Genomic DNA, 41,724 nt, shown 5'->3' on the forward strand with positions numbered 1-41,724 from the left:
TCTGCCTCCATTGCATAGGGACGATACACCAGTTTCGTATTACCCAATAGTTTTTTTTGATTCGCGGCGATAAGGGCATCAATTGCTTGAAACTCACTTTCCCGAGGAAAATAAGCCCGTGAAACTCCTGCATAAAGAACCACTCTTTTTTTATCTTTATCAAATGAGCGATTTAATTCAGGATGATTTGCTCTTATTTTATCCACAGTCCGATACCACATGGAACCCAAGTGAACAATAGAAGAATCTTTGAGATGGTGGTAATTGCGAGCACACTGTTCTTCAAAACGACCTTGAACACACACCGCATCATAATCACACAGTAAATATCCATTAACCCATAATTGATCGGTTGTATAAGGAACCAGAACGGTACGAAACCCTAAATGACGAGCATACCAGGATAACATGCGATCCTGATCGCCCCAGGAAGAAGCTTGTACAAGAGTAATATGCTCATATTGCTGAATAAGCTGTTCAAACGATTGAGAACGAAATAGAGTTTTGCCTATTAACTTATCTAAAGCACGCCAGGCACCTCGCCATAAACCGATAATACTTGCGGCTTCTTTTATCAAACGCCTTAATAATGGATCCCTACTGTCCTGACCATCGTTACCAAACTGTTTTGAAACCATTGACCAATAATATTGTAATCCGCGCCGTCTGTATTTTCGATAGTAGGCAACAGTTCGTGTGAGTTCAGAAAGAGTATACAAGGTTCGTGCGGGTTGTCTTACAGGTTCCAATGGATTGATTTGATGAAAACCGACCCCGGCTGCACTGTATTCACTCTGAAAAGATTTATCTTCGGCAAAAGGAGTCGCAGCAACAATATCGGCATTGCCTTTAAGAGCCTGGAGTACATAATCATTCAGTAATACACGAGCGACACGGATATTGGGAACTGAAAGAATAATTAAGCGTTTATTCATTGTTTGATGATTAACCTCTCATAGCCAATAATGCTTTATCAGCAGGTACTTTTGCTAATAATACATCAGCCGCCTGTATGGGGCCTGCAGTTGGATAGATTTCAAATTGTAACATATCCCTGTAAGTACCTAATTTCGGTACGCTTGCAGCATGCAAGCACTCTTGCGTATTGCAAATACAAACATCACCAAGATTGCCTTCGAAAAAACTCAATGTAGAGGGATTAAGTAGCCGTTGCCGCATTGATTTGGTCAACTTTTCACGGTGGAAGTACCCTAATCGACGAATAATATTTTTGGATGTAGTTTTATCATGAAATCGAAGTGCTCCAGTCTCTCTCGTCACACCATCTGAAAGTAAAACAAAAACACGAAGCCCCATGACAGGACAATTATCATGATGGAAGGTATTGGAAAATTTATCATCTTTTTCAGTATCAATGTTCGGCACATGATGATTACGCCAGACTCTTACACTTTCCACTCGGAAAGCACATTTATAGTAAGAGGTAATAATGGCGCAAATCTCATCTCTTAAAAGCATTTCAAGCGCAGGAACATTTTTTAAAGGGTCAAGCAAAAATTGAGTGGCTCCATTAGGCGAACTAATGGATAGTTCAGGATTCTCCATTTTTTGTGCCACATCCTGTTGGAGCTTCAGAAGAGTCTCTCTATCAAAATAAGCTGGAAGTGTATAATATCCATCATGCTGTAATAACTGAGCAGAAAGTAAGGCGGATTGCTGCGCCGAAATTTGCTCGCCCTGCAATAAAAAATCATTCTGCAAACGCTTTAAATTTCTTTTTTCACCAAAATTATTCCGCAAGCCCGCACTATTGGCATACCAGAGTTTGATTGGCGTCGAAACAATACCCTGCCCATATACTCTCAATCGATTATATACTCCGCGAATAACTCTTAAAGGTGTTAAACGTTTTTTTTTCATTTGAGCCAAAGGTACCATAAGTCAACTCCTGCTAAGACTAATACGAAACGTGCGTTGTATTGTGCCAATAATAAAGTCTTTAACCAATAGAACATCCTTCCATCGAATGATGAGTTCGGAACTCGAAAGCCCCGCTATCTTGATAAACACAATAATCTGTACCATAGAGGTAACCAGCAAAGTAAACAATAATGCAACCGCCCCGCCTATAATTCCCCATTTGGGAACTAAAACTAAAGAGGCAAACACTTGCAAGATAAGAGGTACAATAGCCACTTTAGCTACCAAATCGGCGCGTCCAACCCCCTGAAAAAACATCATCAGCACGGAAGCGCAGGCTGCGACAATCAATCCGGGAAGAATAATATAAAAAGGAATAAGTACAGGTTCATAAGCAATTCCATATAAAATCAATACAGCAGGCCGCATCATTAGAGCAAAACATCCCCCCCCCAACACCAGGATAACCACTGCGATGCGAAAGGCTCGAGCAGCCTGTTCTGCGGCTTGTTGCTTCTCATTTTGTTTGGAAAGACTGGGCAATAAAAAAGTGCTCATGGCGTCAGTCACTTTATTGATGAGTTGCCCCAGTTGTTGTGCAATTGAGAAAAATGCAACCTGAGCGGGATGGCAGAATGCAATCACAATAGCTTGGCTCACGTAGACATTCAAATGAGAAATTAAACTCCCCACATATAATTTGCCGCCATATTGCAGAAGATCTCTCAATAAATTGGCATTAAACAAAGGACCTGTTCGTGGTACATAACCCAAGCGAAAGACACCAATACTCAAGGCACAAAGAAGTCCTATCGTAGAACCCACCACCACACCAAATAATCCAAGGTTAAAAATAACTAATGACGTGATAATAATCGCAGAGCTGACCAGAGCCCGGGTCACGACCATTATATTCAGAGAGCTGACATTTTCTTTATGAATATGAAGGTAAGTGTAATTAAGATATAAAAAATTGATGGGTATCTGCATCAACATGATGTAGATGAGCACACCAATATTCTGCGTATTAGCACCAAAAACAGCTTCTTTAAAAGCATCGAACCAAATTAAAATGGGTAATAAGATGAGAGCACTGGTACCCAATGCAATGGCATTGAGCGTGAAGATCACATCTCCCAATGCATACATACCCTTTCCCAGGTAAAAAACTGCCGCGGCGTCTGCCTTGATGCGGGCCAACAATTCAGCATAAGATGGAATTAAGGCAAGGATTATCCATACTCCAGCCAGATATGGCCCTAACATATGAGCAACAATAAGGCTTGTGACCATATTAGAACCGAACAACAATACTTCTCGAGTAAACACTGCAAGTGATCGTGATGAAAGACTCATCGAAAACCATTCCTTTTCATCTTATTTCTTCGAACGGGAAAGACTCTGACATACTATACTCTTTATCTATTTTTTTTGTAGCACTTTGCAAAAAAGTAAGAATGCCGGCAGTAATGTCAGAAAGGCTGTTTGCCTCATTTTTAGTACTATTAATACTGGGATTACTGAGTAGTCCACGAAGATGAGTATCAATTTCATTCCGCTGAGTAGCGCATAAAATATTATGTCTAACAGCTAAAGGAAGCCAATCTTTTTCCATTTCGCGAGGAAGAATTGATAATACGCTCACGCCAAGAGCATAGGCTTCAGATAATAGCATTGAACTCATTCCTACCACTAAATCAGCAGCATAAATTAGTTCAAGGGGATCTCCTCCTTGACTTACCAGGTTAAACTCATGGGTATAATCAGATAAATCACTTAAAGTTTCTTTAGGGTGACGACGCAAAACAAGATAAGGTTTTTTAACGCCCTGATCAATTAATCGTTCAAGACTATCTAAAAGCTCTTCAACAACGATTTCAGTGCGGCCAACCGCACTGCCCCGGCCTATTAAAGTATATTCATTTGAAAATTGATATTGCTCTGCATTTAACCCCGTTGATAACTCAGAGGCAAAAACGATAATCGTTTGATCTGCCCAAGCATCAGGAAATAATTTTTCCCGAATCACATCGCGACCTTGGCCATCCAGTCTCTTTTTCATTTTTATTAAATCATCGTAATGAGGATGACCTGCAACAAAAATGTTTTGTTTTAAAAATCCAAGAGACTCATATTCTTTAGCGGTATATTCATCTGGGACCATAAGCCAATCAGGAGCAAAAGCAAAGGGGTTATTAGTTCGTCCACGAAATCGATAGGCTGCATTGGCGTAAAAATCAACAACGCCTATAGAAACACATTGCATTGCCTTCGCTGCAGAAATAAGTGCAAACGCGGGTGAATCAAGATTTTCCGATGTACCTACCAGCAGCAATTCAGGAGATCTATCGTGCAGTAACTTCACTGCTTCTTCTCCATTGCTCACCGTCAGAGAAGAAATTCCTTTGTTTTGAAATAACTCTGTAGCCACCCCCGCGGATAATAACAAAACTGAATGACCTTGATGAGTTAGAGCAAAAACAAGTGGTGTAATATAATTAACGGCACCAGGATCTTCGGCAAATAGAACAACATTTAACATAAAGCATCCATATATTCGTTTATACCAATAATTTGTCTTTGTCGGTGAGACTCGAGAACTGCCTCTACAATAGTAGCTGTCCGCAAAGCAGACTCTCCAGGACTACAAAAAGCACTGCCGGTCTCAAGAGCGATAGCCAGATCATCATACATACGAAAGAGTGCATCTCCAACGGTGGAGGTCAGATAGGATGCTTTATCAAAAGGTAACTCGTATTCACCAGACATTCCTCGATTGGCTTCTCGTCCCCGATGAGCTAATGTAAGTCCTTCATTTAAAATGGCCAGATGACCATTCTCTCCCCAGACCTCAAGACCAACTTCTCGATAGTGAGTGAATAGGACAGGTTGTATTGGCACAACCAGGCCATTTGCCAGGTTCAACACAAAACCCAAATTGATATCACCTGCAATTGGGCTTCCATTAAAAGGAATATGTTTTCCCATAGGGGCTACTGACTCAACCTCCCCCAGTAACATTCTAATAAAATCAATTAGATGCACACCATTATTTAATAAGCCATTCCCATAAATACCGTGGGCAATTTGGACCTCTCCTATTAATTCGCGAAGAGTTCCTGCTTTTAGCTGTTGAAACTGAGAATCAGCACGTCGCCAAAAATTTACTTGAACATGGATATTTCGTCTGGAACAGCTCTCTAAAAACTCCATACTCTCTTTCAGGGAACGGCCAAGTGGCTTTTCCACCAAAACAGCCCGAAGATTAGGTAAAGCATCAATAATTCCCATTCTTGATTCAGGTGGCGTTGCCAGCACGGCAACTTCAATTTCAGAGACCCGATCGCCTAAGTCCTTTACCTGCGCAACTGCAGGAATATTCCAACCGTTTTGCGCATCATCCCGAGCCGCCTCTACAGGATCAACAACGGCCAACCATTCAAAATGAGGATTAGCGGCAAGAACTTGTGCGTGCGTTGCATAAGGATAATATTTTGCCATGACAGGATCATTGGCATAAGTACTGGACATTTTTCCAAAACCTATGACAACAGTGCGTAAAGGTTTTACATTCATCGTACAGCCTTCTCTACACAATGAGCATTAATTTCACGAAGTGCAGGGTCCTGTTTGAGCAAATTCAGAATCTCATGAATACCAAAAGAATCACCATATTGAGGTTCAAGTCGAGAGTATACAGCACGAATAAATTTCAGATCCTCTGGATAATCCAACTGTAATCGCAGATTCTCCGCTTTCCACATTTGAGGAGCAATTAAATGAATAATTTTATATTTATCCGGATTCTCGTAAAAATATAACGATACATGCTCGCGCACAGCAGCATCCCAAACCGTGGTAGCGACATCAGATAATGCCTTCAATTGAAACACCTGGACATCCGCCCCCTGAGGATAAGAGGCAACTCGAGCATTGGTGACTACATCACAATCATTAGCAAAATAAGTTTCTATACCCAAATCGATCACCGTTGAATCAAGTAAAGGGCAATCCCCTGTTACTTCAACAACAACATCTGAGCCCATCATCTGATGAGCCCCAACGACACGCGCAAGAACATCTTCTTCACTGCCGCGAAATACAGGAACATTATTGGTTTGTGCCCAAGCCACTAACTCATCATCTTTTGATGAGGTAGTTGTAGCTAGAACCACATCATCAAGAGCCTTACACTGTCGTAAACGGCGAATTAATCGGGTTAACGCAGGAACCCCGCCAATATCGGTCAATACTTTTCCAGGCAGTCTGGAGGAACCCATTCTTGCTTCTATACTGGCGACAACCTTAGGCATGTAAGGCTCCCTCTGAAACAGGAATGCTGTGTCGATAAGTGTGAACCTTACGTACTGCTTCTATAAGTAATTCAATATGTTGGTTATCTACTCGATAAGCGCAGGTTTCAAAACCTAACAACTCTCGCTCATGCATCCGTTCCGCTACAGGACAAAGCCCTTTATGATATTGGCGGTTAGTCAGATTAAAAGGCCACCCCTCTCGACCAAAGGCAATCCTTTTCTGAAATACTGGCAGCATGTATAAGGGAGTCACATAGCCGACAAAATGGGGGAATCCCTCCGCAGTCAGAGCAGCGCTAAAGTCTTTACGTGATACACCTAAACGCGCTTCATCCAATTTCGCAGCCCAGGTATAGTAGACGTGACGACACCCAGGTCTCACTGTGGGGACGGTGATCCCTTCCAGATCAGCCAAACCCTCTGACAAACATTCTGCAAGATGTTGGCGACGACCTACTTCCGCATCAATCTTCGCGAGTTGTGAAATACCTACCGCAGCCGACATTTCAGTCATTCGGTAATTAAAACCGATCATATTCACTGGATTCTGAATTGGTGCTGGTGCAACAATATTTTCCGCATGATTACGAATGGCTTGTAATCGTAATGCAAGTTCAGGATCTCTGGTGGTACACATTCCTCCCTCACCGGTATGAATGTGCTTATGGTAATTCAGACTAAAAACACCAATATCAGCTACTGTACCCGCATAGCGGCCATCTTCCATAGCTAATGGTCCTTGAGCATTATCTTCTATCAAACCTAAACCAAACTCTTTAGCAATAGCCGCCAACTGAGTTAAGGGAGCTGGATGACCGAATAAATTAACAGCAATGATGGCTTTTGTTTTAGGGGTAATAGCCGCTCGAACAGCATCAGGATCAAGACAAAAAGTATGGGGATCAATATCAGCAAAAACAGGAATTGCACCGTAAACAAGGGGTGCCATAGCTGTAGCGGACATAGTATAAGGAGGAACAATAACCTCATCTCCAGGAGAAATGCCTAAGGCCCCTACTGCAGCATATAAACCGGAAGTCGCTGAGTTCACGGAAACAACGTAAGGCACCTCAAAACGCTCAGCCCATAACCGTTCAAATTGTTTGACTTCCACTCCCCCAAGAAACTCTTCTCCCCAGCTTCCATAAAATCCAGAAAGTGAACCTCGTTCGAAAACACGTTTGACGGCTTCAAAATCGTCTTTATTAATGGTGCTATCAGCAGGTAAAGGTTGCTTTATTATTGGTCTTCCGCCGTTAATTGCCAATTGTGTCATGATATAAACCTTAGTTTAAATAGTTGCTCCATTGTAACCGTTCGCCCAATGGCGTCAACTTAAGGATGTAGCCTGGGTGAAGGTGAAGGCGCAGCCGTAACCCGAGATCGAAACCTGATTCAAGCCCGACCTCGGATTACGCTTGGCTCCATCCAGGCTACAATGTTCTCTTAAAGCTTGGCCGAGCAGTTACACTCAATTTAATGATAATTAACTGATAAGATCCCAGTGCATTCGCGTTCCACGCTTCACTGCTTTTGCAACGCGTTTACCTATCAATTGATTAATAAATTTGGGCGGTAAACCGTATCCAGGTCGAATGGCACGCAAATTACTAGGTGTTAATACATCACCGGCTTGCAAATCTTCACAAATATAAAGAGTACGTCTGAAAACCAGGGAACCTAATTCCTCATCAGTTGGACCAATTTGCAGCGTGCCTAATGCTTCCCAGGCCGTTTTTGTTTCAGTTACCATTTGTTTCAATTCTGCAGGTTCAAGAGAGAACGCTGAATCGACTCCGCCCTCAGCACGACTAAGCGTAACATGTTTTTCAATGACGGTAGCACCCAGTGCAACACTGGCAATCGCAGCTCCAATGCCTAAAGTATGATCGGAAAGTCCCACTTCACAATTAAATAAATTGCGCAAATGAGGAATGCTGGCCAGATTTGATGCAGCAGGGCTTGCTGGATAATTGCTGGTACATTTAAGTAAAACTAAATCGGTACAACCGGCTTCTCTTGCTGTACGAACGGCTTCATCAATTTCCGCCAAAGTCGCCATTCCAGTGGAAATAATTAACGGTTTTCCAGTGGCAGCAACTTTGCTGATTAAAGGCAGATCCGTATTCTCAAATGAAGCGATCTTGTAGGCTGGAACATCAAGGGACTCCAGAAAATCAACAGCAGTCGCATCAAATGGGGTGCTAAATGCTAATAATCCACGAGACTTTGCATGCTGAAAGATTGCTGCATGCCATTCCCAGGGAGTATGAGCTTGTTCATACAGCTGATACAAACTATTGCCTTTCCAGAGGCTCTTGGGATCTTCAATAAAAAATTCCCCTTCGGCCAAATTAAGGGTCATTGTTTCAGCAGTATAGGTCTGCAATTTCAGTGCATGCGCGCCACTATCAGCTATAGCATCAACTATTGCTAATGCTCGTTCCAAAGACTGGTTATGATTGCCTGACATCTCAGCAATAATAAAAGGCGCTGCTGCATTACCTACCGGTACGTTACCAATAGTAAAACCCATATGTATCCCCTTATCTGTCATGTCTCAATGATTCACTTTTGTTCTATAGCTAATGGCTCCAATTCAAAAGCCAAAGCCCCTACTCTTCGAGAGCGGGCGGATTTAAATTGTAGTTGGATAAACAATCGTTGGCTACGGCTATTTGAATCTCGTACCTCGGCGATTAATTTTATATTCAGGGCAATAGAATGCCAATATTGCAACGCACTCTTCAAGAGCTTGGTGGAAAGGCCAAGTCCGCGCAATGATTGATCGATGCTGATGCTGATCAATGCCTCTGCTTTCTCGCGGTTAATATCAAATCGAACCAGTCCTAAAGGCAAGCCATGCTCATCTTCGCCAATAAGGATTAACGAATCCGGATCGCTTAGTTTTTTAGCAAACCACCGAGCATGCTCCTCTGCACTAATCAGTTGTTGATTAAAACTTTGCATCCGCGCTTCAGGATCATTAGCCCATCTCAATAATAATAATTCATCAGCCGGAGTAATGCGCCGTATCTTGATGGTTGATATTAATTTCCCAAATAGAATGCATGCTACCCTTTTAGCACCTAATCCATCCACTAAATTACTGGCTTTTTGAGTTAAGCCAAGTACAGTATCAGGCTCTTTGATTAAGTGCAAAATAGCCTGGTGCCATTCGGCTAATGAAGCATTGATTCCCTCACTCAGCGATTTTTGATATCCATCCTCAGTAAGCGAGACAGTCGGCGCATCCTGATTCTCAGCAATACTGATCACAAGAGAAGGTAATCCAATACACATACGCTCCCAGGTGGTTGCCCCCCCGGCACCAATTACCAAATCAGCTCGCGCGGAAAGTCCCGCCAAGGTAGGTAAATTTTGATACAGTGCTGTTCCTTGTCTCTGCGCCACCAGTTTTTTTATCTCACCATGATTGGGGTAATTTGCACCTATCACGACATCAACAGCCAAGTGTGAAAAATCAGAATGACTTAAAACCTTTAGTACCTTTCCAGTCTGTTCAGTCGAGTCGCTGGCACCAAAAAATACAAGCACTCGCCGTACCTGACCATTACGTGGCGGCAAGATGGCACGCAATTGCGGGTATTCAGGTTGAATCAATGCGTGATCAGGGCCCAACAAACATTTGCAAGGTTCAGATAAAAGATGTTGATAACGCGAAAAAGTCTTATCCCCAAAATAGTTTTGATCCAATAAGACATCGCAATCATGGTAACGGTTAGCCAGATCGTCAATGACCAGGATCTTTTCTACTAGCGGTCTTACCGCTTTTTCCCAAGTCACATCCAATCCGTAATGATCAACAATCATCCAGTCATATCGTTGATTATCAAGAGCTCTGAGTGTTTGAGCAGCATCTTGTTCTTGGGTTACCCCTAACCATGCGGCATAATCATTAGGATTGGAAATAGTCGGTGCTTGAGGAGCTGGAAAACGGCAAAGCGAAAAAGAGGCTTTTTCAATTCTCTCAATTAAATGTCCCGGATGTTCTCGGCTTAAAAAAAGCACGTCTGCACCGCGACCACGCAATTCATTAGCCAGCGTTAAACAGCGCATCAAATGGCCGCTGCCTATTAACGAACTACTGTCTACCCGAAAAGCAACTTTCATTAATTTAACCGCTTGAATCCAGCATGACATACTGGACCCTGTAATAGACTCATCACATCACGCCCTGCTTCGCATTCAGCAATTAACGCAAATATGGGTTCAAGTTCGTTAAAGTAGCCATCAACAATTTCAGGTGTATGAGCAATACTTGAGTAAATACAATTGCTTGCCAAATACCCCTTGGCGAGCATTTCCTGAGTTATCAGAGTTTTATAAGCCAAACTGTTTGCACTCGCAATGGTAAAGCCTGCCAGTGAAGGTAATCCCCAAAGATCCAGTTTCAAATGATACTTTTGCGCCAACTCCCGCCACCGTTTTTTAATTTGATTTCCGGTATGAGTAATAATGTCCCAGGATTGCATTTTTTCCATGACTTCGAGGGTTTTTAATCCAGCAGTAGGTCCAATACGTTCAGTCCAGAACGTACTGCTAATAAAGCTCGTTTGTGCCGCTTCCATTATTGCACGACGTCCAATGGTTGCTGTAATGCCATAGCCATTACCCAGAGCTTTACCAAACATAGCCATATCGGGCTCAACCCCATACAATTTATGCAGCCCGCCAAAGCTTTGGCGAAACCCAGAAGTACACTCATCAAAAATAAGCACAATACCTTTATCAGTCGCAAGCTGACGTACATTTTCTAAAAAGCCAGGCTCAGGTCCCTGATTGCGGGAAACTTCCATCTTGATGACGCCAATATCATGCATATTGACCAAGTCTTGTAATTCATCAAAGCGATTATAATTGAATGGATATACGGTGTCTCGTAAATTGGCCGGAACCCCATTGGGCTCAAGACCGGGCAATAAATGACCACCAAGAGATTTCTCATCGCCTAAATTAGCAGCCAGGTACCAATCATGCCAACCATGATAGCCACAGAATGCAACTTTATCCTTACCACTGGCAGCGCGGGCAATACGAATTGCGATCGCATTGGCTTCTCCGCCAGAACGAGCAAATCGCACCATATCAGCCCATGGATGTAATTCTACAAGACGCTCAGCAAGATATACTTCCTCAGGACAGTTCAAGGTACTCATATTACTGGCATCAACAACTGCATGGATGGCCGCATCTACTTCAGGATGACAATAGCCAAGAATATTCGTCCCAATCCCCATAATCGACATATCAATAAATTCATTCCCATCAAGATCCCACACCTTGCATCCTTTGGCTTTGCTGTAATAAGCAGGCCATAGATCAGGCAAAAACATCTCGGCACGTTTTGACAATAGCATGCTACCACCAGGAATCACTTGCTTGGCGCGTTTCCAAAGTTTTTGTCCAGTGCCCATTTTTGCTCCTTCATTTCGTATCAAATGTTGATTTGCCGCAAATAATTCAGGTTCTTTCTCACTCAGACTAAGGATCTCAATCCAGGAAAAATCACGGCGTGGATGAAAATATTCATAGATTTTCTGAACAACAATAAAATCATCAATCTCGTCAACCGTCCAGCGCTGGTTGGAATAATCGGTATCATTTGTGTAGTTCAGTTGAGAAAACTCAGCAGATTCTCGAATAAAAGGCGTTACGTGTTCACGATGCATTGGCTGTTTCGCCTCTAGCTGCGCCCTGCTTAAAGCAGCAAAACTAAATACTTCAATATCCAATCCGTCCGGGAAAGAAGGTGGTGCTACGTTACTGACATAGTCTACTTTATTGTCTAAAAATTTGGCGATGACTGAATCAACCAATCCCGGATCAAGTAAAGGACAATCTCCAGTGATGCGCACTATGACGTCTGCTTTAGCTTGTTTTGCCGCTTGATAATATCTATCAAGTACATCATTCTCACTGCCTTGATAAACCGAGTAGCCAAGTTGTTGGACGTACTCGGTTAAATTTGCATTGCGAGGATCCGTTGATGTGGTCAGAATAATTTCATCCACTTTTGTCGCTTGAGCTAAGCGTTGCATCAATAAACCGATTAAAGGTGTGCCGCAAATAGGACGCATGACTTTATTAGGTAACCTGGTGGATCCCATACGCGCTTGAACCATAGCAACTATTTTCATAACATCATACCCATCAATGTAAGATCTTCTGGCTGTCCATTAATTAAAAAATGTTCCGGACGTTTTCCTTCGATTACAAAACCTGCTTTTATAAATGCCCGCTCACTCGCTTTATTACTTTCATAACAGCCGGCAGTTAATTTACGCAGCTTCAATTCGTCACGGGCAATTTGAGCAAGTAGGCTAATCGCCTGCGTTGCGACTCCCTTCCCGTGTGCTTTTTTTTCTCCAATCATAATCCCTACTTCGCCAAGACCATGCCGTTGGTTTATTTCAAGTTTAATATTTCCAATATGCTTATTCTCCAATAAAGGAAAACGAATGCCTAGCAACAAAGTATTGTCATTAGCCATACAATTTTTTACAAATTGGCGAGTGCTCTCCAGGCTATGAATCTCAAATCGGCTTTCAAGATAACGATTCACTTCTGGATCATTAAGCCAATCGATATAAGAAGGCGCCACATCATTTTCAGTAAGAACAAACAGCTGGATTAATTCATTAGACCAAGTTGATGCGCGCATTAATAATTCATCCTAATCGAAATATCTTCGTTATTTAAATGAGCGCGAAGCTGCATCGGATTTTGATCGCGAAAACTAAAGAACGTCCCCGCCGCAATCGCCTCAGCTCCCCCCAACTTAAAACCCTCAACGAAATGATCGACCAAACCACAGCCACCCGATAAAATTACAGGAACAGACACTGCTTTAGCCACCGCGCTTCCCACTTCGTAATTAAGCCCTGAACCCAGGCCATCTTTATCCATGTCAGTCAAAAGAATTTCACCCGCGCCCGCTTGAACAACCTGTTGTGCCCATTCGACAACGTCCAATTGACTCAGTTTTTTATCTTGCCCATTAAAAACCACCGCACGTCCCGTAGCATCTGTTCGAAAATCAATGGACACCACCACGCATTGTGCGCCAAATCGACTGGCTGCTTCGCTAATAAAACCAGGTTGTGATAAAGCGATGGAGTTAATGCAGACCTTATCTGCGCCATGAGCCAATAAGGAAGAAAAATCAGACAGACTGCGTACCCCACCGCCAACAGCTAAAGGCATAAATGTCTCGCAGGCCAATCGCTCCACAAGAGCAAGCATCGTTGCATCGGAACCTATTTCCGTGCCATTAATATTCAAAACCATCAATTCATCAGCCAATTGAGCTTCGTATATTTTTGCTTGCGATACGGCATCACCTACATCATATATCTCAGTATACTGTCTTGTGTTAACCAGAACAGGACGCGTGACCGGGCCAATTTTTCGATACTTAATCAATAATTTCGGAATTAATCTTTTTTTTAGATAAGTTAAAGTCATCGCGCAAGAAAACCTCTTAGAAATCGCAACCCTGCTTCCTGACTTTTTTCAGGATGAAATTGCGTGGCTATAATATTGCCTTGTTCAATGATCGCACTAAATCGTTCGCCATGAGTACAAAAGCCTAAAACGGCTCCTTTGCTTGGATTTTGATAAGCAAAAGAATGATCGAAGTAAAAATCTGTTTCATCTCCAGCAGCAAACTCACCAAAATCGTTTTCAAACGCCACAATATTCCAACCCACATGAGGAACTCGAATACCTGGACTTGCTAAAATTCTCTTAACCGTGCCACCAAACCAACCCAATCCTTGGGACTCTTCAGATTCTTCACTGCTGTCGCTAAGCAATTGCATGCCAACACAGATGCCTAATAAGGGGCGGCCCTCTTCTAAAGCCCATCGCTCAAGGGCAGGAATGAGCCCACTGGAGCGCAGGTGTTCAGCGCAAAATCCAAACGCCCCCACACCAGGTAAAACAAGGTGGGTGCAGTCTTGTATTTGGTGTTCAGCAACAACCCGAATTACCCGTGCACCAATATGGATAAATGCATTCTCAATAGATTGGATATTACCGGCTTGATAATCGATAATACCAACGACTGCATTGCGGACAGAGTCTATTTTCATGCGATTACATCTCTAACCTTGGAAGCACGCCAACGTGCAATGACCTCTTCGGCATCGACTCGAACCATTGAACCGTCACGACTCCATACATCAAAATCAGGAGTCTTTTCCCCAGGCTTTGTTTTTTGCAGATCATGGACGTAAGGACTGACTTGATGACTCATAGCGATATCAATGAACTCTTTTTCAGTCAACCCAATAAAATCAAGGAACAAATCCAGACTTGGCGGTCTTTTCCCTTCATATGCGTCGATAAGTTTTTGCCCTTCTTCTTTGGTCAAACGACCATTACGAATATCAATAGCAACTAAATGCGAGGGACGTGAGTATCCTCGTTTAATATACTTGATATAATCTCGCACCCCTTGCATGTAACATTCAATTTTTTCATATTGGTATTGTGGAGGCACATTCTCAACGGGAGCCCCTTTCCAACCTAATTCGCGTTGAATTATTTCCGATTGTCTTTTTACGTCCCAGGAAGTATAAGAGCCTAAGCAAACCGAACGATAATTAAGAGCGCGTAATTCTTTCAGCGGTGGATAAGAATAAGGTTTCAAATCGCGTGGATCAACATCACCGCCAAGCCGAATAAACATATCATCAGCACTGATTCCAAGATTAACATAACGATTAAATCGTTTTTCATCAACTTCTTCGACCTGATCATAACTGAAATATGCAGTATATTCTGATGAACGCTCGCCCCAGAATATCAAAGGGACTTTTTTCTCAAGTGCAACCCACATTGGATAAGAAAAAATACCGGTATGGCAATGCCAGCAAAAGTCGCCCTTTTCAAGGAAACTTTGCAGCATGAGTTTCTGGACTACTTTCCAGTTAGGTGTAAAAGTCATTATATCCACACCCAATTCCCGAACGGTACGTTTTACGTTCTCTTCAAGATTAGGTCTCATGAACCCGTGATCAAATCGTACGACCAAAGGTTTGATGCCGTACTCTTTTACGAGATAATACAAAGTCCAAGTACTGTCCTTTCCACCGCTGAAAGGAACAATACAATCATAATCATATTTTCCACGATGTTCTTCTATGAGTACATCAAGCGCTTTCTTGTTGGCCGCCCAATCAATCTGCTCCCGTTTGAATTCCTGTTGGCGACAAATGTTACATACGCCCTCATTATCAAAAGATATGGTTTCATGGGTTTCTGGCAGTCCGCAGTGGGAACATCGTTTCATTTTATTTAACTCCGTAAATCTGAATTTCAGCTAATTAATTTGCTCACCAACGACGTGGATCAATTACCTCTGTATCATCCGTAGATAAAGAAGGAGCAGTGAGTGGAACAGCACTGGTCCAGGCAGTAAGAATCTCTTCAAGATGCGATAATTTATCAACTCCAACAACACAGTAGCGTACGCCGGGCAGTCCTTTTGCAATACTTAAAGAGGCCTGCAAAGGAGTAAGTTGATGTTCATCACACCATTTTCCCCAGGCATTAATGCTGTTTGTTGCTTGTGGCAACTGTTTTGATGCTATCTCAGGGGCCAACAATAATATACCTTGGAGGAAAACGCTTCTCAAATATAACTCAACATTATTTATATTTTTTGTAGCGGTTATTCGCTGATCCAATGCATTTCCTGGTATTTGAGCTACCGCGATAGGAAATTTATTCTGCAGCAAAGCCAATTCAGAGGGCGAATAACAAGAGACTCCAAGTCTGATAGAAGAATCGGAAATTGCCTGGAAAGCAGCCTGCCAAGCAATAGTTCCGTGCTGCTCAAGTAAATCTTCACTTCGATGAAACAAAAGAGTGGTTAAACGCTCACCCAGACGCTCCCTGGATTTTTGAATGGAATGGGTAACAAAATGGGCTATCTCTGCAGAGCTCGACTCTTTAGGCAAAGCAGGAATCTTTGAAACCATTCTGAAAGGATACCCTTCCGTCAATGGACCGAGATTCTCTTCAATGGTGCCGTAAGCAGGAGCGGTATCCAGTACACGAATCCCATACTCCCAAGCTCTGGCAAAAATATTCTGTACCTCTTTTGTTGGAACTGGCTCACCACGACCTACAATTCCATACTTCATACCAAATTGTACAGTCCCCAAAGCTAACTCAACGTTGGGCGCTCTCATTTTTGCAAAACCTTAGTCAGTACCTCAATGATTTCGCCCTGTTGCGATTCTTGCAGCCCAAAAAATAAAGGAAGTGTGATGGCATTTGCATAATAGTTTTCTGCTTCTACGAAGCGCATTTTAGAAGAATTGATTTTTCTATAATACGGGTGAGTATGCACCGGTATATAATGTACATTAACCCCGATACCTGCTTTACGGAGATAATCCAGTAAAGCGTTCCTATCGAGAGGAGAATGCTTTACATCTACCTGAACCACATAAAGATGAAATGCGGAATAAGTATCTGGATGCTGAAACGGACGGACTAAGGGCAGATCAATTAGTGAACGATCATAAACAGATGCAAGATGCTGTCGTTGCGTAACAAATTGTTCCAAACGTTCCAATTGACTGAGTCCCAGAGCTGCTTGTATATCGGTCATCCGATAATTAAAACCAAGATCAATTTGCTCATAATAAAAAGCACCTTGCGATTTATCCTGGATTTGCTGCAGGTCACGTGTAATTCCATGAGCACGCAAGCGCTGCATCCGCTCCGCAAGCATGGAATTATTAGTGAGTGCCATCCCACCTTCGGCGGTAGTAATAATTTTTACTGGATGAAAGCTAAATACGGTGATATCACTATAACGGCAATTTCCAACAGGCTGGCCTTTATATCGACTTCCAATTGCATGTGAGGCATCTTCAATAATTTTAAATCCATACCGTTGTGAAAGGGCATGAATTTCAGCCATATTACAAGACTGACCAGAAAAATGAACAGGAATAACTATTTTAGGGAGAGTACCTGAACGCTCTGCCTGTTCTAATTTAAGAGTAAGTGCTTCAACACTTAAATTATATGTAAGGGGATCAATATCGACAAAATCAACTTTTGCTCCGCAATAAAGACCACAATTTGCAGAGGCAACAAAAGTGTTAGGAGATGTCCAAAGCCAATCGCCTGGACCTAAATCCAAAGCCAGACAAGCAAGGTGCAATGCACTGGTTGCAGAATTAACTGCAACCGCATATTGAGCCCCCACTTTACTGGCTACCGCTTGTTCAAAGCGAGGAACCATTGGACCCTGTGTAAGCCAATCAGATTGCAGCACTTCTACTACTGCAGCAATATCGGCCTCTGTAATATCTTGCCGACCATAAGGAATCATATCATCTCTGCTAATTCGTTAAATTTAATGATTTCTTCCACACTCAAAAAATGCTCATTTTTACCTGAGTTATATTCAAAACCCTGCTCTACTGCACTACTCTGCTCACCAATTTTATTTGGCGAAAATTTATTATTATGATCAGTAAATAAAATAGTAGGCGTTATAACAAAATGATCTCGAAACTCTAATGTCAAATGAGAATCATCTGCAGGACACATAATCTCATGAATTTTCTCACCAGGTCGAATACCAATGATTTTTTGCTTTAGATGAGGAGCCATGGCAGTAGCCAAATCAACAATACGGACAGAAGGAATTTTCGGTACAAAAATTTCACCGCCACTCATTCGTTCAAAATTTTTAAGAACGAAATCAACTCCCTGCTGTAAGGTGATCCAAAAACGGGTCATACGAGAATCAGTGATAGGCAAATGATCCGCTTTTTGCTCAATCAATTTTCGGAAAAAAGGCACTACCGAGCCACGAGAACCGACTACATTACCGTAGCGAACTACAGAAAAACGTGTGCGATGACCTCCAGCAATATTATTTGCCGCAACGAACAATTTGTCCGAGGCAAGCTTGGTGGCGCCATACAAATTAATGGGATTAGCTGCTTTATCAGTAGATAGGGCAATGACCTTTTCAACTTCAGCTGCCAAGGCGGCCTCGATAACATTTTCCGCGCCATGAATATTTGTTTTGATACATTCCATAGGATTATATTCTGCTGCAGGCACTTGTTTAAGCGCCGCTGCATGGATTACATAATCCACACCACGCATGGCCATAGTGAGGCGCTCTCGATCGCGAACATCACCAATAAAATAGCGCATACAATCATATTTCGTATCTGAAAAAATCTGAGCCATTTCATATTGCTTGAGCTCATCTCGAGAATAGACTATTAGTTTTTTCGGCTGATAACGATTCAGAATAGTCCGAACATATTGATTTCCAAAGGAACCACTACCACCAGTTATAAGAATTGATTTATTATTAAACATAACTTTTGCTCGATCTACCTTGTAGTTTGGCTAAATGCCAACTTTATTCCGTTGTATTTTGCAAACGTTGCACGAATTTTATGTCACGATTTCAAAATTTCTCTTATTTAAATACTCTGTATTATTTCATTTCTACAAAGCCGGTCGTCTTACACACTACCACTCTGCGATATCCTTTACTTAGAGCTACATTTTTCTTTTGAACTAGACAAGTTAAACTCGTCAAATAAATTGAAATTCAAGCGCAAATGTAGTCAAAACAGCCAAATATGTCAAGAACTAACTGCCTCAGGCCTGGATCAACTCCTCGTCAATCTTACTAGAAGCAGCAATACTATTTCAGCTTAATAATGTGCTTTTATGCCCAACATGCTGCGGCTTGTTCCGCATTGTTGCGCCAATTAATTCCAGTATATCTACGTCCCGGGGCTTGTCCACGGGACGTGGAAAGATGAGACATCCGCCTTTGACTCATGAAATAGTCCTCACTCATAAGCGGAAGCTCTCAGGAGTCACAGAATCAGTTTCAACAGCTCCGAATGTCAAATGACCCAAGTCCCTGAAGCGTCTACGACAATATATTTTTGGCGCACATTCACGGGAATTTCTTTAAACATCTTATGATTCACCAGCATTAATATAATATCTGTTTCTGCTAATCCTTGCTCCACTGTATTAAGTTCGGCAATCCCCGATAATTCTGGTGGAAGCGTGTCTATATATGGTTCCACTACTTTAACAGGGCCAGGATGGCTCAACGCAATTTCTTTGGTTATTTCTAAAGCCGGACTTTCGCGTAAATCATCAATATCCGCCTTAAAGGCTAAACCAAAACATGAAATAGTCACATCTTTAGCTGTTTTTTCCGGATGCTTCTGAAGGAACTTAGAAACTGCCAGGTGAACCTTTTCAACCACCCATTCTGGTTTACTGTCATTAATTTCACGTGCGGTACGTATCAGGCGAGCCTGTTCAGGCGATTGGCTTACGATAAACCAGGGATCTACGGCGATACAATGCCCCCCAACGCCTGGGCCAGGTTGAAGAATATTGACTCGTGGATGCAGATTGGCAAGTCGAATCAACTCCCACACATTAATATCTAACTTATCACAGATAAAAGATAGCTCGTTGGCAAAAGCAATATTAACATCGCGAAAACTATTTTCAGTTAACTTGCACATTTCCGCAGTACGAGAATGAGTAACAATGCATTCGCCTTCGACAAAAATTTTATATAATTGTACTGCCGCAGCAGAGCACTTTGGAGTCATACCACCAATAACGCGATCATTTTGTACTAATTCACGCAAAACATGTCCAGGTAAAACACGTTCGGGACAGTATGCAATTCGAATATCGGAATCCTCTCCATGAGATTGCGGGAAGGTGAGGTCCGGTCGCGCACTGGCAAGCCACCCAGCCATCTGTTCCGTTGCGCCAACCGGAGATGTGGATTCGAGAATGACTAAATCACCCTTTTTTAAAACTGGTGCAATCGATAGACTGGCTGCTTCAATATAACTTAAGTCTGGCTCATGCCCTTCTTTAAAAGGAGTTGGTACTGCAATAAGGAATGCATCGGCAGATTCAGGATGTTGGGTGGCACGAAGGTACCCCTCAGTGACTGCTGCATGCACTACGATATCAAGCTCAGGTTCTATAATATGTATCTCGCCGCGATTAATCGTATGAATGGTTTCTTCACAGACATCCACACCAATTACAGACAACTTACGGGAAGCAAGCACTGCTGCTGTAGGTAATCCTATGTAGCCAAGACCAATTACTGACACCTTTGAAAAGGGAAAATTATTTAATTTTTGTTCTAACATGGTATGTTTTCTTTCCTATAACAGGAGGTATTTTTTTCAACCGGATAAACAAAAGGATTAGATAAAACAACAGTCCTGTTTCTGGAAGTTAATTGCGAAATAACCTCGGCAATACGCTCTGATGCTTTTCCATCTCCATATGGATTTTGCGCACAACTCATTCTCTGATACAACTCATTATTTGTTAAAAGCAAGGCTACATTTCCTACAATTTTTTCAATGTCCGTTCCTACCAGTTTTACTGTACCTGATTCAACGGCTTCCGGCCTCTCGGTGATATCTCTCATGACCAGAACAGGTTTGCCAAGTGAAGGAGCCTCTTCTTGTATCCCTCCAGAATCGGTAAGAATAATATAAGCAGATTTCATAAGGTACACAAACGGCAAATAATCAACGGGCTCAATGAGGTGCACATTGGAAATATGACCAAGTAATGATTTGACTGGTTGTTGCACATGGGGGTTCAAATGGACAGGATATACAATATCAATATATGGGAAGAGCACTGCAATCTCGGCCAATGCCCGACAAATACGTTCAAATCCCTCACCAAAGTTTTCCCGTCGGTGGCCGGTCACTAATATAAATCTGCGCTCTGGACTTAAAAAAGGGAATTCTGAACTTAACTTGCAAGAAAGCGCAGAATCCTGGTCTATTTTATCGACCATTTCATTCAGGGCATCAATAACCGTATTACCCGTCACATAGATTGATTCAGGCGCCACCCCTTCGCGCAGAAGATTTTCACGCGAACATTGGGTGGGCGCAAAATGAGCAACTGCTAATGCGCCAGCTAATTTACGATTAGCTTCCTCTGGCCATGGAGAAGTCATATCCCCCGTTCGAAGACCCGCTTCAATATGTACAACGGGAATACGATGGTAATATGCAGAAAGAGAGGCTGCCAAGGTGGTTGTCGTATCGCCGTGAACTAAAACAAAATCAGGTTTGTATTGTTTAAATACTTCGGCTAACCCCATGAGTATTTTTGTTGTAAGACTGGATAGATCTTGATTAGCGGTCATTACCCTCAAATTAAAATCTGGTTTTATCTCAAATAAGTTAAGAACCGATTCCAGCATTTGCTGATGTTGCTCTGTAACACAAATTTTATTACAAATTGTATTCCGGGCTTCAAGTTCTTTGATGAGGGGAGCCATCTTAATGGCCTCAGGGCGAGTGCCAAAAACACATAGTGTGTTAACAGTCATAATCATCCAATTTAAAAATTAACACGAAGACTGATGCTTAAACCTAAAAAATATAGTCTGTGGTGAACCGTCAGTATAGGGCAGATTAAAATAAATCAATCTTAGGACATTGAAGTTCACTGCAAGATATAAAACATCATTTTCTGCGAAAGTATTTTCACATAAGTTATCAGTCTTGTCATTAACAATTCCTTTTTTGGAATATCCAAATGACGATTAGAACGGGCTTTTTTGAATCTAGAAATTATAGAAAGGAATTTTGAGTTCGTCCCGAGCATTTTTAAGTACTCGGAACTGGATGAACTGCGAGGAAATCAATTTATACTGTTTCTTCAGAACCATCAGATTCTTTTTCTTGTTGTATACGCAAATAAATTTCTTCACGGTGAACAGAAACATCTTTTGGTGCATTAATACCTAAGCGAACCTGGTTACCCTTCACACCCAATACAGTGATGTTAACATCATCACCAATAATCAATGTTTCACCTATACGCCGAGTCAATATCAACATGACTAAATCTCCCTAACGATGCAGCTACCTACTTCTCCATAGAACGCTTCCATGGTGTTCTTAGCAGCTACTAAATGACTAAAAATTAAACAATATTATTGTTTGCATCTTATTTTACACGCTGATTATTAACAGAGTATTAAGAAAATAGAGATTTATATTTTTAATTTAGCAAAAAATATAATTTTTATGAGGAAAAATTCCTGTCAAAAAACCTAAATGCTGTCTGTTAACTCCCTTTAAAATTATTTTCCATGAAAAATATATCAATAAAATCAATGTAATACAATTTAAAGTTCAAAGAGCAAAATAGAAATGCCTCCGCTGCAATACCTAAAATCAAATAAATAAAAAAATTTAAAAAAAATTAAGAGCTATTTGACATTTGTTTTCAAACCTACGTCCCGCGGGCAAGTCGCGAGACGTCAATAATACTTATAAAATGAATAAAAGCCTAAATTTTTATGCGTTGAAACATAGGAAAAAGCTTTTCAATCGAATAATAAATTAAAAACATAAAGCCTAATTGCAACAGCAACAACATAGCTGCATTAAATAATGTGGCTTGCGATAATAAAACCAGAACTAAAAAAAAGCTATTTATCAACAGTTGACCTAATAGAATAATCCGTGAATCCACCCCAAACTGTTTCAAACGTTGATATGCGTGTTTTCTATGAGGAGTAGACCATTTTTCTTTATTTATAATTCGCCGCAATAGCGTGATGGTTGCATCAAAAAGGAATAAACCATTCAGCATGAGCCAATATAAAATTGGAATTTGATATTTTTGTTGGGCGATTAGAGCAATACAAAAAATAACCAGGCCTAAGGTAGCGCTGCCTATATCCCCCATAAATAATTTTGCTGGTGGGAAATTAAAAATTAAAAATCCAATCAAACTAAAAATAAAAATAAGACAAAAATCCTGATACATCATGGCATGGTGCAAACTAAACAAGAGAGCATAGGCAGCAAATAAGAATAGGGCTTGAGATGCGCAAAAGCCATCAAGTCCATCCATAAAGTTAAAATGATTAATAGCCCAGAGTACGCCAAAAAATAAAAAAGGAATAATCAAATACTGGTTTGTAACAGTGAATACAACAAAATCCAATTTATCTGGCTTCATAAAGAGCGCTATTAACAAAGCCACTAGTGATTGAATCAAAAACCTGGGTTTAACGGTTAAATGATATAAATCGTCTAAAAAGCTCACCGTAGCTAATAATATAATACTGATTACAAAAATATTATGTTCGCCCAAAGGGGTTTGGGTAAAATAACAAATAAATGGCAATACCATTAATGGCAATCCAATAAAAACAATCCCTCCTCCTCTAATAGTAGGAGTCGAATGAAGTGATCGCTCATTAGGCTTATCCATCAAACTCGTATTTTGGGCAAAGACACAAAACACTTTAGTCAGAGCAGCAGAGAGAATAACCAAAAACAGACTAAGAATTAGATTCATATTTATACCATTTTACGGTCCGACCTAAGCCCTCAACCGAACTGACTGGGGGGGTCCAACCTAATTGTGACTTTATCTTGCTGTTACTGACTTCTAAAGAGCCCAAAAGTCTGGTACTTAAGTTTTTCAAACCCAATAATTTTAAAGAAAGGGTTAGTAAATTAACCGGTACAGCAAGCAATCTGACCTTTACCTTCATTTCCTTAGCGATTAAATCCATTAAATGAGCTAAAGACAATGAGCCGTCATCGGCAACCAAATAAACCTGGTTTGCAGCTTCAGGAGCAGCAATAACGGCACAAAGTGCTGAAATCAAATTATCTATATAAATAAAACTGCGTCTATTTTGTACCTTCCCAAAAGGTAAAGGCAAACCTTTATCAACCAACTTGAGCATTTTTAAAAAATTAGCTTTAACCCCTGCGCCATAAATTAAAGGCGGTCTAAGTATAACAATTTGCATCTTTGTACTTTGGCTAATGGAGTGTAAATACTGTTCTGCTTCCAACTTACTTTGTCCATAGGGATCTTCTGGTTGAGCGATGCTTTCTTCTGTATAGGGACACCCTTTTGCAGTAGATTCGCCATTAACTTTAATAGAACTCAAAAATATAAATCGCTTCACTCCATGTTTAGCAGCTTGTTCCGCCAGACTTTTTGTTGCAAGACTATTAACCTTGCAATATTCATCCAAAGAAGATTTTGATTTTTCCTGCATTATATGGACCCTGGCTGCAAGATGAATAATCGTATCTATTCCTTGAAGCACCTCACTCCAATCCTTTTGATTTTCTAATCTATCAATGACTGCTTGTTCCGTTTGGAGATAATCAACCTTGCAAGATACCGCACAACGCACCTCGTGCCCCGCTTCAAGAAGAGCAGGTACCAGGCTTCGGCCTACAAACCCTGTAGCTCCTGTAACCAATATTTTAGCCATTATCCAATCCAAATAAGTTGATAAACTTTAGATAAAACTATTTGCGGAAAATTTTACACGAAATTCATGAATACTCACGATCTTTTCGATAATAATTGATACCTTAATGAATACAGTTCCTGTTCAAGAGCTGTACTCAAGCGTCATTAGCGCGCCCAAAAAAAATACACAACAAAGGGCAAATGCCAATATTTTGCCTTAATTGTAGATTTAAGGTACAATGTAGTTAAGTCCATCTAATATAGCAATGCGGGTGACCAAATGGGAAAACGTACTAATACAAAGGCAGTGAATGAACGAACTGGCATAGTCAATAGCAGCATCACCTCTCGTTATAAAAAATTAAAGGGCGATATTCAAGCTGCTAAAGAGGGTCGCCTGAATCTTGAACAATTAAAGCATTTGATGGGCGAATTAACAAAACCGGTCAAGATATCAGATACGGTATCTGTTGAAATAGAGGATTGCCATCCCTCTACAGGCCGATACAAACGTGCATTACCCAAGGGATACCTAACTGACACCACTAAAATTTCAAAAATAATTACTGAAGCCGAAGAAGTTCAGGCGAAACAAGTACAATTAAAGTCAGTTAAGCCTGTAGATTTAGAAATCCCTGATCCTGAAAAAATGAATGAAAATATGTTCCTTATGATAGAAGAATATCTTGCTCATCCGTCTAAAAAATTAGCATCCAAAATAAAACAATTTTCTCATGACTTAACCAATCTGGCTTATGAAGAAGCTAAAACAAAATTTCCTCCTGGTAAAAAAATTGGCGCCGATGAATATGCTCCAATTATATTGGAGAAAATAGAAGCCCAAGCCGAGGAGGCCATGTCTTATTCCATACGGATGATTAGAAATGGCGCCTACGATCCAGAAACTGATGACATTGATAAACCTTATATTTTTAAAGTAAGCAAAGACCAACAGGAAAAGGTTCGGGAACTGACTGATCAATTAATGAGTGAAAAAAAGCATCCTGAAGGGCTTATTTTTGCCTTTGGCGGTTATATAGAACGTCGTTCAGCAAGTAAATTCAGTCATCTTGAAGGAAAAGAAGCAACAGCTTACGATCATAATGCGAAATTATATCTAAAAGCTAAAGAATTAGTAGAGCGCGGAGAATATCAGGTTGCTGGAATTGTTATGCAAGGATGTAACCAAATTAAATCTGAACTGAACTCTTCTCTAGATCAACAACAGAAATTCAGTAATATCAAACACATTCTTATAGAACTTCGCGATAATCCTAGAGTTCAAGAACATCGCGGCACCTTAAAAACAATCATAGTTAATTTTTTATTAATGGCTTCTGGAGTGGGCTCCATTTATTTAGCAGCTACTATGGAACAAAGAGGCTCCTTTTTTTATCGTCCACAAACAGATACAGAGAATAAAGCAGAAGATTTTGAAAAAGATATGGATAAAGAAGGGCCTACGCCACCTTCATCTCAATAAGGTATTAGACCTCTTGCATAACAACCCGGTTGGCCCAATAGGCCAACCATGCCAAAGAAAACTCATAATGGGCTAGTAGAAGTTAAATTGCAGAAATAACGCAGTATTTCGATTTGTAATCTATTTATTATAAACAGAATTATTAAATATTATGCATTTCATCAAGGAACATTGATGTTCAAAATAAACCAAATATAACAAACAGCAAACAACAAGAACTATTAATGCACAAAAACAATCAGCTTATTAAATTTTCTCTTAAACATCAGTCGCAAATTTCACCCATTTAGAGATATACTTGAAAAATTAAATAAAACAGGAATTTCTGCATGTCCTTGAAGGCCATGTATAACCAAATCGCTGAGAATTATGCTACCGCGAATCGCTTTGGTGCGATTAGCGAGAGTCATTTTGTTGCCATCGAGCAGATGAAGAAATTTTATTTAGGCATCAAGCCCCATTATAAAGTTCTTGATCTTGGTGTCGGCGATGGTGCTTTTTTGCAAAAACTTCATCATGTAATGCCGAAAGCAGATTTTACTGGCATTGATGTTTCCTCTGAAATGTTAAAGCGGGCGAGCGAAGCCCTCCCCTTAAAAACCATAGAAGGCAGTGCCGCAGAAGCAAGCCGTTTTTTGCCACCCCATAGCCAGGATTTAGTACTGGCTCATTTTATCAATGCTTACATCCCTATTAATGTTTTATTTGATGAAGCTAAGCTACTGACACGAGCTAATGGCTATTTTTCGATGATTACCACAACATATGATTCCTTCCCTGTTGCTCAGCAACAATTAGCAGAATTTGTTGCCCAAGATTCAATATTAAGCAGTGTAGTTGGACATTATTATAAATCCATAGTTAAAAATACGACGGTTGCAGCAAATCACGATGAATTAATGTTGGCTTTTAAACAACATCAGTTTGAGGTAATAGCTCATAAACGCTTAGAAATCCCAATTACTTTAAATAATATTGATGAACTGGCGCTGTTTGGAATTGAGGGAACGTGGTTTCTCAATAGTCTCTCCATACGCATGCTACCAAAATATTTTTTAATTCAAAGACTTAAACGTCTATTCAGTAAAATTTTTACTTTCCCTTATCATGACACTCACATAATTGATGTAGTCCTTGCCAAGAAATGATAATCTGATTTAATTAATAATGAACGTGAATTGTCATTCAGCCGATGCAACTGGAACAAGCCACATTTGGGAGATCCTTCGCTTCGCTCTGGGTGACGTTTCTTAAGTCAATGGCAGTGGACCTGAGGGATCACAAATAATAGATTAGCAGTACCCTCTTCCGCGAATTAAATCAGTTTATTACCTGTGTTTCTTTCGCAGGCGAGGGAGTATGGTACCAAACCCTCAGGGGCTCCAACCTACAATGATGTATTCGATACATTAAGAATGAGGTGTGAAAATGATTTCCCAAGCGGTTAAAAATTATCTACCTGAATTAAACCTTCGCCAAAAACAAACCAATAATATTATCTTCATTACCTTTTGGAGTCAGTTTTCCGTTTATGCGCTAAATACGGTATTAGTTTTATTTTTAACTCGTCCTTTAATAGCCCAGGGGTTGGGTTATAGTCAAGCCAAAGCCTATGCCTTTATAGGCGTAACTCAGGCAACAGGCTATTTGATGCCTATTCTAGGCGGGTATATGGCAGATAGCATCGTAGGGGTCCGGCGATCTATATTACTGGGTAGCATTATGCTGGCTTGTGCCTATTTGTTAGTGATGCTCAGTGGATTCACCATAGGCTCTATGGGAGACCAGTTATTTATTGCAGCTTTTGCTTTCATTCCGGCAACTAACTCTTTATTGATGGGCACTGCTTCAAGTATGGTTTCTCATATTTATTCAGACGATGCAATTAAAGCCAAATCTGCAATGACTTATTATTATATGGCAATTAATGTAGGGGGACTGTTAGCTGCATTAATTGCTCCAGTATTATTAGACAGTCGTTATGGACCTCTTTCCATACTCACGTTAACCTTTGTAGGGAAATCAATCGCTGCGTTAAATTTTGCCAAACGTTACTCCCTTTATGATACGGTAATATGGGGGAAAGATAAGTCCACATTTTCAAAACAGAAAATATTGCGTTTAACCAGTTATATTGCAGTTATTTATGCCCTTACCTTATTTGCTTATTCCCACGTTTATATAGCAAGCACTTTAATTAGTGTGGGTTGCACAGTAGGTATATTTTGGTTTTTAGCAAAAACAATGATGCTCAAAGGGGAAACACGCAGCAAACAAATGATCGCCCTTTTGCTGATTATTGAAGCAGTAGTATTTTTTATCATTTACAATCAAATGAACACTACTATTATTTTATTTGCCCAAAGCAACTCCAATCATAATTTATTGGGTCTGACTATCTCTCCGGCTCAGTACCAAATGTTAAATCCCTTATTAATTTTATTGATAGGCAGCCAACTGCCACGTTTTTATCGTTTTTTTCCTCGTTTTACCATTCCCTATCAATTTGCATCGGGAACTATGCTAGCCGGCGTATCTCTTCTGGTAATGGCCTTTGCCGCACATATCGCCAGTGAAGGAATAGTAAATGGCAATTACATCGCTTTAACTTACATCCTGATTACGATTGCGGAATTATGGGTCAGCGCAATAGGCCTTAGCATGATAGGATTATACTGTGATGGTCAAGCTATTGCTTTTGCAATGGGGGTTTGGTACTTAGCCAGCTCCATGGCCAATGCTATTTCAGGTAGAATTGCTGGCTGGGTTGCGATACCTGAAAACATTACCTCTCCTGTAGACAGCTTACCCTACTATAAAAGTTATTATTTAATTATGGGAATTAGTGCATTAGTCATTGGTATTCTTATGTATTATCTGGCCTTTCTTTTACAAAGAATAATGAAAAGAAAGGGCATAAATTTAGCATAAGTTAAAGGGATAAAGTGGAGGAGTAATTTTCTCCTTCGAAGGGTAATGAGTTTAAGAACGTGTCATATACGATATTGAGCTTGGTGCACAACGATTTAACTTGCTCTTCGTCTAATATTAACTCTTTACCCTTCACTAATACTTTAAGATAAGGGACGGTTGACGCAATAGAATTCGCCACAATATAACACATTTTAGGATCGGAACATCGGAACTTAAAAATCCGCTTAGCAGCATCCTGGGGATCAATTGCTATAGTTATTGAATTTATCCACTGCGCTCCTTGCAAAGAACTATTTCTCAACAGATCAATCCCGCGCAGATTTCTTCCAAAAAATGCTATTTGATTCTGAAGCGGGGATTGAGTTGGACGAGGCGGTCTTAAAAATTGAGTTATCTGAAATTGCAATTTATTCATTTTTTCTCTTATCATGAACAAATGTAATTCGCCATTATGCAGCTGCATAAAATTATTATGAAGTGTGGTAAGCTCCAAACCAATAATACTGGCAATTAAACTTTTAAGCGAAAATATAGGACAACTCCCCCCCTCCTGAAAAAAGTTTCTCTGATTAAAGACAGAACGTTGATAGCGTTTTGAAGGATCTAATGGATCTTGCGTATAATAAACTAAGGGGAATGGATAAGGTTGTCCGCTTAAAACTCTTTGTAGCTCCTTCAGCCTGAGCCATTCTTTTTCTTCATTGTTTGGACCGGTAGAATTATTATTTAAATCGAATTCGGGATAAAAGATTAATTGACGCTCTACACTAATTAATTCACTAAGAGTACCTATCATAGCCTGCTGATAGGCTTGTGGTTGTAGGTAAGGATTAATATCTAGCGGCACAAGTTGACCGGCCTTCATTATAAAAGGACTTAATTTGGTAATATAAGTTCCCATGCAGGTTTTATTAACCAGATCAATCTCATGACAACCATCCCCTAAATTATCTTCTATTTTATAATATTCATAAAAAAGGGGTTTATCATAAGGACCTGCTTTTTGACCATTTTGCAGAATACCTACTTTAATAATCCTGAAAATTGCTGAATGAGTTGCCACCCCTCCTCCCTGGAAAACCATCTCATCAGTCTCAGAATGCATCTGTGAGTCTGGAAGAAAACGCGGTGTAGAATCGTCGCCAAAGAGCATAGTGGCAGTATTTTGCTTAATTAGTGATAAAATATGCCCCTGTTCCTGGACTGGCAAATCGCTTAGAGTTGAGCTATTAACATGCTTCGCTTTGCTTGAATGATATAATCTAACGATATGGTCGAGAAATTTTGAATCCTTTTTCAAACTTTGTTTTAAATTTCCCATTTCATCGTATGCAGCGAGTATTGAAGCAGCGTAATTAAAATTTTTATATTCATATTCCGATAAATTGTCCCGGTTTATTTCGGCATAGACTCTTAAAGAAATTGCATAGACACTTGCCGCTTGCTCATCATAAAGATCGGAGCCATAATTGCTCGTATTAGAGAGGTCTTTGGATAAAAAATTCGCATAATCCAATCGTACTCGCAAATTATTTTTTTCTATTATCCCCAGCAAAGTCTGTAAATTTTTCATCTGATTTATCATTAATGAAGTCAATTGAGGATTATTGATTTCGGCATGCGGACTTTGATAATACAATTGCTTCAAATGTGATATAAAATGAGCAGGTAATTGCAGTGAATGTTTTTGAGATAAAACATTAAAACTGAATATGGGATTGTATGATTGAAATTTATTTAAAAAGCTATTCTGCTCTTCTAAACCTCTAAAAGTGATATGAATCGCTGAAGGTTCTTTGTATTCTTTTTCTTGTGTTGCGTTCAACCCTAATTTCGTAAAAAAACCATTTGACCATTGCCTAAACCCATTTGGATCCTCTCCATAACGCTGACGAAAAAACTCATACATTTTTTGTTTTAATTGGCGATAGATATTAAAAGGAATGATCATGCCTTGCAGGAAGAGAGAATTAATAACACTTCCCCCTATTTGAGCTATTCCAATATAATTAATGCACATACTAGGTTGAGCAGGAATAAATACATTATTTTGAATTTTTCCTTCCGTAAAATCTAAAATTCCAAACTCTTGAAGGCACCAATCTTTAAAATTCATTATGATCTCTTTGCAAAGTGATATTTTTAGTGCTTAGCTATAATCAAATAGTACTGCGTACGAACATTTTTTTGCGCAATAATAACACACGAAACTCAAAACATAACAAGCCATTCCAAAAAACAAGAGACAATTTGAACAAATTCTGATCTCATACTTAACCCTAACCCCACTACTAGTCCGGAGCGATAACCGACAAATCCCAACATTGCAAGCGCAGCGAAGCAATCCCGGACAGAATTGGCATGGCCTAAGGGGCTAAAGTTTTTTGAAATTCACACGGGATTACTTCGCGACGCTGCGCTAATACGAGCTACAATTGAAATAATTCATTAATAAGTGGGTGGATGGCCAAATGTCAAACAAGAATGCCTGTTAGGAAACTCTACCGTAACATAATATTACTTGGACTCATCCAGACCTAGATTATCACGCTTAAATACTCTATCCGCTCGATAACTTGAGCGAACCAGTGGCCCAGAAGCTACTTCAAAAAACCCTTTTTTCAATCCAATTTGTCTTAACTCGGCAAAGGTCTCTGGAGTTACATAACGAGCAATAGGCAGATGATTTTTAGTAGGTTGTAAATATTGGCCTAGAGTTAGAATATCTACATTATGAGCACGTAAATCATCCATAGTTTGGATAATTTCTTCATCTGTTTCACCTAACCCCAGCATTAAACTGGTCTTTGTTAAAACGTCAGGTCTGTATTGTTTCGCAAAAGCAAGGACATTCAATGTTTGCTGGTATCCTGCTCTATTATCTCTTACTGGATGAGTTAAACGCTCAACCGTCTCTACATTTTGTGCAAATACATCAACCCCACTATCTAAAAGTAAAGCAACATCCTTCTCTACTCCCTGAAAGTCTGGCGTTAAGGCCTCAACTTTAGTCTGGGGCGAACGTTTTTTAATGGCTTTGATCGCTTGAGCATAATGACTTGCCCCCCCATCGGGTAAGTCATCTCTATTTACTGAAGTCAAAACGACATAATCCAAGTTCATTAATGCAACTGTATTGGCTGTATTTTCTGGTTCTTGTGGATCAAGCCAACCCTGAGGATTTCCCGTATCTACTGCGCAGAAACGGCAAGCACGGGTACAAACCGCCCCCATAAGCATAATGGTTGCTGTACCATGAGACCAACATTCGGCAATATTAGGACATTTAGCCTCTTCACATACAGTCGCTAAACGGTGCTTCTGGACTTGTTCTTTGACCTGGTTATACGCCTGCGTAGTATGATTTACAATTCGCAACCATTTAGGTTTAGGTAAGCGCTCATGAGCATGGCCTGTTGACTTCACCCCATCTTTAATTGCTGTTACGCCATGTGATGTTTTATATTTCTGGCCACTTTCTACAACCACGGGAATATCAATCAGTTTACTCATGGTGACACCTGAAAAACAAAGAATAATGATGATCCCAAATCATAGCGTCAAGATCAAGTTGAATTTAACCAGGAAAGTGCGCGGAACTCCGTTATTATAAAATTTCAATGCGATTACGCCCTGCATTTTTAGCTTTATACATTGCATTATCTGCACGCATAAACAACGATTCAATATCATCATTTGCAATCACCGTAGTCAGACCAAAAGAAACGGTGACATCCACTTTTTTCTCACGATAAAAAAACTGACAGTCCTCAATTAACTTACGTAATTTCTCTAAAATCGATTGCGCCGACTTGGTAGAAGTATTCTCGAAAATGAATACAAATTCTTCACCTCCAATACGTGCAATAAAATCTGCACTGCGAATGGTTGACTTGAAAATCATAGCAACCTTTTTAAGCACTTTATCCCCAGCCAAATGACCAAAACTATCATTGATACGCTTAAAATGATCTATATCGCCTATGGCAAGTGAGAGTACTTTAGATTTCCGTTTCCAACGCTGCAATGAATCGATAATATGTTCTTGGTAAGAGTCGCGATTTGGTAAACCAGTCAGGCTGTCGTGATTAATGCGATACTTTTGAAAAGACAGAATATTCTTAATTTCTTCCGCATTTTGTTCTGATTCATACAATTTTTCTTGTAGTTCCATTATTTGCTTCTGATACTCTGTTTCCCGATTTTTTTCACTATCACGATAGTTTTTGATTCGATCCAGTATCATTTTAAGATTTTTTCTGACTTTTACAGACAACTCTTCAATAGTCCGGGAATTATCGAAATGATTCTTAATTTGATTAATATTATCCTGTATTCCGTGCTCCAATTGACGACTTTCATCTGAAGCCTGCTTATGGATATCTGCTGAAGCTTTTAAGTAAATATCAAAATCATGCAGTTGATTGGTTAATTGTTGTAAAAACCCCTTAAAACGATTCTGTTCCACATTAAATGCATCAACAACCAACTCAGTTAACCCATCAATAATTTTACTGAGCTCCTCTCCAGTTAACTGCTGTTCCAGGCTTATTTTAATATGTTCTCTTTTTTCATCCAAAGCATTAGGAATAGATAAATGATTGAGTAATTGTTGTAAACTTTCATTCACTTTAGTGCTAATTTCATGTGACGTTTTCTCTTGAGAACCATTCTGTTTGGATATTTCCTCCAAGTCTCGTATCACTGAAGAGACGCATTGAGAAAGCACTTCATTAAAATGAACCATAATCGCCTGGCTTTCTACTTCAGTCTCTAACATCCTCTGCAATTTGTTAACGGCTCTTTTCTCATGTGATCTTTTAGCCAAACGACCAATAGATTCAGTACCCTCCTTAATCAGATTTGTAAAGATTCGCGCCGTTTCTTCTTGTTTCTTTTGTAATTTTGCGGGAATTTTGGCTAAAGAACTAACTTTTTTATCTAATGCATCAGGATCAAACTCAGCATCCAGTTGGCTTTGAAGTTGAGTAAGCTGCTCGTCCATTTCATAATTTAGACCCGCTGAATTAACGATTAACTGATTGATAATATTTTTAAATGCATTAATTTGCAGTTGCATGTTGTCGCATTTAAGCTCATATCTGCTAATGGTATTAACAATCTTTTTCTTTAATTCTTGATCTATCATTTAAGAAGTCCTTTTTACAGTTTACTTGAGCTGTCTCTCTTTTATGACTTCAAGTAAAAGCTTCGAATGAGATCCATCACACAATGGCGGTTTTTTAGTTTGTTTGCAATTACAAAAATAAAGTTCTTCACTAAGATCTGCTAAATAGGTAATTGCTTTATCACCACAATCTTTCTTATCACAGAATGGTGGAGCCTTGCTTTTTCCACATCCACACCAAATGTATTTTTTTCCTTTTTCTACATCTATAGCAATGGGAAACAAATGTTTGTATTCTGACTCATCATCCATATTAGAGTTGTCTCCATAAACAATATATTATTTCTTCCTCTGCCATCAAGATTATTTTGTAAATCTAAAATAAAAATTAATTCTTACTCAGCTGCCCCTATGTTTTGTGAAGGACGATTAAATTTACTCAAAAACAAACCCGCGATAAGCACACATAATATTACAAATAAAGACAATATCAGATTTGATAAAGCCCAAGGATAGATTATTAAAAACAAACCTACAGCCATAATGTACAATAAGCCAATAGAATTTAATCGTTGCTTTAATTTTTCCAGATACTTAATCTTAATCAAAATCACATATAAAATAAGGGTGAGTATTAAAGGTACAAGATACATACTTTGGAAAGCCAGTTGATATAATCCAATTTTTTCATTCGATAGATGCTGATTATATAACCATTGCTGAAAAATAAAGGACCAGTTCATCAAACACGTTTGTTGATAAGCTTGTAACATCAATGCTAATAGCAAGGCCAATAAGAAAAATAAATGACTGACCGATCGCTTCCTATAATATTGCCCCGCCATATAAAAAGTGAATAACCCAACTAAAGCAGCAGGCCATCTTAACCACGGAAGTAATTCAAAAAAAGTACTGGTATAAACCTGTTGAATGAAATGCACCACCCCTAAAGCTAAAATAAATAAAGAACCTGCGATTATCTGTCCTTTACGGCTGTCTTGCATAAAAAGAAGGGCAAAAAATCCACCCAGACAAAATAAGGCGCAAGGATTATAGGCATCCATCAAGGCAATAACGGTAATGTATTTAACCACCGTGGGATTTTCTGTCATTCCCGAATCAAACAAATTGGCATTAGCCCAACGTCGTAACACACTAACATTCGCGGGAGTGAGCTCCCCTTTTTGTTCAATTTGCTCTTTGCAATAGTTAAGGGCGAAAAGAAGATCTTTTCCGGTTGTTTCATCTGTTGCAAAGCCAACCCATCTTGAATTACAAAAAAATACGGAAGGAACTGCGAAGTCACTCATTTGTTGATCGTTTAACAATTGATTAAATCGTACTAAAGCACTTTTATCTTTATCAATAATGTAACGGGTCACATGCAGCCAAGGAGTGCTGCCTTCTATTTCTCGAAAAAAAGCGTCTGCTTTATGACAATGATTGCAAGTTGAAGAAAGAAACAGTTCTACATTAAGAATGATCTTTTTATCAGCTTCCTGAGTGTACCAGCGGGGTGATGAGCTGCTTGCCCATACACTGGCACTGATAATCAAAAAAACTAATGACAATCGAAATACTGTCCACATAAGTATATTCGCTCATATTAAAAAGAATACTATAACATTCTGTTTTAATTTTGAGAAATTTTATGTTTTTCAAAGATCTAGGGGCGTTGACAATTCAATTTTTAAAATCCCAAGGTCGCAGCATAATCTCATAGCCATCAGATTAAGAAGATTTTCCTTACAGTATCTTGGTTGACTATCGATAAATATAGTTTTCCAAATGCTCTACTTCTCTTGCCTTATCCTCTAAGAGATGAAACAGCAAATCCCCTATGGATAAAATGGCTATAAATTCATTCTTTTCACAGATTAATACATGTCTTCGCTTCGTATCCGTCATGACCTGCATTGCCTTCTCAACCAAATCATGAGGACTAAGTATCGTTACTTTGGTAAAAACCACATCAGAAGCTTTTGCTGTATTTATATCTATACCCTTATGCAAGCAAGAAAGAAGTATATCTCGCTCACTCACTATACCAATAAATTTATCGTGATCGTCAAGGACAACTAAAGCGCCGATATTATTTTCTGCCATTATATCAATACATTTTTTTACAGAGTCAGCAGTCTTAATATAAACAATTTTTCTAGGCGGTCTTGGTAACACGCTATGAATTAGGTGAGCCATTTCTCTCTCCATGAAAATAAATTAGTACCATGTATTGTATAAATATAGCACAAATAACCAGTCTAAATGGGATACTCTGTTCTTAATTATTCGTAGGGAGATGTGATACCACGGAAGGATGATATGCAAACGAGGCCATTTTCAAAAATTTAAAAACTGCCTCGTTATTCTTAGATATTTAGGGCGTGATAATAATTCATTTGCCCATGTTTGTTCTACTAGTTAACTACACGCCATGAACCGTCAGCCTGACGACATGCTTTACCATAAATTTGTTGATTTTTACCACCAATCATTGCTCTGGTAATATACTCGCGACAGGGCTGTTGTGCATGATAATAGGTTCTGGTGGGTTGTACAGTGTAGCGATATCCTGTGTCTGGATTAGACCAAACAACGGCTCTACCTGTTGGTGCCGTTTCCAAAGCACGTTGCATTTCAAGTCGGTCTTGTCTATCCATAGTCTTACCAATTTGACCACCTAAATAAGCTCCTAGAAGAGCTCCACCAGCCGCAGCCATCACTTTGCCAGAGCCGCTGCCGAATTGACTACCCAGTAATCCACCAACCACACCACCACTGATGGTACCGACGCCTTCATTATTCATCGGCGCACAGCCAACTAACAAAAACGACAAAGATAACGATGCAACAGTTAATTTTTTCATCATATATCACCTGATTTAAGGGTTACAAAACCGGTTGCCATTCTACCATCACGATCAGTTATTATCCATAGGTTAATTTTGGCGCACACGTCCAGTAATTTGACAGAGCAATTCATACCCTATGGTACCTGCCGATGAGGCGATACGCTCAACAGGAATATGTTCTCCCCAAAGTTCAACGACATCACCGACCTGAACATCGGGATGATCCGTTAAATCAATAGTTAACATGTCCATAGATACTCTACCTACTATCGCCACTTCACGATCTTTTACCCATGCAGGAGTATTGGCTGATATATGTCTGGGATATCCATCACCATAACCCGCTGCTACAACGCCAATAACTGAAGGTTTATTACTTTTCCAGGTACCGCCATAACCAACTTGCGCCAAAGGGGGATTACGGTGGATCGCAGTAATTGCAGACATAAAACGCATCACAGGAATTAAACCTAACTGCGCGGCACTTTTATCAGCAAAAGGAGAAACGCCATAAAGCATAATACCTGCTCTTACTACATCAGCATGAGCTTGCGGAAAAGCAATAATTGCTGCTGAATTTGCCATACTACGCTGATTAAATCCTGATATCTCAATATTTTGAAACGAGGAAATTTGTTGAACATTTTCAAGTTTTTCAGGCTCATCCGCACAAGCCATATGGGTCATTAAAGTAATCTCTTTGTCGACCCAGGAACAGGCACGTAAAGCATCCATTATTTCTTGTAACTCATGAGTTTTAAAACCCAACCGATTCATCCCCGTATTAACCTTAACCCATACTTGAATTGGGTGAGGCAAACGGGTATTTAAAAGCCATTGTACTTGTCGTGTATTATGAAGAACACAGCCAAATTGGTATTGCGCGACGGTATTATACTCATCCGGACTAAATACTCCCTGATAAAGAATACAATGAGTCTTACTCCCCAGCGCCCGAATAGCCAACGCCTCCTCGAGACAAGCCACGCCAAAAGCATCTACTTGTCCGTCTAATACAGGCACTACTGCGCCCACGCCACAGCCATAAGCATTAGCCTTGACCATAGCCACGACTTTCTTATTTGGAGCAAAACGTTTTATTTGTGATAAATTATGTATTAAAGCACCAGGCTCTATAAATATTCTGGTAGGTCTTGCCACCTTAATCTACCCCTTGATAACCATTAAAAGCCAAATCTTCGAATCGCGTAAATTTACCTATGAAGGCTACTCGCACTTTACCAATAGGACCATTTCTTTGTTTAGCAATAATAATTTCTGCAGTTCCTTTGTCAGGGCTGTCCTCGTTATACACTTCGTCCCTATAAATAAAACAGATTAAATCCGCATCCTGCTCAATAGCTCCTGACTCCCTCAAGTCTGACATTACCGGCCGTTTATCAGCACGTTGTTCAAGACTTCGATTTAACTGTGACAAAGCAATGACAGGAACCTGTAATTCTTTCGCCAGAGATTTAAGACTTCGTGAAATCTCGGAGATCTCTGCTGTTCTGTTATCAGCACTAAATCCAGGTGCTTTCATTAACTGCAAATAATCCACTACAATGAGGCCTAAAGCACCATGTTCTTTAGCGAGACGTCGCGCGCGAGCACGCATTTCCGCCGGGCTTAATGCTGGAGTATCATCTATAAATAAAGGAGCTTCTGAAAGCATATGAACTGCGGAAGTAACTCGTGGCCAATCATCATCATCTAATTTACCTGTTCTGATTCGATGCTGATCAATACGGCCCAAGGAAGACATCATCCTCATCGCCAGGGAATCAGCAGGCATCTCCATGGAAAAAACAAGTACGGGTTTGGCCGCTTTAATGGCTGCATGCTCTGCCATATTCATTACTAACGTTGTTTTACCCATTGATGGACGACCGGCTACAATAACCAAATCTGAAGGTTGCAAGCCTGAAGTCATTTCATCTAAATCAGAAAGTCCCGTCGCAAGACCAGTGATTGCATCACCACTATGATATAACTGATCAATCTTTTCTACCGCACGAACAAGAATGGATTTAATATTTTCTGGACCACCATCACCAGCAGTTTGCTCGCCTATGGCGAATACTTTAGTCTCTGCAAGATCTAACAATTCAGGCACTTCTCTACCTGCTGGATTATAGGCAGAGTCAGCAATTTCAGTAGCTACTGAGATAAGCTGTCGCTGGACCGACTTTTCTCTTACTATATCAGCGTAGGCAGTAACGTTGGCCACACTTGGAGTATTGTTCGCCAATTCAAATAAATAAGCTTCGCCACCCGCATCATCCAATTCATTATGCGTTTTCAAAGCATCCAGCAGGGTCACTACGTCAAAGGGCTGATCCTTTTTGACCAAAGCAGAAATAGTTCTAAATAAAATTCGATGTTCCGTACGATAAAAATCAGCCTCGCATAATTTGGTACTGATTTTGTCCCAAACCTGATTATCAAGCATTAAACCGCCAATAATGGATTGCTCGGCTTCCGCTGAATGAGGAGGACGTTTTAAAGGATCAACTGTTTTTTTGGGACTTTGTAAATCTAGCATAGCGCAACACAATAGTTAAGTTAAAGAGAACGGAGGTGGTATTACATTTCACCCCGATAATAAATGATAACCATTGTAATAGTCTTTAAAAAAAAAGACACACCTATGTGTGTCTTTTTGCAACTATATTTATTAAGTCTTGGTTTATCTAACCCAAGTTTGAGTACGACCTAACATAGATACGCCAACATAGCCTCTGACATAAAGTTTATTACCTTGAAGAGTCATCTTGGCTTTATAAATTTTACCTGATTTTGGATCTAGGATAGAACCACCGCCCCAGACTCCATTACCTTGATCTTTTAATCCCCAGACAAAGGTCAGGCCTTGAATTTTTTTGCCTTTAAACCCACCCGGACACTGAACACAAATTCCTGTATCACCTGGTTGAGGATATACTTTAACGATAGTACCGCTTAGAGTGCCTCCTGATATAGAAATATGAACTACGGCTCTTTTTGCGCCGGTTTTATCATCAATTGTTGTCCATGTACCTGCAGGAGAGGCAGCAGCCAGTGCTAAAGGTAAATAACATACTGTTAAAACCAAACCACAAAGAACTTTCCATGCTTTCATAGATTATCTCCATTATTCCAATCACTTAAAGCATAATCTATGATCTCTGACTTTACCAATTTTTTTAATGCTCTTTTTTTATTAAAAATAAAATAAGTTAAACAGGAGCAAGTATGCCGCTACATTCTTCAGTTAATGGTGGTGGGATTGCACACCTCTTTTGGGGAAGATTGGCGGTGTTAAATATCTATGTCCTTTCAAAATGAACACCTCTGTAGCTTGCAATGATCTGGTGATGTATGGATTAATCATTCGAAACATTTCTAAGGCCTCACTATGACTAAATTAATAAAGAAATATTTTACCGGTCTTTCTAAAAATACGGTATTTCTTGCCTTAGCCAGTCTATTTTCAGATATTTCTACCGAAATGCTTTACCCTTTATTACCGGTCTTTTTAGTGCAGACACTTCAAGCAAGTGGCAGTGTAGTGGGACTTATCGAAGGTATTGCTCAAGCGACACAAAGTATTGCTCAGGGTTTTTCCGGTTGGTTATCAGATAAACTACAAAAGAGAAAGGCTATAGCTTTAGTGGGTTATTTATTAGCTGCAATAGCAAAACCATTAATTGGGGCCTCCACTTTTTGGTCAGATGCCTTAGGCGCACGATTTTTAGATCGACTTAGTGCTGGAACACGATCGGCTCCACGTGATGCACTGATCGCCTCTTCAGTAGCCAAGGAACATAGAGGAAAAGCCTTCGGTTTGGAAGGTATTGGTGATAATTTAGGAGCTTGTTTAGGCCCCTTACTCACTATTCTTTTGCTAACTTTTTTACAGGTAGATATTCGCTATATTTTTTATCTAGCGGTTATTCCTGGCTTTCTGGCTTTTTTTATGATTCTCTTTGTCAAAGAAAAATCAGTAAAAGTATCTTCAGAGGCCAAGTTAGAAATCAATTTTCGCCAGTTTCCCAAAGCCTATTGGAAATATCTGTTGGTAACCGCATTGTTTTGCCTTGGTAATTCCAGCAATGCTTTTTTAATTCTCCAAACACAAAATATGGGCATTTCATTAGAAACAACTATTGTAATTTATGCGGGATTCAATCTGGTAGCCGCGCTCATTTCTTATCCAACGGGCTTTCTCTCCGATGAATTAGGTAGAAAAAATATTCTCTTAGCATCGTTTCTCATTTTCTTCATCAGTTATATCGGTTTTGCTCTGATAAACAATGTAATCCTGATTGCCGTATTATTTATTTTCTATGGTCTCTATCAAGGAATATTTCGTTCCGTGGGTAAAGCATTAGCAACTGATCTTATTCCAGAACATCTTCATGCTAGTGGTCTTGGTTGGTATTCCACAATCATTGGATTATTGGAGTTAGTGGCGAGTATTGTTGCTGGTTTGTTATGGGATCATGTCAGTCATACAGCCGTATTTTTATATGGTGCAGTATTTGCCATCGTAGGAAGTATGGCCTTGTTATGGATGATTCCATCTGATCAAAGTAACGACCTTGGCAGGATCTAGCAGGTTGGACGATCTCATCTGCTTAAAAAGCGCAGCATACATCAGGTATGTGAGCATTTTTAACAAGGAGTTCGTTCAGGACGCGCCGAATCTGACCCAACCTTCCTAGTTAACACGTCATCCCGAACGAAATGAGGGATCTCCAAATGTGGGCACAATGCTCATCTCAGGAGATCCCTCACTTCGTT

General features: G+C 39.9%; 36 protein-coding genes (1 of these 36 cut by a window edge). 4 read left to right on the forward strand and 32 right to left on the reverse strand.

Annotated features, from left to right (window positions below; all coding sequences use genetic code 11):
• The 22 genes from LOX96_RS05625 to LOX96_RS05730 form a co-directional block, all read right to left on the reverse strand.
• Positions 1 to 935 carry the 5' portion of a hypothetical protein gene (locus tag LOX96_RS05625; RefSeq protein ID WP_250421068.1) on the reverse strand. 517 nt of this gene lie to the left of the window's left edge, so 935 of the gene's 1,452 nt are visible here — the first part of the coding sequence; the start codon lies at positions 933 to 935; its stop codon lies beyond the left edge, outside the window.
• A gap of 10 nt (positions 936 to 945) precedes the next feature.
• The gene (locus tag LOX96_RS05630) at positions 946 to 1,899 is read right to left on the reverse strand and encodes a hypothetical protein (protein WP_250421069.1); all 954 of its coding nucleotides are present in this window, start codon (positions 1,897 to 1,899) and stop codon (positions 946 to 948) included.
• 3 nt (positions 1,900 to 1,902) lie between these two features.
• Complete coding sequence (locus LOX96_RS05635) at positions 1,903 to 3,237, reverse strand: MATE family efflux transporter (protein WP_250421070.1); 1,335 nt, start codon at positions 3,235 to 3,237, stop codon at positions 1,903 to 1,905.
• A gap of 16 nt (positions 3,238 to 3,253) precedes the next feature.
• Positions 3,254 to 4,423 carry a glycosyltransferase family protein gene (locus LOX96_RS05640; RefSeq protein WP_250421071.1) on the reverse strand — a complete coding sequence of 390 codons (1,170 nt, stop codon included), beginning with the start codon at positions 4,421 to 4,423 and terminating at the stop codon, positions 3,254 to 3,256.
• The gene (locus tag LOX96_RS05645; protein ID WP_250421072.1) at positions 4,417 to 5,457 is read right to left on the reverse strand and encodes a Gfo/Idh/MocA family protein; all 1,041 of its coding nucleotides are present in this window, start codon (positions 5,455 to 5,457) and stop codon (positions 4,417 to 4,419) included. The genes LOX96_RS05640 and LOX96_RS05645 overlap by 7 nt, the downstream gene beginning before the upstream one ends.
• Entirely contained in the window at positions 5,454 to 6,194 is a 741-nt protein-coding gene (locus LOX96_RS05650) for a cytidylyltransferase domain-containing protein (protein WP_250421073.1), read from the reverse strand. Before LOX96_RS05650 ends, LOX96_RS05645 begins: the two co-directional genes overlap by 4 nt.
• On the reverse strand, positions 6,187 to 7,473 hold the full coding sequence (locus LOX96_RS05655; RefSeq protein WP_250421074.1) for a DegT/DnrJ/EryC1/StrS family aminotransferase: 1,287 nt from the start codon (positions 7,471 to 7,473) through the stop codon (positions 6,187 to 6,189). The genes LOX96_RS05650 and LOX96_RS05655 overlap by 8 nt, the downstream gene beginning before the upstream one ends.
• A gap of 210 nt (positions 7,474 to 7,683) precedes the next feature.
• The gene (gene pseI / locus LOX96_RS05660; protein ID WP_250421075.1) at positions 7,684 to 8,733 is read right to left on the reverse strand and encodes a pseudaminic acid synthase; all 1,050 of its coding nucleotides are present in this window, start codon (positions 8,731 to 8,733) and stop codon (positions 7,684 to 7,686) included.
• 32 nt (positions 8,734 to 8,765) lie between these two features.
• A complete protein-coding gene (pseG, locus tag LOX96_RS05665; RefSeq protein WP_250421076.1) occupies positions 8,766 to 10,361 on the reverse strand; it encodes a UDP-2,4-diacetamido-2,4,6-trideoxy-beta-L-altropyranose hydrolase in 1,596 nt (531 codons plus the stop codon).
• On the reverse strand, positions 10,331 to 12,358 hold the full coding sequence (locus LOX96_RS05670) for an aminotransferase class III-fold pyridoxal phosphate-dependent enzyme (RefSeq protein WP_250421077.1): 2,028 nt from the start codon (positions 12,356 to 12,358) through the stop codon (positions 10,331 to 10,333). Before LOX96_RS05670 ends, pseG begins: the two co-directional genes overlap by 31 nt.
• Positions 12,355 to 12,882 carry a GNAT family N-acetyltransferase gene (locus tag LOX96_RS05675; RefSeq protein ID WP_250421078.1) on the reverse strand — a complete coding sequence of 176 codons (528 nt, stop codon included), beginning with the start codon at positions 12,880 to 12,882 and terminating at the stop codon, positions 12,355 to 12,357. Before LOX96_RS05675 ends, LOX96_RS05670 begins: the two co-directional genes overlap by 4 nt.
• A complete protein-coding gene (gene hisF / locus LOX96_RS05680) occupies positions 12,882 to 13,685 on the reverse strand; it encodes an imidazole glycerol phosphate synthase subunit HisF (protein WP_250421079.1) in 804 nt (267 codons plus the stop codon). Before hisF ends, LOX96_RS05675 begins: the two co-directional genes overlap by 1 nt.
• Positions 13,682 to 14,314 (reverse strand): imidazole glycerol phosphate synthase subunit HisH, encoded by a 633-nt coding sequence (hisH, locus tag LOX96_RS05685; protein ID WP_250421080.1) that lies wholly within the window; start codon positions 14,312 to 14,314, stop codon positions 13,682 to 13,684. Before hisH ends, hisF begins: the two co-directional genes overlap by 4 nt.
• Positions 14,311 to 15,516, reverse strand: coding sequence for an N-acetyl sugar amidotransferase (locus LOX96_RS05690; RefSeq protein ID WP_250421081.1), 1,206 nt, complete (start codon positions 15,514 to 15,516; stop codon positions 14,311 to 14,313). Before LOX96_RS05690 ends, hisH begins: the two co-directional genes overlap by 4 nt.
• Before the next feature lie 43 nt (positions 15,517 to 15,559).
• A complete protein-coding gene (locus LOX96_RS05695) occupies positions 15,560 to 16,420 on the reverse strand; it encodes an aldo/keto reductase (protein ID WP_250421082.1) in 861 nt (286 codons plus the stop codon).
• A complete protein-coding gene (gene pseC, locus LOX96_RS05700) occupies positions 16,417 to 17,577 on the reverse strand; it encodes a UDP-4-amino-4,6-dideoxy-N-acetyl-beta-L-altrosamine transaminase (protein WP_250421083.1) in 1,161 nt (386 codons plus the stop codon). The genes LOX96_RS05695 and pseC overlap by 4 nt, the downstream gene beginning before the upstream one ends.
• On the reverse strand, positions 17,574 to 18,587 hold the full coding sequence (gene pseB / locus LOX96_RS05705) for a UDP-N-acetylglucosamine 4,6-dehydratase (inverting) (RefSeq protein WP_250421084.1): 1,014 nt from the start codon (positions 18,585 to 18,587) through the stop codon (positions 17,574 to 17,576). The genes pseC and pseB overlap by 4 nt, the downstream gene beginning before the upstream one ends.
• A 542-nt stretch (positions 18,588 to 19,129) precedes the next feature.
• The gene (gene wecC, locus LOX96_RS05710; RefSeq protein ID WP_250421085.1) at positions 19,130 to 20,422 is read right to left on the reverse strand and encodes a UDP-N-acetyl-D-mannosamine dehydrogenase; all 1,293 of its coding nucleotides are present in this window, start codon (positions 20,420 to 20,422) and stop codon (positions 19,130 to 19,132) included.
• Positions 20,416 to 21,633, reverse strand: coding sequence for a non-hydrolyzing UDP-N-acetylglucosamine 2-epimerase (gene wecB, locus LOX96_RS05715; protein WP_250421086.1), 1,218 nt, complete (start codon positions 21,631 to 21,633; stop codon positions 20,416 to 20,418). The genes wecC and wecB overlap by 7 nt, the downstream gene beginning before the upstream one ends.
• A gap of 319 nt (positions 21,634 to 21,952) precedes the next feature.
• A complete protein-coding gene (gene csrA, locus LOX96_RS05720) occupies positions 21,953 to 22,147 on the reverse strand; it encodes a carbon storage regulator CsrA (RefSeq protein ID WP_250421087.1) in 195 nt (64 codons plus the stop codon).
• Between the two features lie 454 nt (positions 22,148 to 22,601).
• Positions 22,602 to 23,621, reverse strand: coding sequence for an MraY family glycosyltransferase (locus LOX96_RS05725; protein ID WP_250421088.1), 1,020 nt, complete (start codon positions 23,619 to 23,621; stop codon positions 22,602 to 22,604).
• Positions 23,605 to 24,561 (reverse strand): NAD-dependent epimerase/dehydratase family protein, encoded by a 957-nt coding sequence (locus tag LOX96_RS05730; RefSeq protein WP_250421089.1) that lies wholly within the window; start codon positions 24,559 to 24,561, stop codon positions 23,605 to 23,607. The genes LOX96_RS05725 and LOX96_RS05730 overlap by 17 nt, the downstream gene beginning before the upstream one ends.
• Before the next feature lie 261 nt (positions 24,562 to 24,822).
• Between LOX96_RS05730 and LOX96_RS05735 the strand changes: the two genes are divergently transcribed.
• The 3 genes from LOX96_RS05735 to LOX96_RS05745 all read left to right on the forward strand — a co-directional run bounded on the left by LOX96_RS05735 (position 24,823) and on the right by LOX96_RS05745 (position 28,956).
• The gene (locus LOX96_RS05735) at positions 24,823 to 26,025 is read left to right on the forward strand and encodes a hypothetical protein (protein WP_250421090.1); all 1,203 of its coding nucleotides are present in this window, start codon (positions 24,823 to 24,825) and stop codon (positions 26,023 to 26,025) included.
• 329 nt (positions 26,026 to 26,354) lie between these two features.
• Positions 26,355 to 27,173, forward strand: a complete 819-nt coding sequence (locus LOX96_RS05740) for a class I SAM-dependent methyltransferase (RefSeq protein ID WP_250421091.1) — start codon at positions 26,355 to 26,357, stop codon at positions 27,171 to 27,173.
• A gap of 280 nt (positions 27,174 to 27,453) precedes the next feature.
• Positions 27,454 to 28,956 (forward strand): peptide MFS transporter, encoded by a 1,503-nt coding sequence (locus tag LOX96_RS05745; protein WP_250421092.1) that lies wholly within the window; start codon positions 27,454 to 27,456, stop codon positions 28,954 to 28,956.
• A 1-nt stretch (position 28,957) separates the two neighbouring features.
• On the opposite strand, the gene LOX96_RS05750 is transcribed toward LOX96_RS05745, so the two are convergent.
• The 10 genes from LOX96_RS05750 to LOX96_RS05795 form a co-directional block, all read right to left on the reverse strand.
• Positions 28,958 to 31,075: a hypothetical protein gene (locus LOX96_RS05750; protein WP_250421093.1), complete on the reverse strand. Its 2,118-nt coding sequence runs from the start codon at positions 31,073 to 31,075 to the stop codon at positions 28,958 to 28,960.
• A gap of 401 nt (positions 31,076 to 31,476) precedes the next feature.
• A complete protein-coding gene (lipA, locus tag LOX96_RS05755; RefSeq protein ID WP_250421094.1) occupies positions 31,477 to 32,472 on the reverse strand; it encodes a lipoyl synthase in 996 nt (331 codons plus the stop codon).
• 94 nt (positions 32,473 to 32,566) lie between these two features.
• The gene (locus LOX96_RS05760; RefSeq protein ID WP_250421095.1) at positions 32,567 to 34,108 is read right to left on the reverse strand and encodes a diguanylate cyclase; all 1,542 of its coding nucleotides are present in this window, start codon (positions 34,106 to 34,108) and stop codon (positions 32,567 to 32,569) included.
• 21 nt (positions 34,109 to 34,129) lie between these two features.
• The gene (locus tag LOX96_RS05765; protein ID WP_250421096.1) at positions 34,130 to 34,399 is read right to left on the reverse strand and encodes a CDGSH iron-sulfur domain-containing protein; all 270 of its coding nucleotides are present in this window, start codon (positions 34,397 to 34,399) and stop codon (positions 34,130 to 34,132) included.
• 83 nt (positions 34,400 to 34,482) lie between these two features.
• Positions 34,483 to 35,676: a hypothetical protein gene (locus LOX96_RS05770; protein WP_250421097.1), complete on the reverse strand. Its 1,194-nt coding sequence runs from the start codon at positions 35,674 to 35,676 to the stop codon at positions 34,483 to 34,485.
• A 175-nt stretch (positions 35,677 to 35,851) separates the two neighbouring features.
• Positions 35,852 to 36,286, reverse strand: coding sequence for a CBS domain-containing protein (locus tag LOX96_RS05775; RefSeq protein WP_250421098.1), 435 nt, complete (start codon positions 36,284 to 36,286; stop codon positions 35,852 to 35,854).
• Between the two features lie 218 nt (positions 36,287 to 36,504).
• Positions 36,505 to 36,954, reverse strand: a complete 450-nt coding sequence (locus LOX96_RS05780; RefSeq protein WP_348645830.1) for an RT0821/Lpp0805 family surface protein — start codon at positions 36,952 to 36,954, stop codon at positions 36,505 to 36,507.
• 72 nt (positions 36,955 to 37,026) lie between these two features.
• On the reverse strand, positions 37,027 to 38,100 hold the full coding sequence (alr, locus tag LOX96_RS05785) for an alanine racemase (RefSeq protein ID WP_250421100.1): 1,074 nt from the start codon (positions 38,098 to 38,100) through the stop codon (positions 37,027 to 37,029).
• A 1-nt stretch (position 38,101) separates the two neighbouring features.
• The gene (gene dnaB, locus LOX96_RS05790) at positions 38,102 to 39,484 is read right to left on the reverse strand and encodes a replicative DNA helicase (protein WP_250421101.1); all 1,383 of its coding nucleotides are present in this window, start codon (positions 39,482 to 39,484) and stop codon (positions 38,102 to 38,104) included.
• Between the two features lie 144 nt (positions 39,485 to 39,628).
• Entirely contained in the window at positions 39,629 to 40,060 is a 432-nt protein-coding gene (locus tag LOX96_RS05795; protein WP_250421102.1) for a DUF2147 domain-containing protein, read from the reverse strand.
• Between the two features lie 276 nt (positions 40,061 to 40,336).
• Here LOX96_RS05795 and LOX96_RS05800 point away from each other — a divergent pair, with 276 nt between their 5' ends.
• A complete protein-coding gene (locus tag LOX96_RS05800; RefSeq protein ID WP_250421103.1) occupies positions 40,337 to 41,536 on the forward strand; it encodes an MFS transporter in 1,200 nt (399 codons plus the stop codon).
• Positions 41,537 to 41,724: the final 188 nt, after the last annotated feature.

It is taken from the genome of Legionella maioricensis (assembly GCF_023618015.1).
Classification (GTDB): Bacteria; Pseudomonadota; Gammaproteobacteria; order Legionellales; family Legionellaceae; genus Legionella; species Legionella maioricensis.

What these genes read in the sequence shown, in the direction of transcription:
- LOX96_RS05630 (WP_250421069.1), bottom strand. Translation starts at nt 1,899, where the DNA reads ATGGTACCTTTGGCTCAAATGAAAAAAAAACGTTTAACACCTTTAAGA.
- LOX96_RS05635 (WP_250421070.1), bottom strand. Translation starts at nt 3,237, where the DNA reads ATGAGTCTTTCATCACGATCACTTGCAGTGTTTACTCGAGAAGTATTG.
- LOX96_RS05640 (WP_250421071.1), bottom strand. Translation starts at nt 4,423, where the DNA reads ATGTTAAATGTTGTTCTATTTGCCGAAGATCCTGGTGCCGTTAATTAT.
- LOX96_RS05645 (WP_250421072.1), bottom strand. Translation starts at nt 5,457, where the DNA reads ATGAATGTAAAACCTTTACGCACTGTTGTCATAGGTTTTGGAAAAATG.
- LOX96_RS05650 (WP_250421073.1), bottom strand. Translation starts at nt 6,194, where the DNA reads ATGCCTAAGGTTGTCGCCAGTATAGAAGCAAGAATGGGTTCCTCCAGA.
- LOX96_RS05655 (WP_250421074.1), bottom strand. Translation starts at nt 7,473, where the DNA reads ATGACACAATTGGCAATTAACGGCGGAAGACCAATAATAAAGCAACCT.
- pseI (WP_250421075.1), bottom strand. Translation starts at nt 8,733, where the DNA reads ATGGGTTTTACTATTGGTAACGTACCGGTAGGTAATGCAGCAGCGCCT.
- pseG (WP_250421076.1), bottom strand. Translation starts at nt 10,361, where the DNA reads ATGTCATGCTGGATTCAAGCGGTTAAATTAATGAAAGTTGCTTTTCGG.
- LOX96_RS05670 (WP_250421077.1), bottom strand. Translation starts at nt 12,358, where the DNA reads ATGAAAATAGTTGCTATGGTTCAAGCGCGTATGGGATCCACCAGGTTA.
- LOX96_RS05675 (WP_250421078.1), bottom strand. Translation starts at nt 12,882, where the DNA reads ATGCGCGCATCAACTTGGTCTAATGAATTAATCCAGCTGTTTGTTCTT.
- hisF (WP_250421079.1), bottom strand. Translation starts at nt 13,685, where the DNA reads ATGACTTTAACTTATCTAAAAAAAAGATTAATTCCGAAATTATTGATT.
- hisH (WP_250421080.1), bottom strand. Translation starts at nt 14,314, where the DNA reads ATGAAAATAGACTCTGTCCGCAATGCAGTCGTTGGTATTATCGATTAT.
- LOX96_RS05690 (WP_250421081.1), bottom strand. Translation starts at nt 15,516, where the DNA reads ATGAAACGATGTTCCCACTGCGGACTGCCAGAAACCCATGAAACCATA.
- LOX96_RS05695 (WP_250421082.1), bottom strand. Translation starts at nt 16,420, where the DNA reads ATGAGAGCGCCCAACGTTGAGTTAGCTTTGGGGACTGTACAATTTGGT.
- pseC (WP_250421083.1), bottom strand. Translation starts at nt 17,577, where the DNA reads ATGATTCCTTATGGTCGGCAAGATATTACAGAGGCCGATATTGCTGCA.
- pseB (WP_250421084.1), bottom strand. Translation starts at nt 18,587, where the DNA reads ATGTTTAATAATAAATCAATTCTTATAACTGGTGGTAGTGGTTCCTTT.
- wecC (WP_250421085.1), bottom strand. Translation starts at nt 20,422, where the DNA reads ATGTTAGAACAAAAATTAAATAATTTTCCCTTTTCAAAGGTGTCAGTA.
- wecB (WP_250421086.1), bottom strand. Translation starts at nt 21,633, where the DNA reads ATGACTGTTAACACACTATGTGTTTTTGGCACTCGCCCTGAGGCCATT.
- csrA (WP_250421087.1), bottom strand. Translation starts at nt 22,147, where the DNA reads ATGTTGATATTGACTCGGCGTATAGGTGAAACATTGATTATTGGTGAT.
- LOX96_RS05725 (WP_250421088.1), bottom strand. Translation starts at nt 23,621, where the DNA reads ATGAATCTAATTCTTAGTCTGTTTTTGGTTATTCTCTCTGCTGCTCTG.
- LOX96_RS05730 (WP_250421089.1), bottom strand. Translation starts at nt 24,561, where the DNA reads ATGGCTAAAATATTGGTTACAGGAGCTACAGGGTTTGTAGGCCGAAGC.
- LOX96_RS05735 (WP_250421090.1), top strand. Translation starts at nt 24,823, where the DNA reads ATGGGAAAACGTACTAATACAAAGGCAGTGAATGAACGAACTGGCATA.
- LOX96_RS05740 (WP_250421091.1), top strand. Translation starts at nt 26,355, where the DNA reads ATGTCCTTGAAGGCCATGTATAACCAAATCGCTGAGAATTATGCTACC.
- LOX96_RS05745 (WP_250421092.1), top strand. Translation starts at nt 27,454, where the DNA reads ATGATTTCCCAAGCGGTTAAAAATTATCTACCTGAATTAAACCTTCGC.
- LOX96_RS05750 (WP_250421093.1), bottom strand. Translation starts at nt 31,075, where the DNA reads ATGAATTTTAAAGATTGGTGCCTTCAAGAGTTTGGAATTTTAGATTTT.
- lipA (WP_250421094.1), bottom strand. Translation starts at nt 32,472, where the DNA reads ATGAGTAAACTGATTGATATTCCCGTGGTTGTAGAAAGTGGCCAGAAA.
- LOX96_RS05760 (WP_250421095.1), bottom strand. Translation starts at nt 34,108, where the DNA reads ATGATAGATCAAGAATTAAAGAAAAAGATTGTTAATACCATTAGCAGA.
- LOX96_RS05765 (WP_250421096.1), bottom strand. Translation starts at nt 34,399, where the DNA reads ATGGATGATGAGTCAGAATACAAACATTTGTTTCCCATTGCTATAGAT.
- LOX96_RS05770 (WP_250421097.1), bottom strand. Translation starts at nt 35,676, where the DNA reads ATGTGGACAGTATTTCGATTGTCATTAGTTTTTTTGATTATCAGTGCC.
- LOX96_RS05775 (WP_250421098.1), bottom strand. Translation starts at nt 36,286, where the DNA reads ATGGCTCACCTAATTCATAGCGTGTTACCAAGACCGCCTAGAAAAATT.
- LOX96_RS05780 (WP_348645830.1), bottom strand. Translation starts at nt 36,954, where the DNA reads ATGAAAAAATTAACTGTTGCATCGTTATCTTTGTCGTTTTTGTTAGTT.
- dnaB (WP_250421101.1), bottom strand. Translation starts at nt 39,484, where the DNA reads ATGCTAGATTTACAAAGTCCCAAAAAAACAGTTGATCCTTTAAAACGT.
- LOX96_RS05795 (WP_250421102.1), bottom strand. Translation starts at nt 40,060, where the DNA reads ATGAAAGCATGGAAAGTTCTTTGTGGTTTGGTTTTAACAGTATGTTAT.
- LOX96_RS05800 (WP_250421103.1), top strand. Translation starts at nt 40,337, where the DNA reads ATGACTAAATTAATAAAGAAATATTTTACCGGTCTTTCTAAAAATACG.